Consider the following 55039-nt stretch of genomic DNA (forward strand, 5'->3'; position numbering starts at 1 on the left):
TGGTGCGGGTGGAGGGACTTGAACCCCCACGCCTTGCGGCGCCAGAACCTAAATCTGGTGCGTCTACCAATTTCGCCACACCCGCATCCGTAGCGCGCCCTTTCAGGCTGCTGGCGCGGTATCTAGCAAAGCGCCTCGCCGGATGCGAGGGGAAAATTCAGCACTGGCCGACAGGATCATGGCGAAAAAAAGGCAGGACATTAACCCAATATTGCCATATTCTGGTTGTACGTTGAGGCAGAAAACAAGCGAGACACGCCATGAAACCGAAAACGGTCGGGCGGTCAGATGGCGGATTGGCCATCTTTCCCCCTGTGGACACATGCGGCCTCTTGGCCGATAGCATCATTCTCACCCTCGACGGCGAGCGACGCGTCACTGATCTTAGAGTGGGGGATCGTGTGATTACCCGTGACAGCGGCACAGCGGTTTTGCGCGGTATCACCCGCCACCGGGTACGCTCGGCGGCGGTGCGGATCATGGCAGGCACCCTCGGACACACGCGACCTGAACGCGATGTGACCCTGCCCGCCGGACAACTCCTCTTGGTGCGCGACTGGCGGGCAAAGGCGCTGTTCGGCGATGAGCAGGCGCTGGTTCCCGCAACGCGGCTTGTGGATGGCGAATTTGTGACGCTTGAGGCGGCGCAGGAAATGACCATCTTCAGTCTCGATTTCGCAACGCCCCATATCCTCTACGTCGACGGGTTGGAATTGGCCAGCAACGCCGACATGCGGCTTGACGCCCGCGCCGCCTAATCTGGTAAGGCGCGCAGCACTTTGGGCAGCATCTCGGGCAGGTCTTCGGCAATCAGACCGGGGCCAAACAGGCGCGCGCATTCGACATGCAGCCAAGCAGCGGTCTCGGCGGCCTGCATCGGGTCAAAACCGCGCGCCAATAGCCCCGCGATAAACCCGGCCAGCACATCGCCCGCGCCCGCCGTGGCCAGCCAGGGTGCCTCACGCTCATAGGCCGCCGGGTGAATGGCGCACTCCCCGTCCGGAGCCGCAATCACCGTGTCGGGACCTTTGAAAAGGACAACACAATCTGCACGTTTGGCCGCGTCACGGGTGGCATTGACCTTGGAATAGGCGGGCCCAGTTTCGGGCGGGCCTTGCAGTTTTTTGGCAAGATCGGGAAAGAGCCGCGCGAACTCCCCCGCATGAGGTGTCAGCACGCAGGCCGGATGCAACAGCGCAAAGAGGTCAGCATCGCGTGCAATCAACGTCAGCGCATCCGCATCCAACACCAGTGCCCGACCACTCTGCAACGCCGCCCTGAGCAAGCCCGCTTTGTCAGCGCTCAGCCCCATCCCCGGCCCGAGACAGAGCGCGTTGATGCGCGCATCCCCAAGCACAGAGGTCAAATCCGCACCATCCCTGACCCGCCGCAGCATCAGGGCAGTGATCTGGCAGGCCACCTCCAGCTGCGCGGCCGGTGGCACGCCCAGTGTCACCACCCCTGCCCCAATTCGGAGCGCCGCGCGCGCAGCCAACCGCGCCGCGCCGGTTGTGCCCGCGCCGCCTGTCAAGACCAGCGCGTGACCATGGCCGTATTTATGCGCCCCTACCGTTTTACCGAGAAGCTTCACATCCGGTGACGCAACCAGCCTGGCCGCGCCCACAGCCGTTGTCGCAAGGCCGATGTCCGCAACCTCAACCCGCCCACAGACCGCAGGCCCATCGGCCAGCACATGACCCAGCTTGGGCGCATGAAACGTCACAGTTAGCGCCGCCCGCACGGTGGCCCCCACCTTACCCAGCACGCGCCCACTGTCGCTACATAGTCCAGAGGGCAGGTCCACCGCGACTCTGTGCTCCGCCCAGAGATCCAAGACCGTCAGCGTCACACCTTGCAGCGGCCGCCGCAGTCCGGTGCCAAACAGTGAATCGACCAACAATGCCACTTTTGGCCCTTCGACAGAGGCCTCCGCCAGATCGTGCACAGGCCCCATGGCACACCACCGATCATGGTTCGTCCGCGCGTCCGGTGGGAGCAGTGCCGGGTCGCCATAGAGAAAAGCCGCCACCTCCCATCCCCAATCTTGCAAGAGCCGCGCGATGACAAAGCCATCGCCGCCATTGTTGCCGGGACCACAGAGGACAACTGCCTTTTGCGGCGCCTTGGCCAGATCCGGCCACTCGGCAAACACCGCGTCGACCACGGCCCGACCTGCACGCTCCATCAACTCAAGTCCTGTGACTGAACCCGACTCGATAGCCGCCTGTTCTAGGGCGCGCATTTCGGCGGCTGACAAAATTTCAAACATCCCTGGCCCTTTTACGTTTTTTTATAGCTGTCTTTTTACGCATTCTGCACAATTATTAGGCAATAAATTCGTTCACCCCCTTGTAAGCGCTGCAAAATCCAGCTTAACCGATTGAGCCTTGTCCTGAGAAGTGGTCTGCACGTTCCGAACGTAACCGCGGGAGGCTGAGCCGATGAAAAAGATCGAAGCGATCATCAAACCCTTCAAACTCGACGAGGTGAAGGAGGCGCTTCAGGAAGCTGGCATTCAGGGTCTGTCTGTCATCGAGGTCAAGGGGTTTGGCCGCCAGAAGGGTCATACCGAGCTGTATCGCGGTGCCGAATACGTGGTCGATTTTCTGCCAAAGGTAAAAATCGATGTCGTTCTCGATGACGATCAGGTGGACGCAGCCATCGCAGCCATCATCGACGCGGCCAAAACCGACAAGATCGGCGACGGCAAGATTTTCGTCAGCCCCGTCGAACAAGCCATTCGCATCCGCACCGGTGAATCTGGTTCGGACGCACTCTGAAATCTACTCTAACAAGAAAAGGACAAGAGAATGAGCAAGGACGCAGTTCTCAAGCTGATCAAGGATGAGGACATTGATTATGTCGACATCCGCTTTACCGACGTGCGCGGCAAACTTCAGCATGTGACCGTGGTCGCCGACCTGGTCGATGAGGATTTCCTCGAGGAAGGCTTCATGTTCGACGGCTCTTCGATTGCCGGCTGGAAGTCGATCGAAGCCTCGGACATGAAACTGATGCCCGACACCGAAAGCGCTTATGTCGATCCGTTCTACGCGGAAAAGACCCTCTGCATCCATTGCTCGGTGGTCGAGCCCGACACCGGCGAATCCTATGACCGCGACCCGCGCGGCACGGCAGAAAAGGCCGAGGCCTATCTGAAATCCTCCGGGATCGGCGATGTCGCCTATTTTGGCCCCGAGGCAGAATTCTTCATCTTCGACGACGTGCGGTTCTCGAACACGATCAACAAGGTCTCGTATCAGGTGGACGCCGTTGACGCCTCCTGGAACAGCGATACCGAATATGAGATGGGCAACACCGGTCATCGTCCCGGCCTCAAGGGCGGTTATTTCCCGGTGAACCCGGTTGACGATGCACAGGACCTGCGCGCCGAAATGCTCTCGACCATGAAGCGTATCGGCATGAAGGTGGACAAGCATCACCACGAAGTCGCAAGCTGCCAGCACGAACTCGGCCTGATTTTCGGCACGCTGACCAAGCAGGCTGACGAAATCCAGAAGTACAAGTACATCATTCACAACGTGGCGCATGCCTATGGCAAATCGGCCACCTTCATGCCCAAGCCGATCTATGGCGACAACGGATCGGGCATGCACGTGAACATGTCGATCTGGAAAGACGGCAAGCCGCTCTTTGCCGGTGACAAATATGCCGACCTCAGCCAAGAGGCGCTCTACTTCATCGGTGGCATTCTCAAGCACGCCAAGACGCTGAACGCCTTTACCAACCCCGGCACCAACAGCTACAAGCGGTTGATCCCCGGTTTCGAAGCCCCCGTTCTGCGCGCCTATTCGGCCCGTAACCGCTCGGGTTGCGTGCGTATTCCGTGGACCGAAAGCCCGAAAGCCAAGCGCGTCGAGGCCCGTTTCCCCGACCCGAGCGCGAACCCCTATCTGGCGTTCTCGGCCCTGCTGATGGCTGGCCTCGATGGGATCAAGTCCAAAATCGACCCCGGCGAAGCCATGGACAAGAACCTCTATGACCTGCCCGCCGAGGAACTGAAGGACATTCCGACTGTCTGCGGTAGCCTGCGCGAAGCGTTGGAATGCCTGGCGGCGGACCATGATTTCCTTCTGGCTGGCGACGTGTTCACCAAGGACCAGATCGAGGCCTACATCGCTCTCAAGATGGATGAGGTCCACAAATACGAGCACACGCCGCACCCGGTCGAATTCGGCATGTACTACAGCTGCTGACCACTCAACGTGCAGCTGCAGATTCAGGGCACCCCATCTGGGGTGCCCTTTTTCACGGACAGTTCACCGTTGCGTGATCGGCATCAATATCAGCATTTTTGAAGAATTGCCCAAATTAATCCTCATTTGAAACAAATCAGCTCCACCTTCGGTTGTCATTGATGGGTCACTCACAACGCAGATAATGGAACCTCCCATGGCCAACTCCACTCACAGGGTAACGGCAGGGCTAGTATTTCTCGGTACGAGAAGCTTCGACATCGTCAGGATCGGAAATCGGATCAGCATGGTCCTCGACTGGTTGGGCGAGCAGACGACGGGCTTGCGCGTCCTCTCGGATTGTGCGGCCCACCTGCATTCCGATCACTTTGTTCTAAGGATCGAAATCCATCAGGAATACAAGCTGACCGCGTTGGATCAACCTGCTGAACACTTTCTTGCGCTAAGCCTTTCACACACCGACCCAGAGGCATCGCCCCAGACGCAATTGGCCCTTTCGATATTGGCGCATGTTCTGCGCGCGTTGCACAGCACGCTGGCCCCGGATTATGTGCAGTGGATTCATCCACTGGCCCTGCTCAGCCATGCCGAATTTCTTGAGGCTATCACCTTTCAGGACGAACATGAGGCACCCGCGCCCCAAGCTGAAATCGTGCCCCTTCCCACGGCAACCACGGCGCGGTGTCGTTTGCCAGACATCGATACGACACATCAGGCGCTACACGCGCGCTTTGTGTCAGAGAGCGACGCAATGCCAGGGGATCGTATGACAGGCGCATTGCGTGCGGTTTTTCGAGACAATCTCGAACCAGCAGATGCCGCCGCGTTCCAGTCAGACAACATCCGCGAGAGCACGGCGCCCCTGCGCCTCAGTGTCTGGATCGTGACGATCACGCTTGGCCTCTTTGCGCTTCCGGTTGCCGCTGCCCTTGCCATCATCAACCTGATGCGCGGCGAGAACCTGCGACTTGCCTCTCAGACGGCGGCGATGACCGGATTGTTCCTGACCTTGCAGGTCCATGGGGCCACGGCGCAGGCTCTTCAAACCGTGCAGGACCTTTTGGGATGACCGGAACAATAAAATTCCCCGCTGAGGTGGACTTGTGGCGCGCGCGTGGCGCGTTACACTCTGTCCGAAAGCTATTTCACGGGAGATTGTAATGTTCACGTCGACAATGCGTCGCCTTCGGCCCTTTGCCATGGCCCTTGGCTTTGGCCTTTTGGCCAACAGCGCGCTGGCCGCAACCTGTGGCAACAGCGCGGATGGGTTCTCCAACTGGAAGGCCGCCTTTGCCAGAGAGGCCGCCGCCGAAGGTGTCGGCCAAAGAGGGCTCCAAGCTTTGGCAGGGGCGCAATATGCGAGCGGCACCATCGCGGCGGATCGCAATCAAAAAAGCTTCAAATACAGTCTCGAGAAATTCTTGCAGGTGCGCGGCGCCACCACCATCGTGGCCCAGGGCCGCAAGCGTCGCGCGCGGGATGCCGCCTTTTACGACGCATTGGAGCGGCAATATGGCGTGCCAGCCGGTGTGCTCATCGCCATTCACGGGATGGAGACCGGCTTTGGCGGGTTCATGGGGGATAGCGCCGTGGTGTCTGCCATCGTCACTCTCACCTATGATTGCCGCCGCTCTGACTTCTTTCGACCTCATGCTCTTGGTGCGCTCAAACTGGTGGATCAGGGGGCTATCACCGCTCAGACCAAAGGGGCGAAGCACGGCGAGTTGGGACATACGCAATTCTTGCCGGGCAATGCCCTCAGATATGGGGTCGATGCCAATGGCGACGGGCGCGTGGATTTCTACAATCTCACCGACGCGCTAGCCTCGACTGCGAACTTCTTGCGCCAAAAGGGCTGGCAGCCCGGACAGGGTTATCAGGAAGGTCAGCCGAATTTCGCTGTGATCCAGCAATGGAACGCCGCCGGTGTCTATCAAAAGGCGATTGCCCTGATGGGCGCGCAAATCGACGGGGGCTGACGGGTAATCGTCCGCACTAATCTACAGGTAACGTGCCAAGTATGTCCGGTTTCATCTGAACCCTCTCAAAAACAGGGCATGATATGAGCAGACAGCATTACGGCCAGATCGCCGCACTAGAGTTCTTTGACCCTCCGGAAATGGACTTTCCCGACATTGTCGAGGAATTCGACATCGCATCTCAGCGTCTTGCGCCGCAGTTGCGCCGCCTGACGTGGGATGGCGAGGACATTGCTCTCATCGACCGGGACGCGGTGCGCATCGCACTTGGCTGGCTACCGGGCCAAGACCGCGATCAGCCAAGTTATCTGGTGCTGGCTGTAGGACCGCGCAACACCAAGCGCACCATCACACTTGACCCCGAAGCCTATGAAATGCTGACCCGACGCTTGGTCGAACGGGTGCGCGGCTATCTGCCCTTTGACGCCGTTCTGCATGGGGCAGCAAACCGTCCCATCGGCAGTGCTCTTCTCGACATGACATTCGAGCTGTTGTCCGGGTGCGCCAATGAGGCCACGGAGCGCCGCCGACCGGCGCCGACGCCGCGCCCATCCAACGCCCGCCGCAGAAAGGACACAGGCCAGCGCTCCGCGCGTCCAAAATACCCCATTCCCGAGGATGCGGTGGACGCGCAATTGGCAATGCCAGAATCCTCTTTGCCGATGCGACTGACGATTGTCACCTTCGGCCTTACGCTCTTTTTGCATGTTCCACCGCTTGGTGCGGCGCTTTTGGCCTATACCACCCTGCGCGAGGCGCAACCGCTTCTGACCTGAGCAATCAGACAAGCCGGCTTTGCGGGTTACTGCGCGGTCGTACGTGCCAGAACATAGGTATGTATCGAAAACACGCAGGCCCTCGTTTGCGGCAGCCGCAGCACGCATTGCCGTTCGCTGCGCAGATAGGGATACTCGGCGTCCGCACTCGGCTGCACGCGCGATCGGGGCTGATGCAACGTTGGACTGGCATAGCGCAACGCGTTGAAGCGCCAGAGCGGCCGCCCCACCTGCACCCCATCAAACAGCCGCTGCACCCGCCGCGCGAGGGCCTCGTCATAGGCTTTGACTGGCACGTGAATGGTGGTCAGCGGTCTCCCGATCTTGTCGGCCAGATGCCAACTCGCCGGAAAACAAAGAACGGCAGCGGTCAGCACATGCTCGTCGCCGCGCCGCTCCATGAGGCAAAGATCCTCTTGCACCAGATGCCCCAGCGTCCCCATCGGATCAGCCCGGTCAATCGGCACGACGACACCATCGGGGCGTTGCACACGACTTGCAGAAATATCATAGCCTTGGCCGTATTCCCGCAACCAGTCCAGCACAAATTGCAAAAGCTCTGCTGCCGCCGGGCTAGCGCCCTCTGTGATCGCCACCACCTCGGCGCGCTGCTCGGACAAGAGCCGGGCACGTTCGGCCATCTGTCCGGAAAAGGCCTCGTCGACCTGCAACCAATCGGCCATCAAGAGCGGGGATATACCCGGCAAGGCAGGCCGACCCTCTGGATCATAGGGCAGTCGTGTTTGAAGAATCTCTGTCATATGGAAAACTTAGCCAAGCGCCCGCGCGGCCGCATCCGCAAAATCGTCGGCACGGCGATAGAGTGTCTCCATCCGGTAATCCTTGCGCGGTCCACGCACGCGCCATGTGATCCTGAAGTTGGGCCAATCGGCAAAATCATAATGCCCGTCATACTGATCCGGATCGCACCAATGCGCGGTTGGCCCGCCATGGGGCGGCACGTTGTGAAAGAATCGCCCATCCTCAAACCAGACCGATAGATCCGCAGACCACAGATACCGCCGCTCGGCCAAGAATCGCGCGCCCTCTGCCAACACCATCTCGCCCGTTTCATGATAGGCCAAACCGTTTGGATCAGGCCGCCAGACCGCGCGCCCGGTGAAACAGGCCCCCGTGCCATCCGCGTGTTGTATGGTTCGTTCAAGCGTCCAGGCGCCTGCAAAATCATCGAGGGTGACCGTGTGTGTCATGCTCTATCCCCTGCGGCAGTCCTTTGCGATTCGCAAGCGGAGCGGCACAATTGATCCAGAGGGCAATGGACGTCGCCATTCAAGCAGCATAGGATCGCTGGGAAAGGCAGGAGAGGCCATGAGCACGGCAAAAGAAACTGTTCTCAACCCGCAAGCAACACCGGGCGAGCAAATTCTTCTTGCGCAGTTGCATCAGGTGCAACGTGCGCTGGAACAGTCCTACGCCGACCGGCGACAGCAAGAGGCAGAGACCGCCGCCTGCGCCCAGAGGGTCCAAGCACTCGAGGTTGAATTGGCGCAGCTCAAGGCGCATCTCAGCGCCGTTCTGACCTCGCGCAGTTGGCGCATTACGGCCCCCCTGCGGCGTCTGTTCGAACGGCAGAATAACGATTGATCAAATCAGCGCAGCAAGATTGCGCGTCAGTGCCTGCGCCAAGCGGTCGTATTCCGCACAGAGCAGCGACGGCGTGTTGAACAGCGCCGCCAAGCGCGCCTGCGCCTCGCAATACGCGGACAAGCCCTGTGGGTCGGCGCTATATCTGGCTATCTGTTCTGCGGCCGCCTCTGGTGTAAGACCCTGGAGGTTGACGAACGCCCCCGGCGGCAAGAGGTCGTTAATCCGGTGATCCGCTCCCGCGACATAGAGCGGCATGGCCCCAATTGCGAAACTATCAAAGATTTTCTCCGTTATATACGCGCGGTGATAGGTGTTCTCGACGGCAGACAGCATGACGCAGCGACCGCGTAGATCAAGGTATTTCTCAAGATGCCAATCCGGCAGGGTCTGCCTGCGCGGCAACTCATTCCAGCCTGACCCCATCCGCAGCAACCGCTCGCCGGTGCAGGCCAATGCCAGACGGGTCCGCCAACGCCCCAGACCGTAAATCCCCGCGTCGGGATAGGCCGCATCAAAGCGCGGCTCGTTTCGGTATTCGGCGACAAAGGCCAGATCCCACGTCGCCCCGGCAAACCTCTCCATCCAATCCTGCTGGGACAGACGCGCATTTTCCATGAACCAGCAGCCATAGCGCGTGGGATAGGCGTAGTCCGTCAGAAGAAAATAAGGAATCCGCTCGAAATCGTAGATGTCTGACGTCACATGATTGAGATAGACATAGGGCAACGGCCCTGCCTCGGCATCAAAAACCTGCGCGCGGGTGATTGGATCTTTTGCCCAGACACAATCCCAGAGCGGCTCTTCCGACAAGAGCACAACACGCTGATGCGCGGCCAGGCGGGACAATAGCGTTTCGGCATGACGCTCAAGATCTTTGGTATGTGCAAGCAGTATTATATCAGCCGCGTCAAACGCGTCCGTGACCGTCACCAGTGGCATGCAGGCCCGGCGGATGGGATCATAGGCCAAGGGCTGCCGGTGCGCGTAATCGCCAAAGGGATGAACTTTTATTGTCACGACCAGCCCTTTGGTTCCGCAGCAGACGGGCATAAAGTAGCCGTGGAAGATCGCAGGCGCAACGTCGATCCGGGCTCGTGCACCGGTTCACAGAGACGACAAAACTCAGCCAGCCGTCAAAGGTAGAGCCAATCAACTCAGCGGATCATCTCGATGCGGGCACCTTCAAACTGTGCCACAACCCCTAGGGTCTTATTGCGCGGTATGAGGGCAAGAGCGGTCGAAAGACCATCCGCAACCGCCGCACTGGGGGCAGAGACTGTGACAATCGAGTGATACGGCCTCTGCCCCGAAGCGGCGACAACATGACCACAACGTCCAGGACGAAGTCCACCAAACGGCCGTGTCGTGGATACTGCCCGGTTGCGCAGCGTGATGTGGTCCTCGTATGCCCCGTCCGTGGCAAAGATCCGCGCCTGCCACGGCCTGCGCAAGGAGCACTGGCCAATACCCTGCAACTCACCCATATCGAGCATGACGTCGTTCAGGCCGTGAGCCCGCAAAAGAGCCGCGATCTTATCGTTGATATATCCTTGGGCGACACCATTGAGCGTCAGCGCCATGCCTTCGCTTGCAAAGGAGATCTCGCGCGGGTCGATGTTGACCTTATCCCAGCCGATCAACCCGAAAACCTTGGCGCGGGCGCGTCCAGATGTGCCAGCCTCAAGCAAAGGCAAGACCGTGGGATCAAACACACCGCCAGATGCTTGGTATAGCCTGTCCGACAAAACAAGGACGTCGAGCAATTCGGACGGGGGCGCGACCAAACGGCCAGAGCGGTTAAGCCAACTCAAGGAACTGTCGGGGCGAAAGAGGCTGAAAATCTGTTCAAGACGCTCTAACTCGGCCTCAAGCGCCGCGAATACAGGACGCGCCTCATCCGGAGAAAGGCCTGCAACGGCCAGGCGCGCCGGAGCCCCCATGGCACGGCCCTGCCAATGGGCACTCTGCGCGGCCAAGGCGGTAGATGGAACCGCAAGCGCGGCTGCGGTCATGCTGAGAAAGCTGCGGCGGGTCGTTGTCATGGTATTCTCTTTTAATAATCACTGTCGGGGCAAGACCCTCGCAAGAAATACAAAAACCTGAACCACTCGTGACACCTGCGAAACCAACACAACCCTAGGGCCCGACTTGACCCTAGGTGCATTCCCGGAGGTGAAACTTGATCAAGATCAACTTTTGAAGCGCCGGAGGAAAAAAGATGACCCAAAAGGGCTCTTTTTGCACGTGCAGCATGCACAATACTACCTATCGTCGATCAAACGTCGCCGCAAAGTCAGGGCCAAGGCGATTCCCAGAGCGGCCCCTAGCCCATCCGCCACAAGGTCCGCCCATTCAGCACTACGTCCGACATGCGGTTGCACAATCTCGATCAGGCCCCCATAGGCCAGAGCCAAAGCGAAAATCAGAGGAAAGCGGCGCGGCTGCGCAAGAGCCATAGGGATGACCAGACCGGCAAAAGCGAGCAGATGCGCCACCTTGTCCAACCCGAGAAGTGTGGAATGCCCCCCAGTGGAGGGCATCAGAGTGGTAACACCGATCGCAAGCGTTATCAGGGCTGTCAGGATTTGTGGCATTCCCGCGCATACCCTCGCCATCATGGCCCTTCAAGGGTCGTATCAGAAATCGAAAAGATCTTCGAGAAAGCCACCGCGCTTTTTGCGGGGACGTTCTCCGTGACCGTGCTGCTCGCGCGCGCCCTGCACCGGTGCCGCAGTCCCAGAAGCTGAGGCTGAGCGGTCGATGATCTTGTCCAACTCGCCCCGATCCAGCCAGACACCCCGGCATTGAGGGCAATAGTCGATCTCGACCCCGGCGCGTTCCGCCAGAACCAGTTGCGTGCCGTCAATCGGGCATTGCATGGGCGCTCTCCTCTTGTTGCCTTGGGTGGCATGTGGGGTCGCACCGGCAACGGCGCAACCCAAAGCCTCCAATCAAGGCACCTCAGCGGATCACATGCACCGCGCAGGGCGCATGGCGCACCACCTTGGCCGCAGTCGAACCAAGCAAGAGGTCCTGCATGCCGGGTCGATGGCTGGCAATCACGATGCAGTCGGGATTGTGGGCCTCTGCCCAATCAAGAATGGTGCGGCCCGAATGCCCCTCCACCACATGCGCCGAGGCATTGGGCAGGGTGGTGGCGATCTCGGCCAACTCTGCCTCGATTGCCTTGCGCGCCTCGTTCACATAGCCTTGCGGCAAATAGGAGATGGCATAGCTCGGCACCTGCTCGATGACATGCAATAGGCTGATGCGGCCTGTCTCGCCCGCAAGGAGCTGTGCTGCGCGCAGTGCGGCTTTGGAGTCGCGGTCTTGGTCGAATGACACGGGAACCAGAATATGAGCGTACATGGCCTGTCCTTTCTGTTGACTACGCTGACAATCCGTCAGCCGGCCGCGTTCTGCCATGATCCAGATCAGCCCCGGTTCAGTTCTGCATGTCGCGCACCTGCGCCGCGATTTGTGCCGCCCAATCGCCAATGATCGGCAAAAATTCGATCTGACTGAGAGCCCAGATCATCACGGACAAAAGCACCGTCGCCCCAAGCACCGTGCCAAGCCCGGCGGCAAGACCGCGCGCCAAGCTAAAGGCCAACATGCGCGGAAATGAATTATGAACACGAATGAAACGATGCGCGTTCAGCCGCTGCACTTCGCGACGCAGCGCCGCCACCTCGCGCGTCAATTCCTCGGTCGGCCCGTTGTCTTGGGTCATCCGAAGGTCGCCACCACGTCATACATCACTGGCTCGAACCCCTTGCATAGCGCGCTGATCTCACGGTTGCGGGCGCGCATTTCGTCCGAGCGCAGCATCGCCTGAAAATCCCCACGCGCCCGCCATTGCGAGTAATTGGCAATACGGGTCTGGGCATCGTTGACATGCAGCCCCGCGGCAATGAATCCCGGCTGATGCGAGATGAAGTCGCGATAGGCGGCGGTCAGCAGATCCATCAGATCCTGACAGGTGCCCGGCGTCACCTCAAAGGTGGTGAGCACGGTCTGGTGATCGGTGTCGGTGGTGATGTGGGGCATGGGAAACCTCCTTTTCAGCCAAGCCTAGCATGCGCCCCTCCTCCGGTAAATTCCCGGTCCGTCTTAACCTGCGCTTTACCCTTTTTAACGAGGGTTAACGCGGAGGTAACGATGCGGTTGATCCTGCTTCTTGCGGTTTTGATACTGCCGTGGCTAATCGGCACGGCAGAGGCGGGCGCGTGGCCGCGGGCCAAAGGGCAAACCTTTCTGGTAACAACGGGACAGATTGATGCGACAGACGAAACCGGCCTCAGACGGCAGAGTTTTACACTCTACGCCGAATATGGTGCAACGGAGCGTTTGACCTTGGGCCTCGATCTGGGGGGCGATGCACTGCGGATGACCAAGACGATCGCCTTTGCCCGCTGGCCCATCGGCCGACCCGCACAGCAGGTCAAGATCGCGGTTGAATTGGGCTTGGGTCAAGTGTCCGAGGTCAACGCACTGCGCCCCGGCCTGTCGCTCGGACGGGGCCTGACGCTCTGGAGGCGGCAGGGTTGGGCTGCGTTCGACGGGCGGGTGGTTGTCTTTGGCGGAGGTCAGGTGACGCTCGAAAGCGACATCACCCTTGGTCTCGACATCACCGCGCGAGGCAAGGTGATGGCACAGGTGCAAACCGGCCGACCCGCCGCGGGGCGTGCCTATACCCGGTTTGCACCATCCTATGTGTATGCAACCAAACCTGGCGCGCATCTGGAAGTAGGGTTGATCCTGCCACTATCGGGTGGCGGCGAGCGCGGTATCAAACTGGGTCTCTGGCGGTCTTTCTGACGCATCCCCGGAGGCCCGCTACACCGATCAGAGCGGATCGTCTATCCGAACCCGCAGTACCACCGACCCCAAAACCGGACTGGGCCAGCGCAAGTTGATCCGATCCCGGTTTGGGCCTTGTTGCGCCTCGAAGTAAGGGGACGCATGGATCACCGCATTCGCCGAATTGCGCAGAGGACCGACGGGCACGACCGCCTCGACCGTCTGCGCCCAAGCTCCAAACGGCAAGCGCGGTGCCGGGGTGACCACCCAAGTGACGCTTGCACTGTCTTCGGTGTGTTGCATCACCAGCGGATTTGCGACGGGAATGTCGATGTTGTGAAAGCTGTTGTTGGCAAAGGTGACATTGCGCACCCGGTCATAGTTCAAATCAGCGAAACTGGTATCGACCGTCTCGACCCGCGTAATGGTACCGATCGCGCGGAACGTATTGCCGGTGACAGTCAGGCCGTCGATGAAATGCCCCGCCCCGTGCGGCTTGAGCACGATATAGGTGAACCATGGTGCCATATTACCCGCAAGAAAGACATTGTCGGTGATGCTCAGCGCACTGAACGAAAACTCGCTTGCAAACTCGGGTTCTGCATCATGCTCGTTCACCCATTCGATAAAGCAATTGTCGATATAATTCCCGCTGATGCTACCGCGATTATTGATCCGGGTCAGCACAAAGCCCGCAACGCGCGCCCCTCCCTGAGAGCTATCCCCCTGAAACACATGATTGCCGGAAATCAACGAACTGCTTCCCGCAAGCACGGCGAAATGTCGAAAGAGCACGCTGCGATTGTCGCGAATCTTGAGGTCATTGGCATTGGCATTGAACGCGATGCTGCGCCGCTCGGTCGATAGAAGCGGCCCTTCGTCCGAAATGAACTGACAGCGGTCGATCATCATACCCTGATCCCCCTCGCCGTGGCTGGTGATGGCGCGATCCTTGGGACGGGTAAAAAAACAGTCACGGAAATGATTGGCCGAGCCCTGTGGCGGCAAGAGAACCCCGCTGCAATCGCCAGTGCATTGAAAATCAACCTCGGAAAAGACCATGCGCGAGACATCGCCAAAGCCACTGAAATCCAGCAGATATTTGAACCGTCGGAACGTAAAGACCTGAGTGCCAGCCGCATCAAATAGTGGCTGGCTTATATCAAGCCGCTGAGCCGCCTCATTTTTTGCGGTTACATAAACCTCTCGCCCCACACCATTGCCTTCGATCAGCGCACCCACGGGAATATTTGCCACGTTGACCACATTGGTCAGACGTCGGGGGTCCCCGATGTCATAGCTGGCTTGTGACGTCACAACCTCGGTCGTCCAGGCCGGGCCGCCCCGAATCGTGAATTGCCCATTCTGGATCACGTGGCGCTGGTTATATGTAATGCGGTTGGCAACCGCTGCCGCCATGTCAACGGGCGCGCGCAGCACCACCTTGCGTCCGGCCAGATCAAGCGTCACGTGATCGGGATTGTTCAAAAGCGCCTGATAGGCCTTTTTAAAGGCAAGCTCGCTGTCGCCGAAGGCATCGATATAAGCGGGCAGATCGTAATTCTTGGTCAGGGTCAAGATGGCCGCGTCCGGCATCACGAGCGTGCCCTCAAACCGGATGCGGTTTTGGAGCGTCGTGCTCTGCCCAAGGAAATACTCGCCTGCGGGAACAATGATCTCGCGGCCCTCGGCAGCGGTATCGGCGGCCTCAAAAGCGGCATGATCATCCGTCACCCCATCGCCAATCGCCCCGTAGTCGCGCACGTCAACCGTGCTTATGACATCCCGCAGGAAAAAGCGGCTGACATCCTCAATGATGATGTCATCAATGCGCACAACGCCCCCGCTTGGCCCGGTCAGATCAAGCCCGAAATGGCCGAAAATAGCCCCGCGCCCCCACGGCATGTCCACACCCGTGCGGCTGCCCGTGCCAACGATGGCCGTCACCTCGGCCACCGCGCCATAGGTGGTCAGCGCGACCGCTGGTCCGGTCACGGTAACTCCGGGCAGGGCAGCGCCCCCTGCCCCGCCCGCAAATGCCGCGATACGCACGCTGGGCAAATTGCCCGCAATCGCCTTGATCCGCGCCCGGATTTGCAGATAGCATCCAGGCAGGATGTGCGTTTCGCCCATGTAGCGCAGACGTTGGACGCTTTCCGTCTTTTGCAACTCCAGCGCGCCACCGAAATCCTGATCAGCAGGGACGAACGCCGCATCGGCGGCGTTGGCATATGTGTCAGACCCCGGTCGCCCGTCGCCCCGCGACCATTGGTCCAGACCGTTTGCGAAGGGTTGCGGCATGAAAACGATGCCGTCGGTGATTGCCTTGTTCATGGTTATCCCTTTCCTGTTGCCGCGCCGCATGCGTGCTGCTCTTGGCCATAGAGACCGTCCAGAGCGATGGGAAAGGGATGTATCAACCGACCGTTAACGGCATGTCATGGCACCGTCACGGTGCCTGTAAACGGCCACAGGTCAATCTGTCTCACGCGATTGTGAAACGTATCAAGGGGCAAACGCAAAGAGCCCTACCGATTGGCAGGGCTCTTGATTGGCGCATGAGCGCGAAATCAGGACGCTTCGGTGATGAACTTGACCGCGTCGCCAAAGGTCTGGATCGTATCCGCCGCGTCATCGGGGATCTCGATGCCGAACTCTTCTTCGAATGCCATGACCAGCTCGACCGTGTCGAGGCTGTCCGCGCCGAGATCGTCAATGAAAGAGGCTTTGTCGACGACCTTGTCCTCTTCGACGCCCAGATGCTCCACAACGATCTTCTTAACGCGGTCTGCGATATCGCTCATGTCTTGTTCCTCGTTTTGTCTTGGGCTGTTTTGCCCGTTGTCTGCCCCCGCCCAGCCCGGGAGGTGGCGATGATTTTGCCCCAGCGGGCCGTTCTCGACTACCTGAATACACAGGCCACCGGGAGAATCCGCATATCCCTCCGGCTGATCTCGGTGGCCTATAGCATATGCGCGGGCAATGGCAAATGCTTTCACTCAGGCCAAAGGAGCAGGAGGGAAAAAGCCCTGGCTCAGTACATCGACATGCCGCCATTCACATGCAGCGTGGCCCCGGTGACATACCCTGCTTCGGGGCTGGCAAGATAGAGGACGGCCGCCGCGATTTCCTCGGATGTCCCCATGCGAGCCATAGGGATCTGGACATTGAGCGCGGCCTTCTGCTCGTCATTGAGCTTGTCGGTCATCGGCGTGGCGATAAAGCCAGGTGCCACGACATTGGCCGTAATACCCCGGCTGGCCACCTCGGCGGCGATGGATTTTGTCATCCCCACAAGCCCCGCCTTGGCAGCGGCATAATTGACCTGTCCGGGATTGCCGCTCGATCCCACGATCGAACCGATGTTGATGATCCGCCCCCACCGGGCCTTCATCATCGGGCGCACAGCGCCTCGACAAAGTCGCATCGCCGAAGTCAGGTTGACGTCCAGCACATCATGCCAGTCCTTGTCGGACATTCGCATGAATAGCTGGTCTCGGGTGATACCCGCATTGTTGACAAGAATATCGAGACTGCCCATGGCAGCAATTGCGTCCTTGGTCAGCGCCTCGACCGCCTCAGCATCGCCGAGATTGCAGGGCAACACATGCGCGCGGTCGCCCAATTCCGCCGCGAGCGTTTCCAACGGCTCAACCCGCGTGCCGCTCAGTCCGACAGTTGCGCCCGCACCATGCAACGCGCGGGCTATCGCCGCGCCTATGCCACCTGACGCGCCGGTGACAAGCGCGGTTTTCCCTGTCAGATCAAACATGTTCAGTCCTTCCTTGGTAAACGTTACGCAAATCAGTTCGCGGTCAGGCTGGCCATTGCCGCTGCGACCTCGTCAGACGTGCCAATGGTTCGGCAGGTGAGGTCACGCGCGATGCGGCGCACCATGCCCGAGAGCGCCTTGCCCGCGCCGATTTCCCAAATTTCGGTGACGCCTTGCGCTTCCATATATTGCACTGACTCGCGCCATCGGACAGAGCCCGTAACCTGCTCAACCAAAAGCGCGCGGATCTCCGCCGGGTCCGTCACAGCTTGCGCGCGCACATTGGCCACGAGTGGTACTGACGGCGCATGGATTGCGACCTCGGAGAGGGCCTGTGCCATCACATCGGCGGCAGGAGCCATCAGGGCACAGTGAAAGGGCGCACTTACAGGCAGGAGCATCGCGCGTTTCGCTCCGCGTGCCTTGGCCAACTCCACCGCACGCTCTACCGCGCTTTTGTGCCCCGAGATCACCACCTGCGCAGGATCATTGTCATTGGCGGCCTGGCACACTTCGCCCTCTGCAGCCTCTTGCGCGATAGTGCGTGCGGTTTCGAAATCGAGCCCCAACAACGCGGCCATCGCGCCGACGCCCACCGGCACGGCCTGCTGCATCGCCTGTCCCCGAATACGCAAAAGCCGCGCAGTATCGGCCACGCTGATCGCCCCTGCAGCCGCAAGAGCCGAGTATTCGCCCAACGAATGCCCCGCAACATGGCTTGCGGCCTTTAAAAGGTCCACGCCTTCGGCCTCCAGCGCGCGTAGCGCAGCAAGCGAGGTGGCCATCAGTGCCGGCTGTGCGTTTTCGGTCAAAGTAAGAGTCTCTTGCGCACCGTCCCATATCAAGGTGGACAGCTTTTGCCCAAGCGCTTCATCCACCTCATCGAACACCGCGCGCGCCGCCGGATAGCTAGCGGCCAAATCCGCGCCCATGCCGATCACCTGCGCGCCCTGCCCCGGAAAAACGAATGCTCGGCTCATGGCCTGCCCCTCCCTTGAAAAAGTGCCTCCCGATACATCGGCACGCAGGCTAAGGCAACGTATTTGCCCAATGTTACCAAAGGTTGCCCGGTCTTTCAGCAGGCACGCAAAGACGCAGAGGCCCTGTGCATGGGCGATGATTGCGCCCGTGCCATATGCCGCTAGAGTAGCGCTGCAACCATGAGGACATTCGCGATGCCACGCACCAATTCCGCCACCAGCTACGGCAGTGTCGCCAAGAGCTTTCATTGGCTCACCGCGCTCTTGATCCTGTCGAATCTGCCATTAGGCTGGTATGCGACAGAGGTCGCAGAGGCGGTGACGACATCCCCGACGGAGCTGTTAATCGCACGGGCTACTTTCCTGTTTTCGCTTCACAAAACTCTTGGAGTGGCAATTTTCTTCGTGGCGCTCGCACGTATCCTCTGGGCTCTGTCGCAGCCCAAGCCCGGATTGCTCAACGGGGATCGCGGGATCGAGGCCTGGGCCGCAGAAACCGCGCATTGGTTGCTATATGGCTCCTTGGTGCTGGTCCCGCTCTCTGGCTGGGTGCATCACGCTGCAACCTCTGGTTTTGCGCCGATCTGGTGGCCCTTGGGGCAGAGCCTGCCGCTGGTGCCCAAATCGGAAACGCTCTCTGAACTGGCATCGACTCTGCACTTTGTCTTTGTGCTGGTATTGGTCGCAACGATTGCCGCGCATGTGGGCGGCGCTCTCAAGCATCACCTGCTGGATGGAGATGCCACGCTGCGACGGATGTTGCCGGGGCGCATCGACGCGATTCCCACCGCGCGTCAACCCAATCACGTCCTGCCCATTCTGGCCGCCGCGGTGGTCTGGCTCGCAACGCTGGGGGGCGCTGCGGCTCTTGGTTGGTTCGGCAGCGCCGAGGATGGGCCCACCACACTAGCGGCGGTCGAGAGCGATTGGCAGGTCGAAAGCGGCCAATTGCAGGTGACGGTGCAGCAATTGGGCTCTGCCGTGACCGGCAGCTTTGGCGAGTGGACCGCCGAGATCGCCTATTCGGAAACACTGGATGAGAATGGCAAACACGGCGATGTCACCGTGACGATCAGCATCGCCTCGCTCTCGCTTGGGTCTGTCACACAACAGGCGATGGGCGCGGATTTCTTCAACGCCGCGGAGTTCCCAACCGCCGTGTTTGCCGCCGATCTGATGGGCACCGAAGACGGCCCGGTGGCGCGCGGCACGCTGACCATCCGCGATCAATCCGTACCGGTCGAGATGCCCTTTGAATTGACCATCACGGGCGATAGCGCCACGGCGAACGGCGCGCTTGCTCTGGACCGACGCAACTTCAATATCGGTAACGGGGTGAAAGACGAGAAGTCGCTGGGTTTCGGGGTTGATGTCAACTTCGACCTGACCGCCGCGCGTGCGCCCTAATCCAAGCTGCGCGCTTCGTCAATGAGCATGACCGGGATACCGTTACGGATCGGAAAGGCCAGGCTGGCGGCGCGGCTAATCAATTCCTGCGCAGCTGCATCATACTCGAGCGTGCTGTGGGTCTGCGGGCAGATGAGCGCCTCGAGCATCCGCCGGTCAAAGGCTGGGGGCGGCGACATATCGTTCGTCATTGCATCATATCCTCATTGTCGCCGCCACGCAGCACATATTCGATCAATGTCACCAGCGTCTCGCGCCGTGTGCTGAGCGACGGGGCCTCAAGCAGAGCCTGCTTATCCTCAGGCTCAAAGCCCAACAACATGGAGAGAGAATTGATCAGCAACTCATCCTCTGCCTCTTTCAGCGAGTCCCAATCGGTCTGGAGGTCGCGCGCCTCAAAATAACGTGCCAGCAACTTGAGAAACGCGCGCCGGTCGAAACCGAGATCGTTGTCCACTGGCCCCAAATCGCGCTCAAACCCGCTCCAAGAGATGCGCGCCCGGCGATAGGGTGTAAACCCCTCGACCTCTTCCAGCACGCGAAAGCGCGACAGGCCGGTGAGCGTGATCATGTAGCGCCCGTCCTCGGTCTCCGAGAATTGCGTGACGCGCCCGACGCAGCCGATGGCGTGCAGCCCGGTGCCTCCTTCGCGCCCCGGAACACGGTTGGGCTGGATCATTCCGATCAGCCGTCCCGGCGTTTTGAGCGCATCTTCAAGCATCGCCAGATAACGCGGCTCGAACAGATGCAGTGGCAGGCGCGAGCGCGGCAACAAGAGCGCACCGGACAGCGGAAAGACGGGGATGATCTCTGGAAGATCGAGCGTATGTGTCATGCCGCTAACCTAGCCCGTGCAAGGGTTCAGGCAAATATCATCGAGCTCAATTTTCGCCGCCCGCTCAACAGGACCGGATCATTCGGTTTTAGGGCCTCAAAGATGGTGAAAAGCTGGGTCTTGGCCGCGCCGTCGTTCCACTCGCGATCCCGACGGAACAATTCAAGCAATTCATCCACCGCTTCTTGCGCTTGCCCATTGGCATAAAGCGCCTGCGCCAGATCGAAACGCGCCTGCGGGTTTGCCGGATCGGCGTCAACCGCAGCCCGCAATTCGTTTACGGGTCCTGCATCCTGTGCCTGACGTGCCAGTGCCAGTTGCGCATGGGCCGCGTCAATTTCGGCGGCATGGCTGATCTCGGCAGGGGCACCGTTCAGGATCGCTTCGGCCTGATCGAGCTCGCCCAGTGCCATATGCGCCCGAGCGAGGCCCGCGTAGCCACGCGCATTCACCGGATCCTCTTGCAGAATTGCGGCATAGGTTTGGGCTGCATCGGCCACTGCGCCAGTCTCAAGCATTTCGTCCGCGGCATCCAGCGCCTCGTCCAAACCGTCATCTTCCGCGCCCCCCGCCGCAGCAATCACACGCGCGACAAAGGCCTCGACCTCGGACGGGGGCAAGGCCCCCTGAAAGCCGTCAATCGGTTGGCCCTGCCAAAAGGCGTAGACGGTGGGAATCGATTGCACCCGCATCTGCCCTGCAATCATCTGGTTCTCATCGACATTGACCTTGGCCATTTTGACCGCGCCCTTGGCGCGGCTCACGGCCGCCTCAAGCGCCGGGCCGAGGGTCTTGCAGGGGCCACACCACGGTGCCCAGAAATCAACGATGACCGGCACGGTTTGCGACGCGTCCACGACATCCGCCATGAAGCTGGCTTCGGACACATCCTTGATCAGGTCGCCCGCCCCTGGGGCGCTCGCGGTTTTACCCAGTTCCAGCATGTTCAGCCTCCTTCAGAGATTTGCCCCCTATATGTGGGCGCGGCGGGCGGTGTCAAAGATCAAATGTTGCAAACACCGGGGCGTGATCCGACGGTTGCTCCCAACCTCGCGCACCGCGAAGAATGCGGCTGGAATGCGCGGCCCGAGCAATGTCATCACTGGCCCAGACGTGATCCAATCTGCGCCCCTTGTCTGCGGCGTCCCAATCGCTCGCGCGGTAGGACCACCAGCTATAAAGCGGCCCGTCGGGGATATCGGCGCGGGTCACATCCTGCCAGCCGCCCGCTGCCATAACATCGCTCAGGTGTTCCACCTCGATCGGCGTGTGACTCACGATCTTGAGCAATTGCTTGTGATTCCAGACGTCGTCCTCACGCGGGGCAATGTTGAGATCCCCAACAAGGATCGCCTTTTCAGGGCGACTGTCGCGAAACCAGTCCCGCATCCCGGTGAGGTAATCGAGTTTCTGGCCAAACTTGTCATTCACGCTGCGGTCAGGCACGTCGCCCCCGGCGGGCACGTAAAAGTTATGGATCACGACGCCATTCTCGAGACGGGCCGCAACATGCCGGGCGTGGCCCAGATCTGCGAAATCCATGTCGCCCGCATCCTCAAGTGGAAACTTCGAGAGGATCGCGACGCCGTTATAGCCCTTTTGCCCGCGCGCCACGACATGGCCATACCCAAGCTCGGCAAAAGCCGCGAGCGGCATCTTGTCCACCGGGCTCTTGCATTCCTGAAGGCATAGAATGTCCGGCCCTTCTTCCTGCATCAACCTCGCCACCAGACCTTCGCGCAGTCGCACCGAATTGATGTTCCATGTGGCGATAGTAAAGGGCATCTGGCGTCTCCTGTGCGGTTCGCCCGGACAGTAGAGCGATGCGTCCGCGGTTTCCAGCCGCTATTGTCCCGGATCACACCACACCCCAGACAAAAGAAACCCCGGCACAGGGGCCGGGGCAGTCCAACAGGGAGGTTCATGTGTGTAACCGCACACATCACGGATAATAGCAGATTAAAACTGAACCGCAGATACGACTTTGATCTTGGTCAAGGTACCGTGCCTTTTAGACCACAAGGCGATAGCCGCCCGATTCCGTGACCAGGAGCCGCGCATTACCGGGATCGGGTTCGATTTTTTGCCGCAGCCGGTAGATATGGGTCTCGAGCGTGTGTGTCGTGACCCCTGCGTTATATCCCCAAACTTCGTGCAAGAGGATGTCACGCGGCACCACGCCTTCGGTCGCACGATACAGATATTTAAGGATATTTGTTTCCTTCTCAGTCAACCTTACCTTGCGTTCATCATCGGTGATCAGCATCTTCATCGCCGGCTTGAACGTATACGGTCCTAGCTGGAACACAGCATCCTCGGATTGCTCATGTTGGCGCAGTTGCGCACGTATGCGTGCCAGCAACACCGGAAACTTAAAGGGTTTGGTAATATAGTCATTTGCCCCCGCATCGAGTCCAAGGATCGTGTCGGCATCGCCGTCATGCCCGGTCAGCATCAGAATCGGTGCCTTGATTCCCTGCTTGCGCATCAGACGACACAGTTCGCGCCCATCGGTATCGGGCAACCCCACATCCAGGATCACGAGGTCATAGATCATATCTTTGACCTTACTCATCGCAGAGGCACCGCTTGACGCCTCGAACACGTCGAAATCCTCGGTCATGACCAGTTGCTCGCCAAGCGCTTCGCGCAGGTCGTCATCGTCATCCACGAGCAGGATCTTTTTGACTTGTGCCATATCGGTTTCCTCTTTCTTTGTCCGAGCATGCGGCACAAGCGGCGCAGCGGCAAGATGTGCAACATTCCCCTCACGCCCTAGTGTTGCAACGCGAGCGTTTCTTTCCATTCATTACAAAAGACTATATCACTGTCAGGCTGACAGACAGGAGCCCCGCATGAGCCTTGCCCCGGATCTCACTGAAATTGCTGCGCGCGCGCGCAGCGACCTGCGCATGGGCGTGCCCGTGGTGTTGCGCGGGCCAGGAGGGGCTGCGCTGATCATGGCGGCTGAAACGCTGGAGGCACAGAGATTGGCGGATTTGCGGGCCTTGGGCGGCGCACCGGTTCTCGCAATTACCGCGCGGCGTGCCGCCACGCTCAAGGCACGGGCCTATGATGGCGATCTTGCGCGGGTGATCGTGCCGCCCGACGTGTCGCTCAGCTGGATCATCGCCGTGGCCGATCCTGCGGATGATCTCAAAACCCCGATGAAGGGCCCGCTGACGTCCGAGCGCGGTGGCCCAGTCGATCTGCATCGGCTCGCAATTGGCCTAGTGAAATCCGCGCGGCTCTTGCCTGCCGCATTGGTGATGCCGTTAACCGAGGGTGCAGAATTTGCCCGCCGTCACGGGCTCACCCTGCTCGACACCGCCGCGGCCCCGCAGCTCGAGATGACAAGCCCGCTGCATCCGGTGGTCAGCGCGCGCCTGCCGCTTGCCGTGTCCGAGGCAGGACGGCTGCATATCTTCCGCCCCGAAGATGGCGGCGAGGAACATTACGCCATCGAGATTGGTCAGCCCGACCGCAACGCGCCCGTGCTGGCGCGACTGCATTCCGCCTGTTTCACGGGCGACCTCATGGGAAGCCTGAAATGTGATTGCGGCCCGCAACTGCGCGGAGCGCTCGCACAGATGGGGGCCGAAGGGGCTGGCGTGCTGCTCTACCTCAACCAAGAGGGGCGCGGCATCGGGCTTGCCAACAAGATGCGCGCCTACAGCTTGCAGGATCAGGGCTTCGATACGGTCGAGGCCAATCATCGTCTTGGCTTTGAGGATGACGAGCGCGACTTTCGCATTGGCGCGCGCATCCTGTCGCTGATGGGGTTTTCTTCCGTGCGCCTCTTGACCAACAACCCCGCCAAGATCGCGATGATGGAGCAGAACGGCATCAAGGTGGTTGAGCGCGTGCCGTTGAAACTTGGCGAAAACACGCATAACCACGCCTATCTCGCGACCAAGGCCGCAAAATCGGGGCATCTGCTCTAGGTCGGACGGGCCGCCTAGACCATCATTTCCTTGGTCGCAGTCAGCGTGACATCGGGATAATCGCGTGCGATGCGGTCAATGTCCCATTGCAGGCGCGTCAGATAGACGATGTCGCCATCATGGTCATGGGCGATGTGCTGCTTGTTGGCTGCGGTGAACTTCTCAACCGCCAGCTTGTCGCCCGATACCCACCGTGCCGAGGTGAATTGTGATCCCTCAAAGCGCACCGGCAGGCCGTATTCCAGCTCGATCCGGCTGGCCAGCACCTCGAATTGCAGCGCGCCCACGACGCCCACGATAAAACCCGAGCCGAACGCAGGTTTAAAGACCTTGGCCGCGCCTTCTTCGGCGAATTGCATCAGCGCCTTTTCCAGATGCTTGGCCTTCATCGGATCGCCCGCCCGCGCCTGTTGTAGCAGTTCCGGCGCAAAGGACGGGATGCCGGTCACGCGCAGTGCCTCACCTTCGGTCAACGTATCCCCGATACGCAACTGGCCATGGTTCGGAATACCGATGATATCACCGGCCCAAGCCTCTTCTGCCAGTTCCCGATCCGCCGCCAGAAAGAGCACAGGTGCCGAGACGGTAATCGGCTTCTTCGAGCGCACATGCGTGAGCTTCATACCGCGTTTGAAGTGCCCCGAGGCGAGGCGGACAAAAGCCACGCGGTCTCGATGCTTGGGATCCATATTGGCCTGCACCTTGAAGACAAAGCCGGTCACGGCAGTTTCTTCCGGCGCAATCGCACGCGGGGTGGCCTTTTGCACCTGTGGTTCGGGGCCATAGGTGCCGATTCCATCCATCAGTTCCTTGACGCCAAAGGAGTTGATCGCAGAGCCGAACCAGATGGGCGTCATATGCCCTTCGAGCACCGATTGCGGATCAAGCGCGGGCAAGAGTTCACGCGCCATCTCAATCTCTTCACGCAGCTTGACGATCAGGTTGGCGGGCACATGCGCGGCCAGTTTCGGATCGTTCAACCCGTCGATCTTGATCGACTCCGCCACCTTGTTGCGGTCGGCGCGGTCCATCAATTCCAGCCGGTCATTAAGCATGTCGTAACAGCCAACAAAATCGCGGCCCATGCCGATAGGCCAGCTTGCGGGCGTTACATCAATGGCAAGGTTCTGCTGGATCTCGTCGATGATCTCGAAAGTATCGCGCGCCTCGCGGTCCATCTTGTTGCAAAAAGTCAGGATCGGCAGATCGCGCAAACGGCAGACCTCAAAGAGCTTCTGCGTCTGGCTTTCCACCCCCTTGGCCCCGTCGATCACCATCACGGCGGCATCGACGGCGGTCAGTGTCCGATAGGTGTCCTCGGAGAAATCCGAGTGGCCCGGCGTGTCCACGAGGTTGAACCGGAAACGACCAAAGTCAAAAGACATGGCCGAGGCCGAGACCGAAATGCCCCGGTCCTTTTCCATCTGCATGAAGTCAGAGCGCGTGCGCCGCGCCTCGCCCTTGGCGCGCACCTGCCCGGCCATCTGAATGGCACCCCCGTAGAGGAGGAATTTCTCGGTCAGGGTCGTCTTGCCCGCATCTGGATGCGAGATGATCGCAAAGGTACGGCGGCGGGCAATCTCTGCCGGTAGATCGGGGCGGTTTGAAAGGGTGTCCAACATAGGGCCGGATATAGAGGGGTGGCAGAGGCGGTGCAATATGGGCTGTTGGGGGCCGACACTTGAGTCGCACGGCACCGAAATTCCGGAAAAGAAGGGCATTAACCAAGGTGATTCTCGCTCTCAGCCCGATCCCGTCACTGGCGTGGCGTGCAAAAATGTCTCACCTGAAAACCTCGACTCGCCCTTAGCCATCAAAGCGCCCAAACAGCACAACCTAAGATAATTTATCTGATTTTACTGCATAATTTGCGCAGCCGCACCGCGCATGCCCTCGGTCTCGCCGCGTGAGGGGACAAGAAAATGCAACAATCGGACCAAACTCGGAAACATGCTTAACACCCTATCCGGAAGCATCGCCTATCCGGCCGAATAGTATCTTAAATCCCTGTTTTCTTTAGAAATTCCAAGGACTGCTAGAGTTTTGCGCCGCTTCGATCCGGCACCATCCACAAAGATGCACAACGCTCTCCGGCAGCACGATTGGATACCGGGGGTTAGAATGCCATTTTCGATTTCAGCGGGTTATCTATCCGATACGACCTTTTCACAGGCGCATTTCGGCGCCAACGCGCTTGCCTTGCGCGACCGTGTCGGGGAAGAGGGCACCTATGACAACGTCGCGCGCGCGCTCGGCGTTGAACATGTCCGCTATCCCGGCGGCAGCCTCACCGAATATTACTTCGACATCCGCAACCCGGACAGCGATATCGCCGTGAATTCTGAGACCGGCGAAGAGACGTCATTTCTGCCGATCAGCGATGCGCTCGGCTTTGCCGAAGAAGAAGGGATCGCGGTCACGATCGTGCTTCCAACCCGGCATTTCCTGAGCGACGAAGTGGATGAAAATGGCAATCGCTTGCCCGACATCGACGAAGCGGCCCTGCGCGGGTTCTTGCGCGATGTGTTCGACGGGCATTACGGCGCGCCGGATATTCAAGCCATCGAGATCGGCAACGAATACTGGGGCAGCGGTGGCATGAATACCTTTGAGTATGGCCGCCTCGCCTCGGAAATGGCGGTCATGGTCAAGGATGAGATCCGTCATCACCCCGAAGCGGAACATCTGTCGGAAACCGACATTCTGGTCCAGATGGGCACGAATTATGGACAGTTCGCCCTGTCTAACTTGTTCTCAGGAACCGGCGAAGATCAACTTACCGAGTTGAATGAGACCTATGGTCTAAACCTGTCAGAAGAAGAGTATATCTATTCCTCTGGTGATGTGGCCTGGGCCAAGGTTGCCAACGCCGTTATATTGAACGAGTTCGACACCGGCGCGGAACAAAGCGCCATCGACGGCGTAGTCGCCCATGTCTATTCCAAAGGTGCCGACACACCGAACAGCCGGTATTTCGAACTGTCACAGATCGCCGATACCTGGCTCAAGGAAATGCCGGGGCTGGATATCTATGCGACCGAATGGAATCTCAAACGCTCAGTGTCCGAGGACCCGCAAGAAGAGTTCGGTCTCAAACAGGCGCATGAAATGCTCAACGTTCTCGAGGCGTTTTCTTGGGGCGGCGTCGATGCCGCACATGTCTGGCCAATTCAGATGAACAGCCGAACCGGCCTCGCCGATGGCGAAGGCGACGCAGATATCCGTGCGCCCGGAGAAATGTTTCGCATGCTGAACGAAACCCTGCCCGGCACCCGCCCCCTCGGCCTTGCCGGCAGCGAAGGGCGCGAAACGGAATTGTCGGGCGAAACGGCGGATGTGCATGTGTTCTATGCCCCTGACCGTCTGGTTACTTTCGTTGCCTCCACCAGCGACGAGGCAAGCGAAGAAGTCGTAGACTTTATGGGCATCCTGCGTGATTTGGGCGACGTCACCATCACTCGACTAGGGGTGGCTGAGGGCGAAATCCCGAGCGCCTCGACCGCTGTACCCGTAGTTACCAACGAAAACCCTCAGGATCTGATCGAGGACGGCATATTGATCGCCGACCTCGCCCCCCACGAAATCTTGATGATCGAGATGCTCAACCCAATCTTTACTGCGGAACTTGCCCGCATGGTCGCGGACACCGATGACAATCCGGAAGAGATTGACGTAGAGGACAGCGACAACGAGGTCGCCAGCAATGTTCTAAACTTTGCTGATTACCTACAGGCCAACATCTCCGAGACAGACAGCGCCGAGAGCGTGATCCCAGTGATCCCCTCCCCCGAAGAGCCGCAGGAGGCCCCCGATTCCGCTGCGGGAATCGGCGACGACGAGGGCGGCAGCAGCGGCGGCGGCGATTTCGGCTTTGGGGCCTTGGCTCTGGCGTTCTTGCCGATCCTTCTCTTGGCGGCCTGAGCCGGGATCCCGCGGCGCGGCTTGCCGCGCCCCCCTCTTGCGACTACAAGCGCGGCAAATTCCGTCAGTCTCATCAAGGATCGCCGCATGATACCTCGTTATTCCCGCCCTGATATGGTCGCCATCTGGGAACCCGCTACCAAATTCCGCATCTGGTTCGAAATCGAGGCGCATGCCTGTGACGCCATGGCTGATCTGGGCGTTATTCCGCGTGAGAACGCGCAAGCGGTGTGGAAAGCCAAGGATGTCGAGTTCAACGTCGCGCGGATCGACGAGATCGAAGCCGAGACAAAACACGACGTTATCGCCTTTCTCACACATCTGGCCGAGCATGTAGGCAGCGACGAGGCGCGCTTTGTACATCAGGGCATGACATCTTCGGACGTCCTCGATACCTGCTTCAATATCCAGTTGACCCGCGCTGCCGATATCCTGATCGCGGATATGGAGGCGCTGCTGGCCGCGCTCAAACGCCGCGCTTATGAGCACAAGGACACGCTGCGCATCGGGCGCAGCCATGGCATTCACGCAGAGCCCACCACCATGGGCCTGACCTTTGCCCGCTTTTACGCCGAAATGCAGCGCAACCTGCACCGCCTGCAGACCGCCCGCGAAGAGATCGCCACAGGCGCCATTTCCGGCGCCGTCGGCACCTTTGCGAATGTCGATCCACGCGTCGAGGCGCATGTCTGCGCCCAGCTTGGCCTGACGCCAGAGCCCATCAGCACCCAGGTGATCCCGCGCGACCGCCACGCCGCCTTTTTTGCCGCTCTTGGTGTCGTGGCCAGCAGCATCGAGAATGTCGCCATCGAGATCCGCCACATGCAGCGCACCGAAGTGCTCGAGGCCGCTGAGTTCTTTTCGATGGGGCAAAAGGGCTCTTCGGCCATGCCGCACAAGAAGAACCCGGTGCTGACCGAAAACCTCACCGGGCTGGCTCGCCTCGTGCGCATGGCCGTTGTGCCTGCGATGGAAAACGTGGCCCTCTGGCACGAGCGCGACATCTCGCACAGCTCTGTCGAGCGCATGATCGGCCCGGACGCCACGATCACGCTCGATTTCGCGCTCGCCCGCCTGACCAATGTCATCGACAAGCTGTTGGTCTACCCTGACAACATGATGGCCAACATGAACAAGTTTCCCGGCCTCGTGATGAGCCAACGCGTTCTTCTAGCCCTGACCCAAGCGGGCGTGAGCCGCGAGGATGCTTACCGCCTCGTGCAGCGCAACGCGCTCAAGGTCTGGGAAACCGGCTGCGACTTCAAAACCGAGTTGCTGAATGATGCAGAGGTCACAGCAGCGCTCTCCCCGGCGGAAATTGCTGAAAAATTCGACTTGGGCTATCATACCAAGCATGTGGACACGATTTTTGCCCGAGTTTTCGGGGAATCATGATAGTTTGAACCCCTGTCCAACAGGGAGACATATGATGAAGTTGAAATTCGGATTGGCCGCCCTCGCACTTGTTGTCACACCCAGCTTGGCCCTGGCCACGGGGGGCTGCAACTACAGCAAGCAGAAACAGGCGATTTCCTGTGTAGCTGGAACCGCATGGGACGCAGCGACCAATAGCTGCGTGCCGCAAACTTCGAGCTGACTGAAAACGGGGCGGGATCACCACCCGCCCCCGCTCATCGGTTTGCAATCGCGCTAACGCGGCGCGCCTGTGTCATAGGTCACGGACCGCGAATGTGCCCAGCCCGAAACTGGCCGAGATCTGCGCCACTTCGATCCTTTTTCCCGCATCCGGCCCATCCGATTGCCGCGCGGACGCCGGATAAATCCAATCCGGGCGCTCCAGCGTGACCTCTCGCAGGATCTGCGTCCCCCGCATCACCCGCATGAAATAGCGCTCGCTCTCTTCGCCAAGCGGGACCTCGGGCGTGTCCCAACGATCCCCACCGATCCGCGTGCGCCTGATCCATGTTACGTGTAAATCGCCCCCCCTCTCGCTGACACGCAGATGCACCGGCGCGTAGGGCCGCAGACCTACCCCATCAAAGGCAATCACCGCATGGGCGAAACTCGGATCGTCCACCGGCCGTCCCCCCGGCCCGATCCGGTAGTGCAACGCCTGTCCGCGCTGCGCCTCCGCCAATTCGATCTGCTGCGGCACGCCGTTGAGCCGCACCACAAGAGACCCAGCAGGCCAGACGCCACCGCCCGCCCGTTCCGTTCCCGCCTGTCCGCGCAGCCGGTGACGCAGAACATACGTCTCCGGCGCCACCAACTCCGCATCCCGGAACTGGAACAATTCCCAGCCCCCCGGCGTGCCGTCGCCGATGGCGCAGAGATTGCCGCCGTTCAAGAGCGCCGCATCGCCCACGCTCTCCAAGGTCCCGAACCGCATCCGCACGAACAACCCATCGCCCCGGTCGATCCTCCCCATGGGTGCTGGTAAGAGCGGCGTTTGCGTCACCCCTACCGTGCTGCGCGCTGCAACCAAGGTGTTGAGCCGATAATTGGCATCCTCCGAGGCAGAATAGATCGCCGCCGTCCCAGGCCAGGGATTGGCCAGCACCGCGATATGCGGCGCATGTGGCACCTCCTCGCCGGTCAAGAGCGGCAGATCAAGGAAAAGTGGCGTCACCGGCCCCGGGGCCACAAAAGGGCGCAACCGCGCCGGGCTGTCGTCGATCAGAATGGGCCGATAACTTTCAGGGTCGATCCGCACCGCATCGACGCGCTGCGCATTACCCATCTGCTCAACACGGTCGATGCGAAACCGCGTGCCGCCGTCGCCCTTGGGCAGCGCAAGCACATCGCCTGCCCCGACAGCCAATTGCGACGGCGGCAACGTCAGGCGCAGCGTATCGACCGACACCCGCGCCTCCGAGAGCCACCGTTCCACCACCTGCCGCCCCTCGGCTCGCGTCAGGGCCAGCGGCATCTCCGAGGTGGACACCGCATGCGTCGCCTCATCGGGCAGGATCGCCTCTTCAGAAATCGCCTCATAATCGGCATCCGCCTGCAGAAACCGTAATCGCACCCGGCCCGCAAGTTCCAGGTCGCTGCCGCGCAGTTCCTCTATCACCCCCCCCAATTCCGGATCGCGCACCACCAAATCAAGATCAACCGGATGATCCACCCGGCCATCGCGCCCCCGAAATTGCAGCACGCCGCCGCGCTCGATGGCATCAAGACCATAGGCCAGCATCAATGGCTGCAAGGTCGCACGCGCTTCAGAGACCTGATCCACCAGATAGCCGCGCAGGAATCCCTCGGCGCGGCTTGTATCGAGGTCACGCAGACCTGCGCGCGCCACCACTTCCGCAAGCACATCCGCCAATCGCCGCCCGCTTACCCGGCCATTGATCCAATGCCCGCGCGCATAATTGCTGCCATCGGACCAAAGGTCGAGATTGCTCGGAAAATAGGGATAAGGTCGCGCGTCCCACGCCCAGACATAGGCGTGATCCATATCGACCATCCGACCCTCGAATTCCTCTGACGTCGGATTCCGCGCCGGATCAGTCCAAAAGGCCGCCATAGCCCGCAAGTATTGCACCTGGATCAACTCATCACGCTGCCCTGTCGAATGCCGCGGCAGACGCGACTCCGACGATTTGGGGTCCAGAAACTTGTTCGGCTCGTTGGTGCCCTTGTCCACCGCGGCGCAACCATATTCGGTAAAACGGATCGGTTTCGATTGCGGCACCCATGCGGTTGGCGCAGGCACACGCAGCCCGCCCACCCGGTCAAAATGCCGGTTCTCCCACCAGCTTCGCAAATCCTTGAACCGCCAGATCCACGGCTCGCCATGGGCCTCATCCGTGATCGACACACGGCGCTGCGCCGCGCGCGCCTCCGCCGTTGGGTAGAACCAGTCATAGCCCTCACCCCCCGCGATATTGCCTTGCAGATAGTCCAGATCATAGATCGACGGCCAGTTGCGCGCATCAAGGTGCGCGTCCCCTTCGCGCCAATCGCTGAGGGGCATGTAATTGTCGATGCCGATAAAGTCGATATTGCCATCCGCCCACAGGGGATCGAGGTGAAAGAACCGATCCCCATTCCCCGGTTGATAACCGAAATATTCCGACCAATCGGCCGCATAGCTGATCTTGACATCTGGCCCCAGCAACGCGCGCACCTCTGCCGCCAGGGCGATCAGCTGCGCAACAGCCGGAAAGCTGTTGTTTGCCCCCCGGATCTGCGTGAGGCCACGCATTTCCGACCCGATGCAAAAGCTTTCGACGCCCCCCACAGCAGCACAAAGTGCGGCCTGATGCAGGATGAACCGCCGGTAAGACCACTCATCGGGGCCATGATAGGCCACCGGGCTCTGCTTGACCGCGCCGCCAAAACTCAGAAGGTCCAGCGCGTCGGTGCCGGGGCTCTCCGCCAAAGTCGCGGCAATTGGCGTCACCGTGAAATCGGCGGCGCGCGCGGAGCCGAAAAACGCCGCAACCTCGGTCTCAGCCGCTGCCGTCTGATCCGGGCTATCCGTCTGCCCCGGTGCCTTTGAGGTGGTAATCCGCCCGCGCCACGGCAGCACCGCCTGATCCTCGGCCCCGCTCCACGGATCGGGCAAGCCATTCCCCGGCATCTGCTCCATCAGGATAAAGGGGTAATAAAGAGCCTCTTGTCCCGCCTGTTGCAGCGCAAGAATGGCCTCGATGACCGCCTGATCGGTCGGCGTGCCACCATAGACCTGGCGGCCCTGCCTATCCTTGGGCACTTCCCCCGCCTCAGCACGGCTCAGGCTTGAAACTCGCCAGGGCATGTTCGTCGCTTCGAATTGCTTTTGCTCCACCCTCGGCCTGATCTGGCAAACCCCGCAGCGCAGATCGTCCCCGAACCAGCTGACGATCAGCGACACCGCCCCACATCCCGGCAGTTCTTCAACCAAGCCCTCCAGCGCCGTGGTCATATCCGCGCGCGCGGAGGGGCTGTTGATATTTGCGATCCCGCTCGATCCAAGGCCAAAATTCATCGTGACCGGCGTCGTGGCCAGCGCGTATTCCCCCGTGCCGGGCAGCAGCGCCACGCCCTGCACCGCCCGCATCGGATCAAGATCGGCCCCCGGGCTGCCCGCCTGCGACGGGCGGCACACCTCGAAACTGAACTGTGGCACACGGTTTCCAAATTGGCTGATGTCCAGATCCTCGATCACCACATAGGCGGTGCCACGATAGGCGGGCACGTTGCCCGCCCCTTCCACCGCCTCGATCCGGGGATCGGGCAATTGATCGCGCGTGCCCTTGTAGACCTGCATGTTGAGACTGCTGGGGGCCACCTCGGTCCCATCCGCCCAGACCCTTGCGACACGGGTAATCTCACCCTCGCAGAGCGCAAGCGCCAAACTTAGTGAATAGCTGATCGCGCGCGTATCGGGTGTGGCTGGGCGGGGATTGCCCTTGCCGCCCCCCCGGCTGCCTTGGGTTACGGTTACATTTTCGCGAAACTTTGTGGCCCAGATCACCTGCCCGCCTACGCGCATGCGACCGTAAACCTGCGGGATGGCATCACCCTCGCCCGCGCCGGTCAGGCGCAACCGGCTGACGCGCCCTGTCTCGACCACTTCCGATCCTTGCCCCAACAGCCGTTGGTCAATCGAACGGCCGATGACTGCCCCGGCAAAGCGCCCGATCGCCACCGACGACAGGCCAAGCGCCGTGCCGCCCACCGCGCCGCCAATCGCCGCCCCCGCGGCGGATAACAGAATGGTTGCCATGGCTTAGCCCTCCTCGGGAAATTGAAACCGCGCCACGATGCGCCGCCGCCACGGGGCGCTCAGCGCGGTCTCGACCACACCATGCCCCGAATAGGCATGAATGAAAGACGCGCGCGCGCCCACGCCCGCGACCACGCCCAGATGCTTGGCAACCGACCCTTCGCGCATGCGAAAGAGGATCACATCACCCACCGCCTCTTGGGCCAGATCCTTGGCCAGCAAATGCCGCGCCGCGGCCCGCCACAGCGCCTCGTCCCGCGCGGGTTCGGACCAATCCATCGAATAGGCCGGCGGCTGCTCTGGCTCGGCACCCTTGATCTCGCGCCAGAGGCCTCGCACCAGCCCCAGACAATCACAGCCCGCCCCACGACAGGCCGCCTGGTGCCGGTAGGGTGTACCGATCCAACCCCGCGCTGCCGCGACAATCCGTGTGCCCTGCCCGCTCATCTGCGGCTCCCACCATCCAGATGCGCACTCTTGGTCGGGTCCGTGATCGTCCAGTCATCCCCGGGAATATCCGGAAACCCTTGAAAGTTCAGAAGGTTGTCAAACTTGAACTGACAGGTTGCCATGCGCTTGTCACACCCCGCCTCGATCCGCAGCGCATCTCCCGGCGCGACTGTCGCCCCAAACGGATGCCAAAGATCAATCACCCGCCCCGCGCCGTCGCTCCGGTCGCGCTTGATCAGCCCGATCAGCCCCGTGGCCGCGCCACTCAAAACCCGGATCACGCCATGACGAAACCAATCGTCCTCAAACCCGCCCATCTGGGCAAAGTGAAACACACGGTTCTCCTCGACCGCCTCGACTGGACGTTCCGAAACATATCCCGGCGTATTCAGATCAAAGGTGCAGGTCCGATCCCCCAGAATGGCGCTGCACGCCTTTTGATACACCCCCCCCAACGGCACATTGAGCGCATCGGTCAGACCGCGCAACTCGGCCTCGAAGGCGCCACCGGCGCGCCGCAACTCGCCCATCGTGCCGCGAAAGATCAGACTGCGTGCTGTCACGTCCTGCCAGTTGACAAGCCACGCGCGCAACTCGGCCCCGTCATACCGCCCGGCCTCGATATCCGCCTCGCGGATGGCCGCATCGCTCAGCGCGCCGAGGGCTTCGGTGTTGTCCACCGACAGCCCCGTGGTCTGCTGCAAGGCCAAGGCACTCATCCCGGTATCGGGGCGAAACGTCACGCCCTCGAACGCCAATGGCCGGTCGTGATCGGTGAACCCCATCACCACGCCGTCGCGGCGCGTCAGCGCCCAACACCGGCATGTCGTCGTCACCCCAGTGCGCAGATGCGCAAACAACCCGCTCATACCCGGATCTCCACCACCGGCACATTGGGCACTTCGCCCGCCTGAAAACTGGCAAGACTGGTTTGAATCCGGTCCGTGTCGAACCTCACCGGCACATCGAATTCATACCCCGCCGTGATCGGCACGCCGCGGTTTGGCGGTTCAGAGAAGGTGACCACACCCGTGAAGGTATCAACCTCGTAATGCACGCCCTCCTGCATCTCGACATTATCAAGGCCCATACGCACCGTGCCCTTGACCGGTTTGACGATGGGGCGCACCGCCACCTGATCGCCAGACCGATAGGATTTCAAAAGCGGAAAGGCGACCGTTGCATCATCCCCCACACCAATCTCCTGATCCCGGTAATCCGGCGCAGCTTTGGCCCGGCCAGATTTGAAATCGGTCCAGTCCTTCCAACGAAATCCGAAAAGCTGACCGCGCCGCGCCTCGAAAAACGCGATCAGTGCTTCGATATCGTCAAGCGACCGAAGCGCCACACCCGCATCATACCGTCTGCGCGCCTGCGCCCAGGGCGTGTTGCGCTCCTCAAACCCGTTGGCCAGCGTGACGATATCCGTCAGCCGCTCCGGCCCGCCAAGCGAGCCGAAACTCAGGCTCGCCGGAAATCTGACCTCGTGAAATCCCATGTCCCGCTCCCTTTCAGCGATTGCGCCCACCGCGTCCGATCACGCGGCCAAGCTGCGCCGCGAGCTGCCCCTGAGAGCGGCGAAACCCTTCGGCGTCAGGCGTCTGAATATTCATCACCACGTTCACGCCCCCGCCGCCCTGCGCGCGCACGCCAAGACGACCATCCGGGCCACGGCTGAGCGGCATGATCGCCTCTGGCCCTGCCTCGCCCATCAACCCCATGCCGCCACGCATCGGAAAGCTCACAGGTCCGCTCACCACGCCACCATTGGCAAAGGGCTGTACCCGTCCCTGTGAAAATGACGCCCCCTTGGCGAACGGAAACAGCCCGCCCACAAGGCTGCCGATCCCCTGCGAAATCAGCCCGCCAATCTGGTCCGTCACCGGACGTGTCGCATCGTTGAAGGCGGTGTTGACCATGATCGTGGCCAACCTTCGCAAACTGTCCGTCAGGCCATCGCCATCGACCACTGCGCCGCGTATGGCGCCGCGCAATCCCCGGCTCAGGCCCCGTTCCAGCGATTGCACGTCTTGCCCGGCACTGGCAAAGCCGCCCTTTACCCGCGCAAGTTCCGCGCCAAAGGCCGCCGCCATTCCCGTGGCCTGGCCCATCACGTCATCGAGTGCTGCAATCTGCGCCTCAAGATCGTCGACCCGTTCCAACTCATCCATCGCTCATCTCTCCTTGTCTGTCGGGAAAGGCGCGCAACAGCGCCTCAAGCCCCGCGCGCGCCATGGGCTGCACGCCCTGCCGCTCGCCCAGCATCAAGCGCAATTCGGCTGGCGTAAGCGCCCAGAACTCCGCCGGTCGCAGGCCCAGTCCCTGCATCCCCGCGCGCATCAAGGCTGGCCAATCAAACCGCCCACTCATCCGCCCACCTCGGGCAGCGCAAAGGCGCGCGCCAAGAGTTCCGCCGCCGCCCGCGCCGCCGCCATGGGCCCGCCTTCAATGTCGGCACTCAGCAAATCCGCCGCCGACCCGCGCCAGCCGCCCCCGCGCAAACCCGCCACGATCAGCGCCAGCACATCGCGGGTGGAAAACGCCCCGCCCTCGAACCGTGCCACGAGATCGACCAGCGAACCGCTCTCCAGCGCCGCCTCCAACTCGGCCAAGGCCCCCAGCGTCAGCCGCATCACCTGCCGTTCGCCGCCAATGACCAGCGCCACTTCGCCTGCCCAGGGGTTGGCCATCACGTTCACAGCACCGTAAAGGTCAACTGCCCCGCCGAGGCGAGCGCCAACTCATAGGTCGCCTCGCCATCATGGGTGCCGCCGTATTCGATTGCCGTCACTTGGAATGGCCCCTCGATGGTGCCGAAATCCGGGATCACCACCTGAAAATCCGGCATCTCGCCGTCAAAGAAGATCTGCCGCGCGCGCGCATCACTGTCGGCATCGCGGAAAATGCCCGAGCCGCTGATGCTTGCGGATTTCACGCCCGCGCCCGCCAGCAACTCGCGCCAGCCGCCTGCGGATTCGAGGCTGGTCACATCCACGCTCTCGGCGTTGAAACTGACCCGCGTGGCGCGCAGTCCCGCTACCGTCTGAAAATTACCGCTGCCGTTCAGGTCAATCTTGACCAGCAGGTCCTTGCCATTCTGTACCGCCATTGTCGTCACTCCAGAGATTGAATGTTACACGCCCTCATCCACGCGCGCCTGAAAGATCAGGTCGATCCGTCGCGCCTGTCCGCCCGCTTCGCGCCGCGCGCGGGCGCGCAGGAAATCGAGGCTGCTCACCCGTCCGCGGACGAGGGAAAGCTCAGCCCCCACAAGCGCATCACTGACTGCGCCCGCCACCACTTTGGCCTGTTGAAATCCGGCGCTTTCGCTCACCACGGTGACCGTGAACCGATGCCACGCCCCGCCCGCCGTGCCGTCGCCGCGCTCGCGCGCCTCTTCGGGGCCGAGCGTCACATAGAGCGGCGGCACCCGGCCCGGCGGCACCGCGTCATGGATCGCACCGCCCACCAACGCGCTCAGCGCCGCGTCCTGAACAAGCCGCTGATAGACCGCCACCTGTAATCCCGCCGCCATCGCATAACTCATGACACCACCTCCTCTTGCGCCCAGAGGCTCAGGTATCGGCCCGCCCCATCGGCCTCTGTCACCGACAGGATCGCGAAAATCCGCGCACCATCGCGCAGCCGCTGTCCGGCCAAAGGCCGCGACGCCGCCCCTTGGGGCGCCGCGCGCACCGTGATCCGATAGCCTGCCCGCGCCACGGCCAACCCCGCGGCTTCGGCCTCTCGGCCCGACCGTGCGCTGACCTCGGCCCAGAGCGTCCCACGCGCCTCCCAGACTTCCGCGAACCCGCCCGCCCCATCCGCCAGACGCGACGCGCCCTCAAGCACCAGACGACGGTTCAACCTCGGACGCGCCATCACCGCGTCCCCCCACCCAACAGGCGCACCGTGCGATAGCGCTCGATCAGGCTGGCCACCCCAAAGGGCATGCAGCCGCTGCTCAGACTGGTCTCGTGCCGGTATTCGTAATAATGCGCCGCCAGCATCAGCACCGCTTGTGCCAGATCGGCGGGGACATCAGACCAACCCGCACCGTAACCCGCGCGAAACCTGATTTCCGCCACAGCGCCGCGCCCGATAGCGGGCAGGAACGTGCCCACAGGCCGAACAAGGGGCCGATGCGCATCCTGCTCCAACCTGTAGAGTGCAGGGGCGATCACCTCGACCTCATCCGCCCGGTTGCGCAAACCAAGGCTCAACACAGCGCTCACGGGGGCGACCGGCAAGGCCTGACCTGCCGCATCCCGCCACTGATGCAGCGCCCAGGAAAATTCGCGCTCCAGCAGCATCTTGCCTGTGCGCCCCTCGATGGCCGCAATCGCCGCGCGCAGAAAACTCTCCAGAACCGGGTCCTGGATATCGTCATCGGCAAACCCCGTGCCCAACCGCAGATGCGCCTTGAACTCCGCCAACGGCAGCGCGGCCGGGGACACCGCAGTTTCTTCGATTAACATCATGGACCTACTCCATATATCCCGGACCCCTCCGGTGGTTCAGGCGCGCACCATTCCGCGTTGCACGGACGGAGGGGACAGTTGGACAACGCCTCGCCCGAACGGCACGCGCCCCGGGGCAAGGGGATCACCCCCCGCCCCGTCGCCGCGTCCTCAGGAAACGGCGAACTTCAACAGCTTAATCGCCTTGAAATCAGACACATCGCCACCCACCCGCTTGGTCGCGTAGAACAACACATGCGGCTTGGCGCTGTAGGGATCGCGCAACACGCGCAGATCAGGGCGCTCGGCCACCGTGTAACCGGCATGGAAATCCCCAAAGGCAATCGCATTGGCCCCGGCGGCAATGTCCGGCATGTCCTCGGCGATCAGCACCGGATAGCCCATCAGCCGCGCAGGCTCTCCTGCCGCAAGCCCATCCGACCAGAGAAACCGCCCATCGGCATCCTTCATCTTGCGAATGGTGCCTGCGGTCTTGGAGTTCATCACGAAGGTGCCGTTCGCCCGGTATTGCGCGCCCAGGGCATAGACCAGATCGACAATCGGATCGGGCCCGGCAATCGCGCCCGCAACGCCCGTGGGCACATAGCCCAGATTGCCCCAGACCCAGACGTCATTGTCCACGCTCGGATGCGTCAGAAACCCGCGCGGTTTGTCCACCCCATCGCCCGCCACAAAGGCCGCCGCCTCTGCGCGCGCGAATTTGTCGGCGATACGCCCCGCAAGCCAACCTTCGACGTCAAAGGCGCTGTCATCCAAGAGCCGCTGGCTTGCCTTGGGCAACGCGCTCAGCTCATGCAGCGGGATACTGATCCGGTCGATCACCGGCGTGTCGGTCTCGGACACCGTGCCGCTCTCCGTGGCCCAGCCATGGCCGACATCGGTGTGATCCACCAGCACGTCAAAGCTGGTGGCCTCAACCGCCACCACATTGGCAACCGCCCGGATCGACGCGGTGGAACTCAGCACCGAGCGGATTGTCTCGGCGGTCTGCGGATCGACCAGATAGCCGCCCTCACCCGCAATCGCGGTATTGAGCGCCTTGCCCTCCAATTCGAGGCCGCGCAGCCCGTCATCGTCGCCACCGCGCAAATAGGCATCAAACGCCTTGCGGTGCGGCGCAGAGCCGTCTGTGGTCGCGGCAAGATGCGGACGTGCAAGCGCGATGGATTTGCGTTCAAACATGGTCAATTTCTCTTCTTGCTGTTGCAGTCGGTTGTGAATTTCGGCCCGAAAGCCGCTGAATTCGCTCAAGAAACCCGCCACTGCGGATTTCACCTCGGCCACCGGAGACAGATCTTCCCCGGCCCGAGCCTTCGCTTGGGTCATCATCATTCCATCCTTCAGGTTTGGGTCGTTGTCGGGCGCTACACCTGCGCCATCTCCCGGCGGGCCGCGTCAAACGCCGCCGCCATCTCGCGCAGGGTTTGGGCGTCGAGGGCATCGCCCTTGGCCGTCACCCGCGCACTGGGCAGCATCGGAAATGTCACCAGCGACACCTCCCACAGCTCCAGTTCCCGCAAGAGCCGCTGGCCCTTGTCATTCCTTGCCGCGCGCAGCGTGCGATAGCCGATGCTCAGCCCGTCAATCGCCCCTGCCGCGATCAGTGCCGCCGCCTCGCGCGCCCGTTCCACACGCTCCAAAAGCCGCCCCTTGACCCAGAGACCGCGCGCGTCCTCCCGCACCTCGTCCCAGATGCCGATGGGCTGCGCCGGATCATGCTGCCACAGCATCTTGACGCACCGCCCCTCCTTGGCCAACCGGCCGAGCGAGGCCGCATAGGCCCCGCGCTCGACAATATCGCCTCCCTGATCGGGCGCGCCAAAGAGGCTTGCATAGCCCTCGATCTGCCCCGCCTCGCTCACGCTCAGCATCGTGCCATCCAGCCGCGCAAACTTGCGCTCCAATCCCGGTTCCATTTCCATCCGCTTCCTCCTTTCGCTCGACTTCACCCCGGCAATACAGCCAAGAGCGGTTGAAACGCCTGCGCCAGTATCGCCGCCGCCACGCCGTAAACCGCCAACCAAAGCCGTCGCTCCAGACGCTCCAAAGCCGCCTCCATTCGCTCTTGGCGTTCGGTCAGCGCCCGCGTCTGCAATTCCGACACCCGTTCATGCGCCTCCAACCGCAGCCCAGGCGCGCAATCGAACGCCTCAAACCCGTAGCGCGGCGGCGCTGTGCCCCGCTCAGCCATCAACCTCCTCCGCCGCCACGGCAGGCAGGCCCAAAAGCCGCCTCTTTTCCGCTTCTGTCAGGAAATCCGCCGCGCTCACTCGCGCCCATTGCGCATCGCGCTCGGCGGCCAGGGCGGGCACCTGATCCAGATCGGGGGCAAGGTCCAGCACCGCGCCGCTCATGCGCCCCAACCACGCCGCAACCGTCGCCGTCACCCGCATCGCCAGCGGCAGAACCGTCAGGCGATAGAAGGCCCGGTTCGCCTCCTGATAATTGGCGAAGGTCGCATCGCCGGGAATGCCAAGCAGCATCGGTGGCACCCCAAAGGCCAGCGCAATCTCGCGCGCGGCACTCTCCTTGGTCTTCTGGAATTCCATGTCCGACGGGCTGAACCCCATCGGCTTCCAGTCCAGCCCGCCTTCGAGCAACATCGGACGCCCGGCATTGCGCGCGCCCTGATGATGCGCCTCCATCTCGCTTACCAGACGGTCATACTGATCGCCCGACATCGCCCCCTGCCCCTCAGGGCCCTTGTAGACAATCGCCCCCGAAGGCCGCGCGGCATTGTCCAAAAGCGCCTTGGACCAGCGGCTAGCCGAATTATGCACATCCAGCGCCTGCGCCGCTGCCTGAAGCGGGCTCAGCCCATAATGATCGTCCTGCGGGTGAAAGCTCTTGATGTGACAGACACAGGGCACACCTTCGCGCACATCGAACCGATGCTTGCGTCCGCCCACGGCATATTCGTAGGCCACGGGCCAACCGTCCGCCCCCGGCACCACACTCATCCGGTCAGAGCGCAGCACATGCAATTCTGCCGGCACGCCGCCCGACCCCACCGCCTCGATATAGGCATTACCGGTCAACAGGAGTTGCCCGTAAAGCGCCTCGAACAGCTCCGCCCGACCCTGCGCCGGATTGGGGCATTTGATCAGGCTCAGCACCGGATGAACGGCAAAGCGCTGCTCGCAATCCTGCAAGACAAGCGGCAGCGCCGCCGCAGCCTCGGCAATCATCTTGACACAACGAAACCCCACCGGATTTCCGGCAAACCCGGTGCGCGTCAGGCTGACCGTATCGCGCGGGCTCCAAGCCACGCGCCCCGCGCCATGCCAGGCCATCACGCGGCCCGTGGCACTTGCCTTCTGCTCGGGCGCCGCCTCCGGCACCGTGGCCCCTTGCCGAAAGAAATCCAGTATCATCGCGCCGCTCTCCTTGATCCCGCTCATGTCAGGCCTCTTGCCCGCTTGAGAGGCATCAGACCGTCAAAGGTTTAAGGAAAGTAAATCAGACCGCGCGCGCCACTCAGAGGCCCAGCGCCTCGCGCAACTCCGCCAGACGCGAGCGGCTGACCGGCGTAGTAACATCCTGTCCGCCAAGGTGAAAATGGCACAGGCCATTGTCCTTGCGCCGCTCGAAATGGGCCACATGAGCGGGGTTCACCAGATAGCTGCGATGCACCTTGAGAAACGGACCGGGGCTCAGCCGCCGCTCGGCCTCGGTGATCGACCAGGTGCAGAAATGCTTGTTGGCTCCGGCATATAGCAGCGTGTAATGGCCCTCGGCGCGTAGAAACGCCACGTCGCGCGCGTCGATGAAATGCGTCTGCCCATGCTGCTCATAGGGTATCCTCTGCATGACCTGGGCAGGTTTCACCTCGGGCGCTGCGGGCGACGCCTCGGCAGCCTTGCTTCCCTGCGCCAGAAACGTAACCCCCGTCAGCAAGAACGCGCCGCACAGCACGAAGGAACTGACCAGTACCCCAAGCGCCAGCACCTCATTTCCCATAAGCGGCCCGATTTCCTGCACCGTCGGCACCGCCACGAACCGCGTACCGAACACCGCCGCGAAATGCACAAGGAACACAGCGAAACCAAAGGCCAGCGTTCCCAGCAGGATATTGCGCGGCCGCCTTTGACCATAAGCCACCCAGATCGCAGCCACGCTCAGCCCACAGGCTGCCAGCACCGCCAAGACCACGCCCGGCAGCGTATAGACCGCCCGGCACAGTTGCAGCCCCGACATGCCCAGATAATGCATCGCCACGATACCAAGGCCAATGATACAGCCCGCCGCCGTCAGGCTCGCCCGTGTGCGCGGGTAGAAATGCAATAGCAACATCGCCGCGCCCACCATCAGGATCGCGATCAGCGCCGAGCCGAGCGTGATCATCGCATCGTAATAGATCGGAATCGGCAGTTGCAGCCCCAGCATCGCCACGAAATGCATCGACCAGATGCCGCCGCCCAGCGCAATCGCCGCCAAGGTCACAGAGAGTTTACGCAGTGCCACAGGTTGCGCCGCAATGCCCCGGGTCAATGAAAACCCGGTAAAGGCCGCCACGAGTGAGACACTCAGCGACGCCGCCACCAGCCAGAGGTTATGCGAATACTCCAGAAATTCCATGTCGATCCAACGGCTTGAGCATCCCGTAAGAGCGCCGGCTTCCCCCGCCGCGCTCTGCCTCCCCTGCCCCCGGATCGTATGTCGCCACTGCGCACCTTACAAGGCTCTTGACCTTCAGAGCCTCAGCGCCGCCTTGCGCCCATCGTGAAACGCCTGCGCCGCCAGCCGCGGTGCATGAGCATCGCCAATCAGAAGCGCGGGAATTCCCTGATCGGCAAGTTCTTCGCGCAAACTCACATCCGCCCGATTGGTCGTGGCCAACACCAGACTGTCCGCCGCGATATGCGATCGCTCTCCGGTCAAGAGGTCCACCACCTCTGCCCCACCGTTCTGCCAGCCGGTGATTGCACTTTCGGTCATAAAACGCACGCCCAGCGCCGCCAGCCGCCGCCGGAGCGGCAGATCGGCAGCGGAACGCTCCAATTCGCGCCCCACCATCGCTTGCGGCGTCACAATCACCACCTCATGCCCCGCCTCGGCCAGATGCCAGGCCGTGCCGCACCCGCGCCAATTGCCGCCCTCATCGAGCACGATCACCCGCTTGCCAAGACGCGCCGCGCGCCCCATCACATCCTCGACCGGCCAGACATTGCCATCCAGCCCCGGCAATTCCGCGACATGCGGGATCGCCTTTTGAAACCCGGTGCCGGCGGGCGACGACCCTGTGGCGAGGATCACATGATCCGCCCCCATCCCCGCAATATCATCCGCATCCAGATAGCTGTTGAACTGCACCTCTACACCCAGCCGCGCCAATTGCCGCGCGTACCACGCCAAGAGGTCGAGGATTTGCGCCCGCCTCGGCTGCAACCCCGCAAGGCGGAACTGCCCACCCAGCTCCGGCCCCGCCTCATGCAATCTCACACGGTGGCCGCGCTCGGCGGCGACCCGCGCCGCCTCCAGCCCCGCAGGTCCCGCGCCCACCACCAACACATCGCGCACCTGAGGCGCCGGGCTGAACCGATCCCCGCCCCACACATGCTCCCATCCCACCGACGGGTTGATCAGACACGAGATCCAGTAATCCCGGCTCCGCCGCCCCCAGCATTGCTGATTGCATGAAATGCAGCCGCGCACGTCCTCAGGTCTGCCCGCCTCGGCCTTGGCCACCAGATGCGGGTCGGCGATCTGCCCGCGCACGATCGAGACCATATCCGCCTCGCCTGCCCCCAACACGGTATTCGCATTCTCCGGCGTCCGAATATGGCTCTCGGCTGTCACTAACGCGTGTTTCACAACGCGCTTCAGCCGCACTGCCAGATCGACACCCAGCTTTTCGGGATAGAGAAACGTCGGCATCAGCGGATGAAAATCCAGATAGCTGCCCGATCCACAGGTGACGTAATCCATCAGCCGTTCGGTATCATGCAGCGCCACGATTTCCGCCATTGCGTCATGGTCCAACATCGCCTCGGCACTCGATCCGTCACTGACAGATAGCCCGACGATGAACTCCGGCCCACAGGCCGCGCGCACCCTGCGCAGGATCTCTCGTGAAAACCGCGTGCGGTTTTCCAGGCTCCCGCCCCACTCATCCTCGCGCGTGTTCGACATCGGCGTCCAGAACTGATCCAGTAGACAGTGATAGGCGGCCCAAATCTCGACCCCGTCGAACCCAGCTTTCTGACACCGCACCGCGGCGGCAACAAAGCTCTCGATCACTTCCTTGATCTCTGCCCCGCTCATCTCGTGGCTGCCGTCACTGTCATGCCAGCTTGGCCCGCCCGAGGGCGACCACGCCGCCTGCCAGCTATTGTCCTGATCCCCATGCGCACCGACATGATACAGCTGCTGCACCACCACGGCCCCATGCCGCTTGACCGCCTGCGTCAGCTTGGCAAAGGCCGGGATCACCGCGTCGCTGGAATGTCGGAAATTGCCGCGCGTCAACACCGCCGTCGGATGCACCGGCATCGGCTCGACCACGATCATCGCGGCCCCGCCAATGGCCCTTTCCTCGTAATAGGCAATATGGCGCGCGCCCGGCAGACCGTCCTCGGCCATATTCGTGGTATGGGCGCCAAACACCACCCGGTTGCGCAGGGTATGCCCCGCCAGCACCGCCGGGCGAAACACATGCGAAAACCCGCTCATACCTTGCCCCCCAGACGGTCCAAGCCGTCGCGCAATGCCTCACGCATCCCCGCCGCCTCCATGTGCTGCCTGAACCGCTGATTATAACCGCCCTCGGTGTTGAGCGCCTCCAGCATCGGCGCACAGGCCCCGCTCATCAGGCTGCTACCCACCAGATGCCGCAGAAACGCCTCGCCCTGCGCGCCATCCCCGCCCAACCACTCCGCCGCGACGCCGACCATCTGCACCGCTGGCGACAATACAGCCTGCGCACAAAGATACGCCTCCAGTTCCACCGCATCGCGCAAGCGGTAAACCGTGTTGGCAGGCGCAAAGAGCGCCTCGATAACGCCGACTTCACCCAGCGCCAGAATGGGCGATCCACCCCGCGCGATGCCCGGAAAGGGCAGCATCACCGCCTCTGCCCGCGCCGGGGCGACAAGCGGTCCGACCTCCTCCAGCGACAGCCCCGCCATGAACGAGACCACGCGCTGATCCGGCAGGAAGCGCAGCGCGCGCAGAACCTCGGGCGCATCCTCCGCCATAAGCCCCAGAAAGAGAACCTCGCTTGCCGCCACCACGCCCTGATTGGTGGCGACACTCACATTCGGGAATTCGGCCGCCAGCCGCGCCGCCCGCGCGGAATTTCTTTCCGACACTCTGATCTGATGCCCGTCCGGTGCAAGTCCCCGCACCACCGCCTCCGCAATGGTGCCGGTGCCCAGAAACCCAAGTCGCACCTCAGATGTCCTTCATCAGCCGGAGCGCATCGTAAATCGCCGCATGGGTATTGCGCGCGGACACCGCATCGCCAATCCGAAAGAGCTTGAATGTCCCTTCCGGATTGCGGACCACCTCTTGCGGACGACCGGCAATCAGCGCGTCGTGATCCACCTCGCCCAGGTTATGCGACAGCGGCTTCAACTCGAAGTAAAGATCATCAAGCGGCAAGGTGCCATAGTTCACCACCACCTGATCATAGGTCTTCTCAGAGGTGAACTTGCTGTAATCCGTCCCGATCTTGGCCTTCAGCCGATTGCCATCCCGCGTCACATCCAAGAGCCGCCGTGTCACCGTAAAGGTGACGTCCTTGTCCTGAAGGCTGCGCATATAGGGCACCAGGTTCATCGCCATGATATCCGGCGCAAACACCCGGTCCGGCGTCATCACCTCGACATTTGCCCCGGCATTGGCCGCGACCTCCGCTGCCATCAACCCCGGATGATCGCCGCTCTCGTCATAGATCAGCACGTTCTGCCCCGGCTTCACATCGCCCGAGATCAGATCCCATGCGGTGACAACCAGCTCCTGCTCCTTGCCGCTCTCGAACAGCTCGCGGTTGGGCAGCCCCCCCGTGGCCACGATCACCACATCGGGGTTGAGCGTCGTCACATCCTCGACCTCGGCAAAGGTGTTGAAATGAAACGCCACATCGCGCGCGGCGCATTGCGCCATGCGCCAGTCGATGATGCTGATCATCTCGCGCCGCCGGGGATTGAGTGCGGTCAACCGGATTTGCCCGCCCGGATCGGGCTGCGCCTCGAACACCGTCACATCATGGCCGCGCTCTGCCGCCACGCGCGCCGCCTCAAGCCCCGCAGGACCAGCGCCCACGATCACCACCTTCTTGCGTGTCTCAGCCGGGGCAATCTCATGCGGCATGGTCAGTTCACGGCCCGTCGCAGCGTTGTGGATACACAGTGCCTCACCGGCGGCATAAATCCGGTCCAGACAGAACGTGGCCCCTACGCAGGGCCGAATATCATCCTCGCGCCCCTCGATGATCTTCTTCACGATATGCGGATCCGCCATATGCGCCCGCGTCATGCCAACCATATCGAGTAGCCCCGCTTGAATCGCATGCCGCGCGGTGGCCACATCGGGGATCTTGGCGGCATGGAACGTGGGCATGCCCGTCGCCGCCCGGACCGCGCCCGCGAAATCCAGGTGCGGTGCGTTTTTCATCCCCTGCACCGGGATCACATCGGTCATCGCCGGGTCGGTATGGATACGCCCCCGGATCACGTTGAGGAAATCGACCATGCCGGTGGCCGCCAACCGCTTGGAAATCTCCAACCCCTCCTCGGGCGTGATCCCCCCCGCCTCGGCCTCATCCGCCGTATACCGCAGGCCGACGATGAACTCCGACCCCACCCGCTTGCGAATGGCGGCCAGCACGTCCAAGAGCAGCTTCATCCGGCTATCGAGACTTTGCCCGCCGTAAGGCCCGTCCAGATCATTGGTCAGCGGCGACCAGAACTGGTCGAGCAGATGGCCATAGACCTGCAATTCGATGCCGTCCATGCCGCCTTCCTTCATCCGCTCGGTGGCATCGGCGAAATCAGAGATGATGCGCGCGATGTCCCAATCCTCCGCCAGCTTGGGAAAGGCCCGGTGCGCCGGTTCGCGGTGCTTGGTCGAGGATACCGATGGCAGCCAATCGCCCTTGGCCCAGCCCGTCCGCCGCCCCAGATGCGTGAGCTGGATCATCACCGCGCAGCCATGCTCGTGACAGGCGTCGGTCAACTGCCGGATATAGGGCACCACCTCGTCTTTATAGGCCAGAACATTGTTGAACACGGGCGGGCTGTCCTTGGACACCGCTGCCGAACCTGCGGTCATCGCCAGCGCCACGCCCGCGCGGGCGCGCTCGGCGTGATAGGCGGTATAGCGCGCCTTGGGCATGCCATCCTCTGGATAGGCCGGTTCATGGCTCGTGGTCATGATCCGGTTTTTCAGGGTCAGATGCTTGAGTTGATAGGGTTGCAGCAGCGGGTCACGCGACATGGGGCTTGCCTCTCGTCAATTCGTTTCAATACCAGGCGTCGGCCATTTCGGACTTGCGTCGCGCGATGAACTCGCACAGCGCACCATCAATCCCCGGATCAAGCGGCGGTGCCTCGAAGTTCGCCAACACGTCTTTCCACGCCCGATTGGCACGGGTCATCGCATCGACCCCGCCCGCCTCCGACCATGTCTCATAGGTGTCGTTGTCGTCCAGCCCGCTGTCCCAATAGGCGGTCTCGTAATGGCGCAGCGTATGGGCACACCCGAACATATGCTCCCCCGGTCCCTTCTCGGCCAAGGCTTCAAACGCCAGCGTATCCTCGTTCACGTCCAACCCCTTGAGCCAGGCATGCAGCGCGCCGCACATATCCATATCCAGCATCAGCTTTTCATAGGACATCGACAGCAACCCATCGAGGAACCCGGCGGAATGCAGGATGAAATTCGCCCCCCCATTCACCGCCGACATCATCGACATCATGGATTGCGTCATCGCCTGCGCGTCGGGCAGCTTCGAGGTGCTGAAATTGCCCGCACAGCGCAGGGGCATGTTCAGCCGCCGCGCGATCTGACCCATCACCAGCGATCCCAGCGCAGGCTCGGGCGTCCCGAACGTGGGGGACCCGGTGCGCAGCGACATCGACGAGAGAAAACTGCCCAGAATCGCGGGCGCGCCGGGCCGCACCAATTGCGTCAGCGCACAGCCCACCATGCTCTCGGCCAGACATTGCGCAATCGCCCCCGGCATGGTCAGTGGCGATACAGCGCCCCCCAACAGAAACGGCAGATGGATGGATCCCTGACCGGCGGCGGCATAGGCGCGGATGCCCCGCGTGCTCACCCCATCCCAGACAAGGGGCGAGGTCGAATTGAAATTGCCCATGATCACGCAATGGCTGTCCACATACTCCGCCCCGAACAGGATGCGACACATCTCGATACTGTCCTCGGCCCGCTCCGGCGCGGTGATCGACCCGAGGAAAGCCCGATCCGAATAGCGCATATGCGCATAGACCATATCCAGATGCCGCTTGTTCACCGGAATATCCGTCGGCTCACAAATCGTGCCGCCCGAATGATGCAGCCAGGGCGAGGATTGCGCCAGCTTGATCAGATTCTGGAAATCCTCGATCGTGCCATAGCGCCGCCCCTTGTCCAGATCCATCACGAAGGGCGAGCCATAGGCAGGCGCAAACACCATCGACTTGCCGCCGATCCGCACCGACTTGGCCGGGTTGCGCGCGTATTGCGTGAATTCCGCCGGGGCGGTGGCCAACAGACCACGAATGAGGCCCGGCTCAAAGGTCACATTCCACGCCTCCGGCCCCACTTCCCGCGCCTTGCCGCCCGCCTGCTGAAAGAGGCGCACAGTCTCCGGGTCTTCGCGAAACTCGATGCCGATTTCGGCCAGAATCCGGTCGGCGGTCGCGATGATCGCATCAAGCCCCTCCTCCGACGCGATGTCATGGGTGGGAATGCCGCGCGTGATATAGGGCACATGCAGCGGGTTCACCGCAGTGCCCGCGCCCGTGCCGCGCCGGACCTGCATTGCGGCCCGCCCACCGCGTGACCGACGAGGAGACGGGGTGGGCATATCAACAAGACTGTCGGTGGAAATGGCGTGCGGCATCGGCCTGATCCTGAGCTGGCCGGGCAGCACCCGGCGATAGTGGGAAATGTAATCGACACTACTGTCGAGAAAATCCACTAATCTGTCAAGAGATTTGCCACCGCCGTCAAAACCGTCTAGGCTCGGCCCATGACCAACGCCCCAATCACGCGCCGCCCCAAACCCGCCCCCGATCCCGCAACCCGCGGTTCCGAGGATCTATGGCTCAACGCCGCCTATGAGGTGCTCGTCACCGCCGGGGTGGATGCGGTCAAGGTGATGCCGCTGGCCCAGATGCTTGGCCTCTCGCGCACCAGTTTCTATTGGCATTTCAAGGACCGCGAGGCGCTTCTGGCCGCCCTGCTCGACCGCTGGGAAGCGCAGAACACCGGCAATCTCGTCGCCCGCACCGAGGCCTACGCCGAATCCATCAACGAGGCGCTCTACAATCTCTTCGACTGCTGGCTCACCCGTGACCTCTTTGATTCCCGCCTCGATTTCGCGATCCGCAACTGGGCGCTCGGCGATCCAGTGGTCAAGGCCAAGCTGCAACGCACGGACGAGACCCGCATCACCGCAATCCGCACCATGTTCGAGCGATTCGGCTACGCCCCCGATCACGCCGACACCCGCGCCCATACCGTCTATTACACCCAGATCGGCTATATCTCGATGATGGTCGCCGAACCCCGCGACATCCGCATCGCCCGCATGCCTGCCTATGTTGAGAATTTCTCGGGCCATCCCCCGACCCCCGCCGAGACTGACCGCTTCATGGCGCGCCATACCAGCCCCTGATCCATTCCGCTCGCATCTGGACCTTTTGTCAAAGCTGTGGAAAGGATTGAGCATCGCCTTCTGGGGGACCAAGGGCAAACCGGGACGGACAAAACCGCCCGACATCAGGGAGAGATGACACATGACATTCAAGACACTGGCCATCGCTGGCGCGCTCAGCCTCGCCGCCGTCACTGCGCAGGCTGACATCAAGGTCGGCATGATTACCACCCTGTCGGGCGGCGGCGCGGGCCTCGGCATCGACGTGCGCGACGGCTTCATGCTCGCGCTGGAACAATCCGGGCGCACCGACATCGAGGTGATCATCGAGGACGATCAACGCAAGCCCGACATCGCCGTGCAACTCTCTGACAAGATGATCCAGTCCGACAAGGTCGACGTGATGACGGGCATCATCTGGTCCAACCTCGCCATGGCCGTGATTCCCGGCGCTGTGGCCCAAGGCAAGTTCTATCTCTCGCCCAACGCCGGCCCCTCGGCGCTGGCCGGTCAAGGCTGCTTGCCCAACTATTTCAACGTCGCTTGGCAAAACGACAACCTGCACGAGGCCGCCGGCGCCTATGCCAATGACGCAGGGTATAAAAACAGCTTCATCCTCGCGCCCAACTATCCGGCAGGTCAGGACGCGCTCACAGGCTACAAACGGTTCTACAAGGGCGAGTTGGCAGGCGAAATCTACACCCAGCTCGGCCAAACCGATTACGCCGCTGAAATCGCCCAGATCCGCGCGTCCGGTGCCGACTCGGTCTTCTTCTTCCTGCCCGGCGGCATGGGCATTTCCTTCCTCAAGCAATATGCCGATAGCGGCGTTGGCCTGCCCGTGGTCGGCCCGGCCTTCAGCTTTGACCAAGGCATCCTTCAGGCCGTGGGCGACGCGGCCCTTGGCATCGTGAACACCTCGCAATGGTCCAAGGATATCGACAACGAAACCAACTTGGCCTTTGTTGCCAGCTTTCAGGAAAAATATGGCCGCCTGCCCTCGCTCTATGCAAGCCAGGGGTTCGATACCGCCAACCTCCTGATCTCCGCTCTGGATCAGGCACAACCCTCAGACGCTGACGCCTTCCGCGCAGCCCTCAAAGCTGCCGATTTCGCCAGCACGCGCGGTGATTTCGCCTTTGGCAACAACCATCACCCGATCCAGGACATCTATGTTCGCGAAGTGATCAAGGAAGGCGACGTCTACACCAACAAGATCATCGGTGTGGCGCTCGAGGATCACGCCGACGCCTACGCGGCTGAGTGCAAGATGTAACACACACCCCGGCCGGGCCTTCCCAAGGCCCGGTCACTCCCGGCATGTCGCTCTGACCCCGGTGCATGGTCGTTTGCCACCTTTCCCCCGAATGAAACTCGCGCCATAGAAAGACATGACCGACTCGCACCACCCCACTCTCCCCTCGCTTCCCGGCGGCCAATGGCCCCGGATGGAACCCGGCTGGGTCTGGCTTTGTGGTGCAGGCCCCGGCGACCCCGGCCTTTTGACGCTCCACGCGGTCAACGCGCTGCAACAGGCCGATGTGGTGATCTATGACGCGCTGGTGCAGGACTGCATCCTCGACTGGGCACCGCAGGCCCGCCACATCTACGCCGGCAAACGTGGTGGCAAACCCTCGGCCAAGCAACGCGACATTTCCCTGCAACTGGTGGACCTCGCCCGCGAGGGCAAGCGCGTGCTCCGCCTCAAGGGCGGCGATCCTTTCGTGTTCGGCCGCGGCGGCGAAGAGGCCCAGACGCTGGTGCAGCACGGCGTGCCCATCCGCATCATTCCGGGCATCAGCGCAGGCATCGGCGGGCTGGCCTATGCCGGCATACCCGTGACCCACCGCGACGTGAACCAATCCGTGACCTTCGTCACCGGCCACGATCAATCCGGCCTCACGCCCTCCTCGCTCGACTGGCAGGCCATCGCGCAGGGCAGTCAGGTGATCGTGATCTACATGGGCATGAAACACGCAAGCCAGATCAGCGCGGCACTTCTCGACGCAGGCCGCCCGGCGGATGAGCCTTGCGCGGTCGTGTCCTCTGCCACCACCCCGGATCAGCGCGTGCTGGAAACCACCCTCGGACGGCTTGCCGCCGATATCGACTCCAGCGGCTTCGAGCCGCCCGCGATCCTCTGCATCGGGCGTTCGGTGCTCATGCGTCAGGTGCTCGACTGGCAAGGCATGATGGCCGGTGCCGCGCCGCGTGATCTCGACCCGCTCGGGCGCGGCCTGCCAGCCGAGACCGCATGCGGGGGCTGATCCTCGCCGCGCCCTCCTCCGGGGCGGGCAAGACCACGCTCACCCTCGCCCTGCTGCGCCTTCTCTCCCGCGAGGGTTTGCATGTGCGCGGGGCAAAGTCCGGCCCCGATTACATCGACCCGCGCTTTCACGAGGCCGCCTGCGGCGCGCCTTGCCCCAATCTCGACGCTTGGGCCATGACGCCCGACCGCCTGAGCAGCCTTGCGGCGGGCGACGGCCTGTTGATCATCGAGGGGGCAATGGGCCTCTTCGACGGAGCGCCCCCAGACGGCCGCGGCGCTGTGGCCGATCTGGCGCGGCATCTGGACCTGCCGGTCGTTCTGGTGGTGGACGCAGGCCGTATGGCAGGCTCGATCGCGCCGCTCGTGGCCGGGTTCGCAGGGTTTGACCCAATGGTGCGCGTGTCTGGCATCATGCTCAACAACACAGGCTCCGACCGGCACGAGGCGATGCTGCGCCGCGCTCTTGCGCCTCTTGGCCTGCCCGTTCTGGCAGCACTCCGCCGCAACCCGGCGCTGGCGCAACCCTCTCGCCATCTGGGGCTGGTGCAGGCCGCTGAGCGCCCCGACCTTGAACAGTTCCTCGACACCGCCGCCGACGCATTGGCCGCAACCCTCGACCGTGACGCGCTCCTGTCGCTGGCCGCCCCATTACCCGGGCCGACATCCGCCCCGCGCCTTACCCCACCGGCACAGGTCATCGCCGTGGCCCAGGACTGCGCCTTCGGATTCACTTATCCGCACATGCTCGCCGACTGGCGCGCGGCCGGGGCCGAACTCAAACCCTTCTCACCCCTCGCCGACGACCCGGTGCCAGAGGCCGGTTTCATCTTTTTGCCCGGCGGCTACCCGGAGCTGCACGCAGGCCGCCTCTCGTCCAACCATATCTTCATGCAAAGTCTCAGAAATGCCGCGCAACATGCAGATATTTATGGAGAATGTGGTGGATACATGACGCTGGGGACTGGCCTGATCGACGCCTCGGGCACCCCTCATGCCATGGCCGGCCTGCTGCCGCTCGAAACCAGCTTTGCCACACGTCGGCTACATCTGGGCTATCGCACCCTGACCGCCGCCCAAGGCCCATTCCCCGGCACATGGGCCGCGCATGAATTCCACTACGCCACCACCTTGCAGGCCGACGGCCCGGCGCTGTTCTCCGCCACCGATGCCGAAGGCACGGCTCTTGCCCCCATGGGTCTTACCCTTGGCCGGGTCAGCGGCTCTTTCGCGCATCTCATCGACCGCACCTGAATTACGCTTGCAGGCCTCGCGCGACGGGTCTAGCACTTGCGCCATGACCGATACAGCCCTCCTTCCTGACGACAGCCGCGCCAAGCGCAATGTGGCCGTTCTCGTCGCAGCCCAAGCCATTTTGGGCGCACAAATGCCGATGATCTTCGTCGTGGGCGGACTTGCCGGGCAATCTCTGGCGTCAAACATCTGCTTCGCCACCCTGCCCATATCGTTGATCGTGCTGGGCTCGATGCTCTCGGCCACGCCCATTTCGCACCTTATGCAACGCTACGGCCGCCGCGCGGGCTTTGTGATCGGCGCCTGTGCCGGGGCCATCGGCGGGGCGATTGGCGCATACGGTCTTTACACCGCCTCCTTCCCGATCTTCCTGTTGGGCAGCCTGATCACCGGCACCTATATGTCGGCCCAGGGGTTTTACCGCTTTGCCGCCGCAGATACCGCCAGCGACGCTTTCCGCGCCAAGGCGATTTCCTATGTCATGGCCGGTGGCCTGCTCAGTGCCGTGATCGGCCCGCAACTGGTCAAGGCCACCTCGCAGGCCATGGTGATCCCGTTCCTTGGCACCTATCTTGCCGTCATTGCCCTGAATATCGCAGGCGCATTTCTCTTTCTCCTGCTCGACATCCCGAAGCCGCCCGTGCCCGCCGTGGATGCCCCTCATGGCCGCACACGGATGGAACTCCTGAAAACCCCGCGCATCGCCGTGGCGGTGATCTGCGCGACGGTGTCCTACGCGCTGATGAACCTTGTGATGACCTCGACACCGCTCGCCGTGGTCGGCTGCGGCTTTGACGCGGGCAACGCGGCGGATGTGGTCACGGCGCATGTGCTGGCCATGTATA

The 55039-nt window shown here is 61.9% G+C and carries 58 protein-coding genes and 1 tRNA gene (1 of these 59 cut by a window edge); 18 read left to right on the plus strand and 41 right to left on the minus strand.

The window, feature by feature from the left end; translation table 11 throughout:
• Positions 1–85: transfer RNA gene (locus AACZ65_RS06305), tRNA-Leu, on the minus strand.
• 175 nt (positions 86–260) lie between these two features.
• On the opposite strand from AACZ65_RS06305, the gene AACZ65_RS06310 reads away from it, so the two are divergent.
• Positions 261–758, plus strand: a complete 498-nt coding sequence (locus tag AACZ65_RS06310) for a Hint domain-containing protein (protein ID WP_339668994.1) — start codon at positions 261–263, stop codon at positions 756–758.
• Here AACZ65_RS06310 and AACZ65_RS06315 read toward each other — a convergent pair.
• The gene (locus tag AACZ65_RS06315) at positions 755–2269 is read right to left on the minus strand and encodes an NAD(P)H-hydrate dehydratase (RefSeq protein ID WP_339668995.1); all 1515 of its coding nucleotides are present in this window, start codon (positions 2267–2269) and stop codon (positions 755–757) included. The genes AACZ65_RS06310 and AACZ65_RS06315 overlap by 4 nt on opposite strands.
• A 172-nt stretch (positions 2270–2441) precedes the next feature.
• Between AACZ65_RS06315 and AACZ65_RS06320 the strand changes: the two genes are divergently transcribed.
• The 5 genes from AACZ65_RS06320 (at position 2442) to AACZ65_RS06340 (ending at position 6972) form a co-directional block, all read left to right on the plus strand.
• The gene (locus AACZ65_RS06320) at positions 2442–2780 is read left to right on the plus strand and encodes a P-II family nitrogen regulator (RefSeq protein ID WP_008282302.1); all 339 of its coding nucleotides are present in this window, start codon (positions 2442–2444) and stop codon (positions 2778–2780) included.
• A gap of 30 nt (positions 2781–2810) precedes the next feature.
• Entirely contained in the window at positions 2811–4217 is a 1407-nt protein-coding gene (glnA, locus tag AACZ65_RS06325; protein ID WP_037269546.1) for a type I glutamate--ammonia ligase, read from the plus strand.
• A 286-nt stretch (positions 4218–4503) separates the two neighbouring features.
• Positions 4504–5286 carry a hypothetical protein gene (locus tag AACZ65_RS06330; protein ID WP_339669002.1) on the plus strand — a complete coding sequence of 261 codons (783 nt, stop codon included), beginning with the start codon at positions 4504–4506 and terminating at the stop codon, positions 5284–5286.
• 130 nt (positions 5287–5416) lie between these two features.
• Positions 5417–6196, plus strand: coding sequence for a lytic murein transglycosylase (locus tag AACZ65_RS06335; protein ID WP_102105857.1), 780 nt, complete (start codon positions 5417–5419; stop codon positions 6194–6196).
• A gap of 83 nt (positions 6197–6279) precedes the next feature.
• The gene (locus tag AACZ65_RS06340) at positions 6280–6972 is read left to right on the plus strand and encodes a hypothetical protein (RefSeq protein ID WP_339669004.1); all 693 of its coding nucleotides are present in this window, start codon (positions 6280–6282) and stop codon (positions 6970–6972) included.
• Between the two features lie 26 nt (positions 6973–6998).
• Here the strand turns inward: AACZ65_RS06340 and AACZ65_RS06345 are convergent, their stop codons facing one another.
• Both AACZ65_RS06345 and AACZ65_RS06350 read right to left on the minus strand, forming a co-directional pair.
• Positions 6999–7733 carry a DUF3445 domain-containing protein gene (locus tag AACZ65_RS06345; RefSeq protein WP_339669006.1) on the minus strand — a complete coding sequence of 245 codons (735 nt, stop codon included), beginning with the start codon at positions 7731–7733 and terminating at the stop codon, positions 6999–7001.
• A 9-nt stretch (positions 7734–7742) separates the two neighbouring features.
• Positions 7743–8183 carry a DUF6314 family protein gene (locus AACZ65_RS06350; protein WP_339669008.1) on the minus strand — a complete coding sequence of 147 codons (441 nt, stop codon included), beginning with the start codon at positions 8181–8183 and terminating at the stop codon, positions 7743–7745.
• Positions 8184–8301: 118 nt separating this feature from the next.
• Here AACZ65_RS06350 and AACZ65_RS06355 point away from each other — a divergent pair, with 118 nt between their 5' ends.
• Positions 8302–8577, plus strand: a complete 276-nt coding sequence (locus AACZ65_RS06355; RefSeq protein WP_037269526.1) for a hypothetical protein — start codon at positions 8302–8304, stop codon at positions 8575–8577.
• Here AACZ65_RS06355 and AACZ65_RS06360 read toward each other — a convergent pair whose 3' ends face one another.
• From AACZ65_RS06360 to AACZ65_RS06390, 7 genes are all read right to left on the minus strand, one after another.
• On the minus strand, positions 8578–9597 hold the full coding sequence (locus tag AACZ65_RS06360; RefSeq protein ID WP_339669011.1) for a glycosyltransferase family 10: 1020 nt from the start codon (positions 9595–9597) through the stop codon (positions 8578–8580). It abuts the gene before it with no gap.
• Positions 9598–9734: 137 nt separating this feature from the next.
• Positions 9735–10622, minus strand: coding sequence for an FAD:protein FMN transferase (locus AACZ65_RS06365; RefSeq protein ID WP_339669013.1), 888 nt, complete (start codon positions 10620–10622; stop codon positions 9735–9737).
• Between the two features lie 219 nt (positions 10623–10841).
• Positions 10842–11174: a VanZ family protein gene (locus AACZ65_RS06370; RefSeq protein WP_339669015.1), complete on the minus strand. Its 333-nt coding sequence runs from the start codon at positions 11172–11174 to the stop codon at positions 10842–10844.
• A 42-nt stretch (positions 11175–11216) separates the two neighbouring features.
• Positions 11217–11459: a zf-TFIIB domain-containing protein gene (locus AACZ65_RS06375; RefSeq protein WP_037269517.1), complete on the minus strand. Its 243-nt coding sequence runs from the start codon at positions 11457–11459 to the stop codon at positions 11217–11219.
• Between the two features lie 82 nt (positions 11460–11541).
• The gene (locus AACZ65_RS06380) at positions 11542–11949 is read right to left on the minus strand and encodes a universal stress protein (RefSeq protein WP_037269513.1); all 408 of its coding nucleotides are present in this window, start codon (positions 11947–11949) and stop codon (positions 11542–11544) included.
• 76 nt (positions 11950–12025) lie between these two features.
• Positions 12026–12313: a DUF5665 domain-containing protein gene (locus AACZ65_RS06385; protein ID WP_037269511.1), complete on the minus strand. Its 288-nt coding sequence runs from the start codon at positions 12311–12313 to the stop codon at positions 12026–12028.
• Entirely contained in the window at positions 12310–12630 is a 321-nt protein-coding gene (locus AACZ65_RS06390) for an antibiotic biosynthesis monooxygenase family protein (RefSeq protein WP_037269507.1), read from the minus strand. The genes AACZ65_RS06385 and AACZ65_RS06390 overlap by 4 nt, the downstream gene beginning before the upstream one ends.
• 111 nt (positions 12631–12741) lie before the next feature.
• On the opposite strand from AACZ65_RS06390, the gene AACZ65_RS06395 reads away from it, so the two are divergent.
• Complete coding sequence (locus tag AACZ65_RS06395) at positions 12742–13401, plus strand: hypothetical protein (RefSeq protein ID WP_339669020.1); 660 nt, start codon at positions 12742–12744, stop codon at positions 13399–13401.
• A gap of 27 nt (positions 13402–13428) precedes the next feature.
• Here AACZ65_RS06395 and AACZ65_RS06400 read toward each other — a convergent pair whose 3' ends face one another.
• The 4 genes from AACZ65_RS06400 to fabD form a co-directional block, all read right to left on the minus strand.
• Entirely contained in the window at positions 13429–15717 is a 2289-nt protein-coding gene (locus AACZ65_RS06400) for a glycosyl hydrolase family 28-related protein (protein ID WP_339669022.1), read from the minus strand.
• A 236-nt stretch (positions 15718–15953) separates the two neighbouring features.
• Entirely contained in the window at positions 15954–16187 is a 234-nt protein-coding gene (locus AACZ65_RS06405) for an acyl carrier protein (protein ID WP_008282321.1), read from the minus strand.
• A 230-nt stretch (positions 16188–16417) separates the two neighbouring features.
• Entirely contained in the window at positions 16418–17155 is a 738-nt protein-coding gene (fabG, locus tag AACZ65_RS06410; RefSeq protein WP_339669026.1) for a 3-oxoacyl-[acyl-carrier-protein] reductase, read from the minus strand.
• 32 nt (positions 17156–17187) lie between these two features.
• Complete coding sequence (fabD, locus tag AACZ65_RS06415; protein ID WP_339669029.1) at positions 17188–18135, minus strand: ACP S-malonyltransferase; 948 nt, start codon at positions 18133–18135, stop codon at positions 17188–17190.
• A gap of 195 nt (positions 18136–18330) precedes the next feature.
• Between fabD and AACZ65_RS06420 the strand changes: the two genes are divergently transcribed.
• A complete protein-coding gene (locus AACZ65_RS06420) occupies positions 18331–19542 on the plus strand; it encodes a cytochrome b/b6 domain-containing protein (protein ID WP_339669031.1) in 1212 nt (403 codons plus the stop codon).
• Here the strand turns inward: AACZ65_RS06420 and AACZ65_RS06425 are convergent.
• The 5 genes from AACZ65_RS06425 to AACZ65_RS06445 form a co-directional block, all read right to left on the minus strand.
• Positions 19539–19733, minus strand: coding sequence for a Trm112 family protein (locus AACZ65_RS06425; RefSeq protein ID WP_245875101.1), 195 nt, complete (start codon positions 19731–19733; stop codon positions 19539–19541). The genes AACZ65_RS06420 and AACZ65_RS06425 overlap by 4 nt on opposite strands.
• On the minus strand, positions 19730–20377 hold the full coding sequence (locus AACZ65_RS06430) for an LON peptidase substrate-binding domain-containing protein (RefSeq protein ID WP_037269496.1): 648 nt from the start codon (positions 20375–20377) through the stop codon (positions 19730–19732). Before AACZ65_RS06430 ends, AACZ65_RS06425 begins: the two co-directional genes overlap by 4 nt.
• A 26-nt stretch (positions 20378–20403) precedes the next feature.
• The gene (locus AACZ65_RS06435; RefSeq protein ID WP_339669036.1) at positions 20404–21321 is read right to left on the minus strand and encodes a co-chaperone YbbN; all 918 of its coding nucleotides are present in this window, start codon (positions 21319–21321) and stop codon (positions 20404–20406) included.
• 52 nt (positions 21322–21373) lie between these two features.
• Positions 21374–22162 carry an exodeoxyribonuclease III gene (locus tag AACZ65_RS06440; protein WP_037269490.1) on the minus strand — a complete coding sequence of 263 codons (789 nt, stop codon included), beginning with the start codon at positions 22160–22162 and terminating at the stop codon, positions 21374–21376.
• Between the two features lie 226 nt (positions 22163–22388).
• Positions 22389–23075, minus strand: a complete 687-nt coding sequence (locus AACZ65_RS06445; protein ID WP_037269487.1) for a response regulator transcription factor — start codon at positions 23073–23075, stop codon at positions 22389–22391.
• 157 nt (positions 23076–23232) lie between these two features.
• Here AACZ65_RS06445 and ribA point away from each other — a divergent pair, with 157 nt between their 5' ends.
• Positions 23233–24321: a GTP cyclohydrolase II gene (gene ribA / locus AACZ65_RS06450; RefSeq protein WP_339669039.1), complete on the plus strand. Its 1089-nt coding sequence runs from the start codon at positions 23233–23235 to the stop codon at positions 24319–24321.
• A gap of 14 nt (positions 24322–24335) precedes the next feature.
• On the opposite strand, the gene AACZ65_RS06455 is transcribed toward ribA, so the two are convergent.
• Positions 24336–25943: a peptide chain release factor 3 gene (locus tag AACZ65_RS06455; protein WP_037269482.1), complete on the minus strand. Its 1608-nt coding sequence runs from the start codon at positions 25941–25943 to the stop codon at positions 24336–24338.
• Between the two features lie 499 nt (positions 25944–26442).
• On the opposite strand from AACZ65_RS06455, the gene AACZ65_RS06460 reads away from it, so the two are divergent.
• The 3 genes from AACZ65_RS06460 (at position 26443) to AACZ65_RS06470 (ending at position 29839) form a co-directional block, all read left to right on the plus strand.
• Positions 26443–28242, plus strand: a complete 1800-nt coding sequence (locus tag AACZ65_RS06460; RefSeq protein ID WP_339669042.1) for a type I secretion protein — start codon at positions 26443–26445, stop codon at positions 28240–28242.
• Between the two features lie 87 nt (positions 28243–28329).
• Entirely contained in the window at positions 28330–29637 is a 1308-nt protein-coding gene (gene purB / locus AACZ65_RS06465) for an adenylosuccinate lyase (RefSeq protein WP_339669044.1), read from the plus strand.
• A gap of 34 nt (positions 29638–29671) precedes the next feature.
• A complete protein-coding gene (locus AACZ65_RS06470; RefSeq protein WP_146005662.1) occupies positions 29672–29839 on the plus strand; it encodes an adenylosuccinate lyase in 168 nt (55 codons plus the stop codon).
• Between the two features lie 72 nt (positions 29840–29911).
• Here AACZ65_RS06470 and AACZ65_RS06475 read toward each other — a convergent pair whose 3' ends face one another.
• The 20 genes from AACZ65_RS06475 to AACZ65_RS06570 form a co-directional block, all read right to left on the minus strand.
• Positions 29912–33919 (minus strand): glycoside hydrolase/phage tail family protein, encoded by a 4008-nt coding sequence (locus AACZ65_RS06475; RefSeq protein ID WP_339669046.1) that lies wholly within the window; start codon positions 33917–33919, stop codon positions 29912–29914.
• Between the two features lie 3 nt (positions 33920–33922).
• Positions 33923–34366: an NlpC/P60 family protein gene (locus AACZ65_RS06480; protein ID WP_297538028.1), complete on the minus strand. Its 444-nt coding sequence runs from the start codon at positions 34364–34366 to the stop codon at positions 33923–33925.
• On the minus strand, positions 34363–35238 hold the full coding sequence (locus AACZ65_RS06485; protein ID WP_339669052.1) for a DUF2163 domain-containing protein: 876 nt from the start codon (positions 35236–35238) through the stop codon (positions 34363–34365). The genes AACZ65_RS06480 and AACZ65_RS06485 overlap by 4 nt, the downstream gene beginning before the upstream one ends.
• On the minus strand, positions 35235–35867 hold the full coding sequence (locus AACZ65_RS06490) for a DUF2460 domain-containing protein (protein ID WP_339669053.1): 633 nt from the start codon (positions 35865–35867) through the stop codon (positions 35235–35237). The genes AACZ65_RS06485 and AACZ65_RS06490 overlap by 4 nt, the downstream gene beginning before the upstream one ends.
• A 13-nt stretch (positions 35868–35880) precedes the next feature.
• Entirely contained in the window at positions 35881–36540 is a 660-nt protein-coding gene (locus AACZ65_RS06495; protein ID WP_339669054.1) for a phage tail tape measure protein, read from the minus strand.
• A complete protein-coding gene (locus AACZ65_RS06500) occupies positions 36533–36739 on the minus strand; it encodes a rcc01693 family protein (protein WP_037269461.1) in 207 nt (68 codons plus the stop codon). Before AACZ65_RS06500 ends, AACZ65_RS06495 begins: the two co-directional genes overlap by 8 nt.
• Positions 36736–37059 carry a gene transfer agent family protein gene (locus AACZ65_RS06505; protein ID WP_037269458.1) on the minus strand — a complete coding sequence of 108 codons (324 nt, stop codon included), beginning with the start codon at positions 37057–37059 and terminating at the stop codon, positions 36736–36738. Before AACZ65_RS06505 ends, AACZ65_RS06500 begins: the two co-directional genes overlap by 4 nt.
• Positions 37060–37064: 5 nt before the next feature.
• Positions 37065–37478 carry a phage major tail protein, TP901-1 family gene (locus AACZ65_RS06510; RefSeq protein ID WP_296637488.1) on the minus strand — a complete coding sequence of 138 codons (414 nt, stop codon included), beginning with the start codon at positions 37476–37478 and terminating at the stop codon, positions 37065–37067.
• A 24-nt stretch (positions 37479–37502) separates the two neighbouring features.
• On the minus strand, positions 37503–37916 hold the full coding sequence (locus tag AACZ65_RS06515) for a DUF3168 domain-containing protein (protein WP_339669068.1): 414 nt from the start codon (positions 37914–37916) through the stop codon (positions 37503–37505).
• On the minus strand, positions 37913–38251 hold the full coding sequence (locus tag AACZ65_RS06520; RefSeq protein ID WP_339669070.1) for a head-tail adaptor protein: 339 nt from the start codon (positions 38249–38251) through the stop codon (positions 37913–37915). Before AACZ65_RS06520 ends, AACZ65_RS06515 begins: the two co-directional genes overlap by 4 nt.
• Complete coding sequence (locus tag AACZ65_RS06525) at positions 38251–38850, minus strand: head-tail connector protein (RefSeq protein ID WP_339669073.1); 600 nt, start codon at positions 38848–38850, stop codon at positions 38251–38253. Before AACZ65_RS06525 ends, AACZ65_RS06520 begins: the two co-directional genes overlap by 1 nt.
• Before the next feature lie 150 nt (positions 38851–39000).
• Positions 39001–40182, minus strand: a complete 1182-nt coding sequence (locus tag AACZ65_RS06530; RefSeq protein WP_339669076.1) for a phage major capsid protein — start codon at positions 40180–40182, stop codon at positions 39001–39003.
• 32 nt (positions 40183–40214) lie between these two features.
• Positions 40215–40772 (minus strand): HK97 family phage prohead protease, encoded by a 558-nt coding sequence (locus tag AACZ65_RS06535; protein ID WP_339669079.1) that lies wholly within the window; start codon positions 40770–40772, stop codon positions 40215–40217.
• A 23-nt stretch (positions 40773–40795) separates the two neighbouring features.
• Positions 40796–41041 (minus strand): hypothetical protein, encoded by a 246-nt coding sequence (locus tag AACZ65_RS06540; protein ID WP_037269438.1) that lies wholly within the window; start codon positions 41039–41041, stop codon positions 40796–40798.
• Positions 41034–42224 (minus strand): phage portal protein, encoded by a 1191-nt coding sequence (locus AACZ65_RS06545; RefSeq protein WP_339669494.1) that lies wholly within the window; start codon positions 42222–42224, stop codon positions 41034–41036. Before AACZ65_RS06545 ends, AACZ65_RS06540 begins: the two co-directional genes overlap by 8 nt.
• Positions 42225–42327: 103 nt before the next feature.
• Positions 42328–43428 carry an MHYT domain-containing protein gene (locus tag AACZ65_RS06550; RefSeq protein ID WP_339669083.1) on the minus strand — a complete coding sequence of 367 codons (1101 nt, stop codon included), beginning with the start codon at positions 43426–43428 and terminating at the stop codon, positions 42328–42330.
• A 114-nt stretch (positions 43429–43542) separates the two neighbouring features.
• Positions 43543–45522 carry an FAD-dependent oxidoreductase gene (locus tag AACZ65_RS06555; RefSeq protein ID WP_339669086.1) on the minus strand — a complete coding sequence of 660 codons (1980 nt, stop codon included), beginning with the start codon at positions 45520–45522 and terminating at the stop codon, positions 43543–43545.
• Complete coding sequence (locus AACZ65_RS06560) at positions 45519–46241, minus strand: NAD(P)-binding domain-containing protein (RefSeq protein ID WP_339669089.1); 723 nt, start codon at positions 46239–46241, stop codon at positions 45519–45521. Before AACZ65_RS06560 ends, AACZ65_RS06555 begins: the two co-directional genes overlap by 4 nt.
• A gap of 1 nt (position 46242) precedes the next feature.
• Positions 46243–48288 (minus strand): NADH:flavin oxidoreductase, encoded by a 2046-nt coding sequence (locus AACZ65_RS06565; protein WP_339669091.1) that lies wholly within the window; start codon positions 48286–48288, stop codon positions 46243–46245.
• A gap of 25 nt (positions 48289–48313) precedes the next feature.
• A complete protein-coding gene (locus tag AACZ65_RS06570) occupies positions 48314–49882 on the minus strand; it encodes a trimethylamine methyltransferase family protein (protein WP_339669496.1) in 1569 nt (522 codons plus the stop codon).
• A gap of 165 nt (positions 49883–50047) precedes the next feature.
• Here AACZ65_RS06570 and AACZ65_RS06575 point away from each other — a divergent pair, with 165 nt between their 5' ends.
• From AACZ65_RS06575 to AACZ65_RS06595, 5 genes are all read left to right on the plus strand, one after another.
• Positions 50048–50695 (plus strand): TetR/AcrR family transcriptional regulator, encoded by a 648-nt coding sequence (locus AACZ65_RS06575; protein ID WP_339669093.1) that lies wholly within the window; start codon positions 50048–50050, stop codon positions 50693–50695.
• A 121-nt stretch (positions 50696–50816) separates the two neighbouring features.
• Entirely contained in the window at positions 50817–51950 is a 1134-nt protein-coding gene (locus tag AACZ65_RS06580; protein WP_339669095.1) for an ABC transporter substrate-binding protein, read from the plus strand.
• A 115-nt stretch (positions 51951–52065) separates the two neighbouring features.
• Positions 52066–52941: a uroporphyrinogen-III C-methyltransferase gene (gene cobA, locus AACZ65_RS06585; RefSeq protein WP_339669097.1), complete on the plus strand. Its 876-nt coding sequence runs from the start codon at positions 52066–52068 to the stop codon at positions 52939–52941.
• Complete coding sequence (locus tag AACZ65_RS06590; RefSeq protein ID WP_339669099.1) at positions 52929–54194, plus strand: cobyrinate a,c-diamide synthase; 1266 nt, start codon at positions 52929–52931, stop codon at positions 54192–54194. Before cobA ends, AACZ65_RS06590 begins: the two co-directional genes overlap by 13 nt.
• A gap of 43 nt (positions 54195–54237) precedes the next feature.
• On the plus strand, positions 54238–55039 hold the 5' portion of the coding sequence (locus AACZ65_RS06595; RefSeq protein WP_339669101.1) for an MFS transporter. Its footprint extends 416 nt past the window's final position; the window shows 802 of its 1218 coding nt (coding positions 1–802); its start codon is at positions 54238–54240; its stop codon lies beyond the right edge, outside the window.

The organism is uncultured Roseovarius sp. (genome assembly GCF_963972555.1).
Taxonomy (GTDB): Bacteria; Pseudomonadota; Alphaproteobacteria; order Rhodobacterales; family Rhodobacteraceae; genus Roseovarius; species Roseovarius mucosus.

What these genes read in the sequence shown, in the direction of transcription:
- AACZ65_RS06390 (WP_037269507.1), bottom strand. Translation starts at nt 12,630, where the DNA reads ATGCCCCACATCACCACCGACACCGATCACCAGACCGTGCTCACCACC.
- AACZ65_RS06430 (WP_037269496.1), bottom strand. Translation starts at nt 20,377, where the DNA reads ATGACACATACGCTCGATCTTCCAGAGATCATCCCCGTCTTTCCGCTG.
- cobA (WP_339669097.1), top strand. Translation starts at nt 52,066, where the DNA reads ATGACCGACTCGCACCACCCCACTCTCCCCTCGCTTCCCGGCGGCCAA.
- AACZ65_RS06490 (WP_339669053.1), bottom strand. Translation starts at nt 35,867, where the DNA reads ATGGGATTTCACGAGGTCAGATTTCCGGCGAGCCTGAGTTTCGGCTCG.
- AACZ65_RS06330 (WP_339669002.1), top strand. Translation starts at nt 4,504, where the DNA reads ATGGTCCTCGACTGGTTGGGCGAGCAGACGACGGGCTTGCGCGTCCTC.
- AACZ65_RS06525 (WP_339669073.1), bottom strand. Translation starts at nt 38,850, where the DNA reads ATGATGTTAATCGAAGAAACTGCGGTGTCCCCGGCCGCGCTGCCGTTG.
- AACZ65_RS06380 (WP_037269513.1), bottom strand. Translation starts at nt 11,949, where the DNA reads ATGTACGCTCATATTCTGGTTCCCGTGTCATTCGACCAAGACCGCGAC.
- AACZ65_RS06355 (WP_037269526.1), top strand. Translation starts at nt 8,302, where the DNA reads ATGAGCACGGCAAAAGAAACTGTTCTCAACCCGCAAGCAACACCGGGC.
- AACZ65_RS06385 (WP_037269511.1), bottom strand. Translation starts at nt 12,313, where the DNA reads ATGACCCAAGACAACGGGCCGACCGAGGAATTGACGCGCGAGGTGGCG.
- AACZ65_RS06310 (WP_339668994.1), top strand. Translation starts at nt 261, where the DNA reads ATGAAACCGAAAACGGTCGGGCGGTCAGATGGCGGATTGGCCATCTTT.
- AACZ65_RS06530 (WP_339669076.1), bottom strand. Translation starts at nt 40,182, where the DNA reads ATGATGATGACCCAAGCGAAGGCTCGGGCCGGGGAAGATCTGTCTCCG.
- AACZ65_RS06395 (WP_339669020.1), top strand. Translation starts at nt 12,742, where the DNA reads ATGCGGTTGATCCTGCTTCTTGCGGTTTTGATACTGCCGTGGCTAATC.
- AACZ65_RS06455 (WP_037269482.1), bottom strand. Translation starts at nt 25,943, where the DNA reads ATGTTGGACACCCTTTCAAACCGCCCCGATCTACCGGCAGAGATTGCC.
- AACZ65_RS06540 (WP_037269438.1), bottom strand. Translation starts at nt 41,041, where the DNA reads ATGGCTGAGCGGGGCACAGCGCCGCCGCGCTACGGGTTTGAGGCGTTC.
- AACZ65_RS06505 (WP_037269458.1), bottom strand. Translation starts at nt 37,059, where the DNA reads ATGGCCAACCCCTGGGCAGGCGAAGTGGCGCTGGTCATTGGCGGCGAA.
- AACZ65_RS06400 (WP_339669022.1), bottom strand. Translation starts at nt 15,717, where the DNA reads ATGAACAAGGCAATCACCGACGGCATCGTTTTCATGCCGCAACCCTTC.
- ribA (WP_339669039.1), top strand. Translation starts at nt 23,233, where the DNA reads ATGAGCCTTGCCCCGGATCTCACTGAAATTGCTGCGCGCGCGCGCAGC.
- AACZ65_RS06470 (WP_146005662.1), top strand. Translation starts at nt 29,672, where the DNA reads ATGAAGTTGAAATTCGGATTGGCCGCCCTCGCACTTGTTGTCACACCC.
- AACZ65_RS06365 (WP_339669013.1), bottom strand. Translation starts at nt 10,622, where the DNA reads ATGACAACGACCCGCCGCAGCTTTCTCAGCATGACCGCAGCCGCGCTT.
- AACZ65_RS06425 (WP_245875101.1), bottom strand. Translation starts at nt 19,733, where the DNA reads ATGACGAACGATATGTCGCCGCCCCCAGCCTTTGACCGGCGGATGCTC.
- AACZ65_RS06515 (WP_339669068.1), bottom strand. Translation starts at nt 37,916, where the DNA reads ATGAGTTATGCGATGGCGGCGGGATTACAGGTGGCGGTCTATCAGCGG.
- AACZ65_RS06420 (WP_339669031.1), top strand. Translation starts at nt 18,331, where the DNA reads ATGCCACGCACCAATTCCGCCACCAGCTACGGCAGTGTCGCCAAGAGC.
- AACZ65_RS06495 (WP_339669054.1), bottom strand. Translation starts at nt 36,540, where the DNA reads ATGGATGAGTTGGAACGGGTCGACGATCTTGAGGCGCAGATTGCAGCA.
- AACZ65_RS06510 (WP_296637488.1), bottom strand. Translation starts at nt 37,478, where the DNA reads ATGGCGGTACAGAATGGCAAGGACCTGCTGGTCAAGATTGACCTGAAC.
- AACZ65_RS06520 (WP_339669070.1), bottom strand. Translation starts at nt 38,251, where the DNA reads ATGGCGCGTCCGAGGTTGAACCGTCGTCTGGTGCTTGAGGGCGCGTCG.
- AACZ65_RS06570 (WP_339669496.1), bottom strand. Translation starts at nt 49,882, where the DNA reads ATGCCCACCCCGTCTCCTCGTCGGTCACGCGGTGGGCGGGCCGCAATG.
- fabG (WP_339669026.1), bottom strand. Translation starts at nt 17,155, where the DNA reads ATGTTTGATCTGACAGGGAAAACCGCGCTTGTCACCGGCGCGTCAGGT.
- AACZ65_RS06370 (WP_339669015.1), bottom strand. Translation starts at nt 11,174, where the DNA reads ATGCCACAAATCCTGACAGCCCTGATAACGCTTGCGATCGGTGTTACC.
- AACZ65_RS06315 (WP_339668995.1), bottom strand. Translation starts at nt 2,269, where the DNA reads ATGTTTGAAATTTTGTCAGCCGCCGAAATGCGCGCCCTAGAACAGGCG.
- AACZ65_RS06345 (WP_339669006.1), bottom strand. Translation starts at nt 7,733, where the DNA reads ATGACAGAGATTCTTCAAACACGACTGCCCTATGATCCAGAGGGTCGG.
- AACZ65_RS06485 (WP_339669052.1), bottom strand. Translation starts at nt 35,238, where the DNA reads ATGAGCGGGTTGTTTGCGCATCTGCGCACTGGGGTGACGACGACATGC.
- AACZ65_RS06405 (WP_008282321.1), bottom strand. Translation starts at nt 16,187, where the DNA reads ATGAGCGATATCGCAGACCGCGTTAAGAAGATCGTTGTGGAGCATCTG.
- AACZ65_RS06435 (WP_339669036.1), bottom strand. Translation starts at nt 21,321, where the DNA reads ATGCTGGAACTGGGTAAAACCGCGAGCGCCCCAGGGGCGGGCGACCTG.
- AACZ65_RS06440 (WP_037269490.1), bottom strand. Translation starts at nt 22,162, where the DNA reads ATGCCCTTTACTATCGCCACATGGAACATCAATTCGGTGCGACTGCGC.
- AACZ65_RS06590 (WP_339669099.1), top strand. Translation starts at nt 52,929, where the DNA reads ATGCGGGGGCTGATCCTCGCCGCGCCCTCCTCCGGGGCGGGCAAGACC.
- AACZ65_RS06545 (WP_339669494.1), bottom strand. Translation starts at nt 42,224, where the DNA reads ATGATACTGGATTTCTTTCGGCAAGGGGCCACGGTGCCGGAGGCGGCG.
- AACZ65_RS06340 (WP_339669004.1), top strand. Translation starts at nt 6,280, where the DNA reads ATGAGCAGACAGCATTACGGCCAGATCGCCGCACTAGAGTTCTTTGAC.
- glnA (WP_037269546.1), top strand. Translation starts at nt 2,811, where the DNA reads ATGAGCAAGGACGCAGTTCTCAAGCTGATCAAGGATGAGGACATTGAT.
- AACZ65_RS06445 (WP_037269487.1), bottom strand. Translation starts at nt 23,075, where the DNA reads ATGGCACAAGTCAAAAAGATCCTGCTCGTGGATGACGATGACGACCTG.
- fabD (WP_339669029.1), bottom strand. Translation starts at nt 18,135, where the DNA reads ATGAGCCGAGCATTCGTTTTTCCGGGGCAGGGCGCGCAGGTGATCGGC.
- AACZ65_RS06375 (WP_037269517.1), bottom strand. Translation starts at nt 11,459, where the DNA reads ATGCAATGCCCGATTGACGGCACGCAACTGGTTCTGGCGGAACGCGCC.
- purB (WP_339669044.1), top strand. Translation starts at nt 28,330, where the DNA reads ATGATACCTCGTTATTCCCGCCCTGATATGGTCGCCATCTGGGAACCC.
- AACZ65_RS06555 (WP_339669086.1), bottom strand. Translation starts at nt 45,522, where the DNA reads ATGAGCGGGTTTTCGCATGTGTTTCGCCCGGCGGTGCTGGCGGGGCAT.
- AACZ65_RS06350 (WP_339669008.1), bottom strand. Translation starts at nt 8,183, where the DNA reads ATGACACACACGGTCACCCTCGATGATTTTGCAGGCGCCTGGACGCTT.
- AACZ65_RS06475 (WP_339669046.1), bottom strand. Translation starts at nt 33,919, where the DNA reads ATGGCAACCATTCTGTTATCCGCCGCGGGGGCGGCGATTGGCGGCGCG.
- AACZ65_RS06320 (WP_008282302.1), top strand. Translation starts at nt 2,442, where the DNA reads ATGAAAAAGATCGAAGCGATCATCAAACCCTTCAAACTCGACGAGGTG.
- AACZ65_RS06335 (WP_102105857.1), top strand. Translation starts at nt 5,417, where the DNA reads ATGGCCCTTGGCTTTGGCCTTTTGGCCAACAGCGCGCTGGCCGCAACC.
- AACZ65_RS06480 (WP_297538028.1), bottom strand. Translation starts at nt 34,366, where the DNA reads ATGAGCGGGCAGGGCACACGGATTGTCGCGGCAGCGCGGGGTTGGATC.
- AACZ65_RS06565 (WP_339669091.1), bottom strand. Translation starts at nt 48,288, where the DNA reads ATGTCGCGTGACCCGCTGCTGCAACCCTATCAACTCAAGCATCTGACC.
- AACZ65_RS06460 (WP_339669042.1), top strand. Translation starts at nt 26,443, where the DNA reads ATGCCATTTTCGATTTCAGCGGGTTATCTATCCGATACGACCTTTTCA.
- AACZ65_RS06535 (WP_339669079.1), bottom strand. Translation starts at nt 40,772, where the DNA reads ATGGAAATGGAACCGGGATTGGAGCGCAAGTTTGCGCGGCTGGATGGC.
- AACZ65_RS06580 (WP_339669095.1), top strand. Translation starts at nt 50,817, where the DNA reads ATGACATTCAAGACACTGGCCATCGCTGGCGCGCTCAGCCTCGCCGCC.
- AACZ65_RS06500 (WP_037269461.1), bottom strand. Translation starts at nt 36,739, where the DNA reads ATGAGTGGGCGGTTTGATTGGCCAGCCTTGATGCGCGCGGGGATGCAG.
- AACZ65_RS06575 (WP_339669093.1), top strand. Translation starts at nt 50,048, where the DNA reads ATGACCAACGCCCCAATCACGCGCCGCCCCAAACCCGCCCCCGATCCC.
- AACZ65_RS06550 (WP_339669083.1), bottom strand. Translation starts at nt 43,428, where the DNA reads ATGGAATTTCTGGAGTATTCGCATAACCTCTGGCTGGTGGCGGCGTCG.